The organism is Cellulophaga sp. 3_MG-2023 (assembly GCF_030546975.1).
Taxonomy (GTDB): Bacteria; Bacteroidota; Bacteroidia; order Flavobacteriales; family Flavobacteriaceae; genus Cellulophaga.
On sequence record NZ_JAUOPS010000002.1, the window covers coordinates 692,059 to 749,729 of the forward strand.

General features: G+C 31.8%; 52 protein-coding genes (2 of these 52 only partly in view). 29 read left to right on the plus strand and 23 right to left on the minus strand.

Annotated features, from left to right (window positions below; translation table 11 throughout):
* On the plus strand, positions 1-128 hold the 3' portion of the coding sequence (locus tag Q4487_RS07945; RefSeq protein ID WP_303540279.1) for a hypothetical protein. 442 nt of this gene lie to the left of the window's left edge; 128 of the gene's 570 nt are visible here — the last part of the coding sequence; its start codon lies beyond the left edge, outside the window; it ends in the stop codon at positions 126-128.
* Between the two features lie 214 nt (positions 129-342).
* Positions 343-1,476 (plus strand): TlpA disulfide reductase family protein, encoded by a 1,134-nt coding sequence (locus tag Q4487_RS07950; RefSeq protein WP_303540277.1) that lies wholly within the window; start codon positions 343-345, stop codon positions 1,474-1,476.
* A gap of 629 nt (positions 1,477-2,105) precedes the next feature.
* Here the strand turns inward: Q4487_RS07950 and Q4487_RS07955 are convergent.
* The gene (locus Q4487_RS07955; protein ID WP_303540275.1) at positions 2,106-3,119 is read right to left on the minus strand and encodes an NAD-dependent epimerase/dehydratase family protein; all 1,014 of its coding nucleotides are present in this window, start codon (positions 3,117-3,119) and stop codon (positions 2,106-2,108) included.
* A gap of 135 nt (positions 3,120-3,254) precedes the next feature.
* Between Q4487_RS07955 and Q4487_RS07960 the strand changes: the two genes are divergently transcribed.
* From Q4487_RS07960 to Q4487_RS07970, 3 genes are all read left to right on the plus strand, one after another.
* On the plus strand, positions 3,255-3,674 hold the full coding sequence (locus tag Q4487_RS07960) for a helix-turn-helix domain-containing protein (protein ID WP_303540273.1): 420 nt from the start codon (positions 3,255-3,257) through the stop codon (positions 3,672-3,674).
* Positions 3,675-3,879: 205 nt separating this feature from the next.
* Entirely contained in the window at positions 3,880-5,187 is a 1,308-nt protein-coding gene (locus Q4487_RS07965) for a YARHG domain-containing protein (RefSeq protein ID WP_303540271.1), read from the plus strand.
* A 148-nt stretch (positions 5,188-5,335) separates the two neighbouring features.
* Positions 5,336-5,872 carry a hypothetical protein gene (locus Q4487_RS07970; RefSeq protein WP_303540268.1) on the plus strand — a complete coding sequence of 179 codons (537 nt, stop codon included), beginning with the start codon at positions 5,336-5,338 and terminating at the stop codon, positions 5,870-5,872.
* 97 nt (positions 5,873-5,969) lie between these two features.
* On the opposite strand, the gene Q4487_RS07975 is transcribed toward Q4487_RS07970, so the two are convergent.
* Positions 5,970-6,521 carry a hypothetical protein gene (locus Q4487_RS07975; protein WP_303540266.1) on the minus strand — a complete coding sequence of 184 codons (552 nt, stop codon included), beginning with the start codon at positions 6,519-6,521 and terminating at the stop codon, positions 5,970-5,972.
* Between the two features lie 933 nt (positions 6,522-7,454).
* Here Q4487_RS07975 and Q4487_RS07980 point away from each other — a divergent pair.
* From Q4487_RS07980 to Q4487_RS08000, 5 genes are all read left to right on the plus strand, one after another.
* On the plus strand, positions 7,455-8,948 hold the full coding sequence (locus Q4487_RS07980; protein ID WP_303540264.1) for a hypothetical protein: 1,494 nt from the start codon (positions 7,455-7,457) through the stop codon (positions 8,946-8,948).
* A gap of 110 nt (positions 8,949-9,058) precedes the next feature.
* Entirely contained in the window at positions 9,059-9,511 is a 453-nt protein-coding gene (locus tag Q4487_RS07985) for a hypothetical protein (RefSeq protein WP_303540262.1), read from the plus strand.
* Positions 9,512-9,680: 169 nt separating this feature from the next.
* Positions 9,681-11,189, plus strand: a complete 1,509-nt coding sequence (locus Q4487_RS07990; protein ID WP_303540260.1) for a T9SS type A sorting domain-containing protein — start codon at positions 9,681-9,683, stop codon at positions 11,187-11,189.
* 220 nt (positions 11,190-11,409) lie between these two features.
* Positions 11,410-11,643, plus strand: coding sequence for a hypothetical protein (locus Q4487_RS07995; protein ID WP_100894043.1), 234 nt, complete (start codon positions 11,410-11,412; stop codon positions 11,641-11,643).
* A 52-nt stretch (positions 11,644-11,695) separates the two neighbouring features.
* Positions 11,696-13,033, plus strand: coding sequence for a carboxypeptidase-like regulatory domain-containing protein (locus tag Q4487_RS08000; RefSeq protein ID WP_303540257.1), 1,338 nt, complete (start codon positions 11,696-11,698; stop codon positions 13,031-13,033).
* An 83-nt stretch (positions 13,034-13,116) separates the two neighbouring features.
* On the opposite strand, the gene Q4487_RS08005 is transcribed toward Q4487_RS08000, so the two are convergent.
* The 3 genes from Q4487_RS08005 to Q4487_RS08015 all read right to left on the minus strand — a co-directional run bounded on the left by Q4487_RS08005 (position 13,117) and on the right by Q4487_RS08015 (position 18,854).
* Positions 13,117-13,719, minus strand: a complete 603-nt coding sequence (locus Q4487_RS08005) for a hypothetical protein (RefSeq protein WP_303540255.1) — start codon at positions 13,717-13,719, stop codon at positions 13,117-13,119.
* 89 nt (positions 13,720-13,808) lie between these two features.
* Positions 13,809-18,248, minus strand: a complete 4,440-nt coding sequence (gene dnaE / locus Q4487_RS08010; protein WP_303540253.1) for a DNA polymerase III subunit alpha — start codon at positions 18,246-18,248, stop codon at positions 13,809-13,811.
* Positions 18,249-18,398: 150 nt separating this feature from the next.
* A complete protein-coding gene (locus Q4487_RS08015) occupies positions 18,399-18,854 on the minus strand; it encodes a PA2169 family four-helix-bundle protein (RefSeq protein WP_303571881.1) in 456 nt (151 codons plus the stop codon).
* Positions 18,855-19,127: 273 nt separating this feature from the next.
* On the opposite strand from Q4487_RS08015, the gene Q4487_RS08020 reads away from it, so the two are divergent.
* The 8 genes from Q4487_RS08020 (at position 19,128) to Q4487_RS08055 (ending at position 27,385) form a co-directional block, all read left to right on the plus strand.
* Positions 19,128-19,646, plus strand: a complete 519-nt coding sequence (locus tag Q4487_RS08020; RefSeq protein WP_303540250.1) for a 30S ribosomal protein S16 — start codon at positions 19,128-19,130, stop codon at positions 19,644-19,646.
* Between the two features lie 18 nt (positions 19,647-19,664).
* A complete protein-coding gene (rimM, locus tag Q4487_RS08025; protein WP_303540248.1) occupies positions 19,665-20,192 on the plus strand; it encodes a ribosome maturation factor RimM in 528 nt (175 codons plus the stop codon).
* Positions 20,193-20,245: 53 nt separating this feature from the next.
* Positions 20,246-20,938 (plus strand): NUDIX domain-containing protein, encoded by a 693-nt coding sequence (locus Q4487_RS08030; protein WP_303540246.1) that lies wholly within the window; start codon positions 20,246-20,248, stop codon positions 20,936-20,938.
* 63 nt (positions 20,939-21,001) lie between these two features.
* Entirely contained in the window at positions 21,002-21,844 is an 843-nt protein-coding gene (prs, locus tag Q4487_RS08035; protein WP_303540244.1) for a ribose-phosphate diphosphokinase, read from the plus strand.
* A 26-nt stretch (positions 21,845-21,870) separates the two neighbouring features.
* Entirely contained in the window at positions 21,871-23,319 is a 1,449-nt protein-coding gene (locus tag Q4487_RS08040; RefSeq protein WP_303540242.1) for a nicotinate phosphoribosyltransferase, read from the plus strand.
* Between the two features lie 71 nt (positions 23,320-23,390).
* Positions 23,391-24,128: a tRNA1(Val) (adenine(37)-N6)-methyltransferase gene (locus Q4487_RS08045; RefSeq protein ID WP_303540240.1), complete on the plus strand. Its 738-nt coding sequence runs from the start codon at positions 23,391-23,393 to the stop codon at positions 24,126-24,128.
* 64 nt (positions 24,129-24,192) lie between these two features.
* The gene (locus Q4487_RS08050; protein WP_303540238.1) at positions 24,193-25,371 is read left to right on the plus strand and encodes an acyl-CoA dehydrogenase family protein; all 1,179 of its coding nucleotides are present in this window, start codon (positions 24,193-24,195) and stop codon (positions 25,369-25,371) included.
* A 496-nt stretch (positions 25,372-25,867) separates the two neighbouring features.
* Positions 25,868-27,385: a carboxypeptidase-like regulatory domain-containing protein gene (locus tag Q4487_RS08055; protein WP_303540236.1), complete on the plus strand. Its 1,518-nt coding sequence runs from the start codon at positions 25,868-25,870 to the stop codon at positions 27,383-27,385.
* A 9-nt stretch (positions 27,386-27,394) separates the two neighbouring features.
* Here Q4487_RS08055 and Q4487_RS08060 read toward each other — a convergent pair whose 3' ends face one another.
* The 9 genes from Q4487_RS08060 to Q4487_RS08100 form a co-directional block, all read right to left on the minus strand.
* Positions 27,395-27,775, minus strand: a complete 381-nt coding sequence (locus Q4487_RS08060) for a DUF423 domain-containing protein (RefSeq protein WP_303540234.1) — start codon at positions 27,773-27,775, stop codon at positions 27,395-27,397.
* A gap of 3 nt (positions 27,776-27,778) precedes the next feature.
* Positions 27,779-28,978, minus strand: a complete 1,200-nt coding sequence (locus tag Q4487_RS08065; RefSeq protein WP_303540232.1) for a CotH kinase family protein — start codon at positions 28,976-28,978, stop codon at positions 27,779-27,781.
* Positions 28,978-29,544: an outer membrane beta-barrel protein gene (locus Q4487_RS08070; RefSeq protein ID WP_303540230.1), complete on the minus strand. Its 567-nt coding sequence runs from the start codon at positions 29,542-29,544 to the stop codon at positions 28,978-28,980. The genes Q4487_RS08065 and Q4487_RS08070 overlap by 1 nt, the downstream gene beginning before the upstream one ends.
* Before the next feature lie 80 nt (positions 29,545-29,624).
* Entirely contained in the window at positions 29,625-30,053 is a 429-nt protein-coding gene (locus tag Q4487_RS08075; RefSeq protein WP_303540229.1) for a hypothetical protein, read from the minus strand.
* A 42-nt stretch (positions 30,054-30,095) separates the two neighbouring features.
* The gene (locus Q4487_RS08080; protein WP_303540227.1) at positions 30,096-31,256 is read right to left on the minus strand and encodes a metal ABC transporter permease; all 1,161 of its coding nucleotides are present in this window, start codon (positions 31,254-31,256) and stop codon (positions 30,096-30,098) included.
* Positions 31,249-32,373: a metal ABC transporter permease gene (locus Q4487_RS08085; protein ID WP_100894059.1), complete on the minus strand. Its 1,125-nt coding sequence runs from the start codon at positions 32,371-32,373 to the stop codon at positions 31,249-31,251. Before Q4487_RS08085 ends, Q4487_RS08080 begins: the two co-directional genes overlap by 8 nt.
* 23 nt (positions 32,374-32,396) lie before the next feature.
* Positions 32,397-33,134: a metal ABC transporter ATP-binding protein gene (locus Q4487_RS08090; RefSeq protein WP_100894060.1), complete on the minus strand. Its 738-nt coding sequence runs from the start codon at positions 33,132-33,134 to the stop codon at positions 32,397-32,399.
* Positions 33,135-33,140: 6 nt separating this feature from the next.
* Entirely contained in the window at positions 33,141-34,064 is a 924-nt protein-coding gene (locus Q4487_RS08095) for a metal ABC transporter solute-binding protein, Zn/Mn family (protein WP_303540223.1), read from the minus strand.
* Positions 34,065-34,072: 8 nt separating this feature from the next.
* Positions 34,073-34,729, minus strand: coding sequence for a metal-dependent transcriptional regulator (locus Q4487_RS08100; RefSeq protein ID WP_100894062.1), 657 nt, complete (start codon positions 34,727-34,729; stop codon positions 34,073-34,075).
* A gap of 79 nt (positions 34,730-34,808) precedes the next feature.
* On the opposite strand from Q4487_RS08100, the gene Q4487_RS08105 reads away from it, so the two are divergent.
* The 3 genes from Q4487_RS08105 to Q4487_RS08115 are packed head-to-tail and all read left to right on the plus strand — an operon-like array spanning position 34,809 to position 38,637.
* Positions 34,809-37,103, plus strand: coding sequence for a TonB-dependent receptor (locus Q4487_RS08105; RefSeq protein ID WP_303540221.1), 2,295 nt, complete (start codon positions 34,809-34,811; stop codon positions 37,101-37,103).
* A gap of 5 nt (positions 37,104-37,108) precedes the next feature.
* Positions 37,109-37,588 (plus strand): DUF255 domain-containing protein, encoded by a 480-nt coding sequence (locus Q4487_RS08110; protein WP_303540219.1) that lies wholly within the window; start codon positions 37,109-37,111, stop codon positions 37,586-37,588.
* A gap of 53 nt (positions 37,589-37,641) precedes the next feature.
* A complete protein-coding gene (locus Q4487_RS08115; RefSeq protein ID WP_303540217.1) occupies positions 37,642-38,637 on the plus strand; it encodes a hypothetical protein in 996 nt (331 codons plus the stop codon).
* 5 nt (positions 38,638-38,642) lie between these two features.
* Here Q4487_RS08115 and Q4487_RS08120 read toward each other — a convergent pair whose 3' ends face one another.
* Positions 38,643-39,617: a polyprenyl synthetase family protein gene (locus Q4487_RS08120; protein WP_303540215.1), complete on the minus strand. Its 975-nt coding sequence runs from the start codon at positions 39,615-39,617 to the stop codon at positions 38,643-38,645.
* 144 nt (positions 39,618-39,761) lie between these two features.
* On the opposite strand from Q4487_RS08120, the gene Q4487_RS08125 reads away from it, so the two are divergent.
* Genes Q4487_RS08125 through Q4487_RS08140 form a run of 4 tightly spaced genes read left to right on the plus strand, consistent with a single transcriptional unit; the run spans position 39,762 to position 46,363 of the window.
* Positions 39,762-40,367 carry a TetR/AcrR family transcriptional regulator gene (locus tag Q4487_RS08125; RefSeq protein ID WP_100894067.1) on the plus strand — a complete coding sequence of 202 codons (606 nt, stop codon included), beginning with the start codon at positions 39,762-39,764 and terminating at the stop codon, positions 40,365-40,367.
* Positions 40,368-41,702: a TolC family protein gene (locus tag Q4487_RS08130; protein WP_303540213.1), complete on the plus strand. Its 1,335-nt coding sequence runs from the start codon at positions 40,368-40,370 to the stop codon at positions 41,700-41,702. It begins immediately after the preceding gene.
* 31 nt (positions 41,703-41,733) lie between these two features.
* Positions 41,734-42,900 carry an efflux RND transporter periplasmic adaptor subunit gene (locus tag Q4487_RS08135; RefSeq protein ID WP_303540211.1) on the plus strand — a complete coding sequence of 389 codons (1,167 nt, stop codon included), beginning with the start codon at positions 41,734-41,736 and terminating at the stop codon, positions 42,898-42,900.
* Between the two features lie 4 nt (positions 42,901-42,904).
* Positions 42,905-46,363, plus strand: coding sequence for an efflux RND transporter permease subunit (locus tag Q4487_RS08140; protein WP_303540209.1), 3,459 nt, complete (start codon positions 42,905-42,907; stop codon positions 46,361-46,363).
* A gap of 87 nt (positions 46,364-46,450) precedes the next feature.
* Here Q4487_RS08140 and Q4487_RS08145 read toward each other — a convergent pair whose 3' ends face one another.
* Both Q4487_RS08145 and Q4487_RS08150 read right to left on the minus strand, forming a co-directional pair.
* Entirely contained in the window at positions 46,451-46,651 is a 201-nt protein-coding gene (locus Q4487_RS08145; RefSeq protein ID WP_100894071.1) for a hypothetical protein, read from the minus strand.
* Between the two features lie 12 nt (positions 46,652-46,663).
* Positions 46,664-47,245: a MarC family protein gene (locus tag Q4487_RS08150; protein ID WP_100894072.1), complete on the minus strand. Its 582-nt coding sequence runs from the start codon at positions 47,243-47,245 to the stop codon at positions 46,664-46,666.
* Between the two features lie 123 nt (positions 47,246-47,368).
* On the opposite strand from Q4487_RS08150, the gene Q4487_RS08155 reads away from it, so the two are divergent.
* A complete protein-coding gene (locus Q4487_RS08155) occupies positions 47,369-47,956 on the plus strand; it encodes a DUF3109 family protein (RefSeq protein ID WP_100894073.1) in 588 nt (195 codons plus the stop codon).
* On the opposite strand, the gene Q4487_RS08160 is transcribed toward Q4487_RS08155, so the two are convergent.
* Both Q4487_RS08160 and Q4487_RS08165 read right to left on the minus strand, forming a co-directional pair.
* Positions 47,936-49,759 carry a tetratricopeptide repeat protein gene (locus tag Q4487_RS08160; protein WP_303571885.1) on the minus strand — a complete coding sequence of 608 codons (1,824 nt, stop codon included), beginning with the start codon at positions 49,757-49,759 and terminating at the stop codon, positions 47,936-47,938. The two genes, Q4487_RS08155 and Q4487_RS08160, sit on opposite strands and share 21 nt — an antisense overlap.
* A gap of 150 nt (positions 49,760-49,909) precedes the next feature.
* Positions 49,910-50,644, minus strand: coding sequence for a LytTR family DNA-binding domain-containing protein (locus Q4487_RS08165; protein ID WP_100894075.1), 735 nt, complete (start codon positions 50,642-50,644; stop codon positions 49,910-49,912).
* Positions 50,645-50,884: 240 nt separating this feature from the next.
* Between Q4487_RS08165 and Q4487_RS08170 the strand changes: the two genes are divergently transcribed.
* The 3 genes from Q4487_RS08170 to Q4487_RS08180 all read left to right on the plus strand — a co-directional run bounded on the left by Q4487_RS08170 (position 50,885) and on the right by Q4487_RS08180 (position 55,145).
* A complete protein-coding gene (locus Q4487_RS08170; protein ID WP_303540202.1) occupies positions 50,885-51,040 on the plus strand; it encodes a hypothetical protein in 156 nt (51 codons plus the stop codon).
* A 512-nt stretch (positions 51,041-51,552) separates the two neighbouring features.
* Positions 51,553-52,539 (plus strand): ribonucleotide-diphosphate reductase subunit beta, encoded by a 987-nt coding sequence (locus Q4487_RS08175; protein WP_100894076.1) that lies wholly within the window; start codon positions 51,553-51,555, stop codon positions 52,537-52,539.
* Positions 52,540-52,655: 116 nt separating this feature from the next.
* The gene (locus Q4487_RS08180; protein WP_303540198.1) at positions 52,656-55,145 is read left to right on the plus strand and encodes a ribonucleoside-diphosphate reductase subunit alpha; all 2,490 of its coding nucleotides are present in this window, start codon (positions 52,656-52,658) and stop codon (positions 55,143-55,145) included.
* Positions 55,146-55,355: 210 nt separating this feature from the next.
* Here Q4487_RS08180 and Q4487_RS08185 read toward each other — a convergent pair whose 3' ends face one another.
* The 4 genes from Q4487_RS08185 to Q4487_RS08200 form a co-directional block, all read right to left on the minus strand.
* On the minus strand, positions 55,356-55,481 hold the full coding sequence (locus Q4487_RS08185) for a hypothetical protein (RefSeq protein ID WP_303540196.1): 126 nt from the start codon (positions 55,479-55,481) through the stop codon (positions 55,356-55,358).
* Between the two features lie 186 nt (positions 55,482-55,667).
* On the minus strand, positions 55,668-56,585 hold the full coding sequence (locus Q4487_RS08190) for a hydroxypyruvate isomerase family protein (protein WP_303540194.1): 918 nt from the start codon (positions 56,583-56,585) through the stop codon (positions 55,668-55,670).
* Between the two features lie 16 nt (positions 56,586-56,601).
* On the minus strand, positions 56,602-57,249 hold the full coding sequence (locus Q4487_RS08195) for a gluconate 2-dehydrogenase subunit 3 family protein (protein WP_100894079.1): 648 nt from the start codon (positions 57,247-57,249) through the stop codon (positions 56,602-56,604).
* Positions 57,249-57,671: the 3' portion of a GMC oxidoreductase gene (locus Q4487_RS08200; protein WP_303540190.1), read on the minus strand. It continues 1,296 nt past the right edge of the window; 423 of the gene's 1,719 nt are visible here — the last part of the coding sequence; its start codon lies off the right edge, out of view — the gene reads right to left on this strand; its stop codon occupies positions 57,249-57,251. The genes Q4487_RS08195 and Q4487_RS08200 overlap by 1 nt, the downstream gene beginning before the upstream one ends.

The window sequence follows — 57,671 nt, forward strand, 5'->3', positions numbered from 1 at the left end:
TGATTAATCTAAATTACGACAGTTTAGTTTCTAAAAAGGACTTAATGAGTGAAGAAAAAAGAATTAAAAAGAAGTTTGATAATTATGCTGCACAAATAATTAAAGAAATTATGAGCTCAAATAAATAACATTTGCTAACACTATATATAGCAAATTGGGTGATTAGCACTTAATCCAAAAGCTGTTGTTTATTTACTAAGTCCGCCAAATGGAATATTACGCGACAGCGAAATGGTCTTTTTTGGCTTTAAAACAAAATAAAAAGTTTTGGCTAAGTGCTTAATCGAAAATTAATTACTTTTAATTTCCGTACTAACCATAGCCGAGACGTTGTGCATCATTATGAAAAACATTATAAAGAAAATTCAAACTATAACATTTTTACTATTAAGTTGTTTTATTTACGCTCAAAACAATTCGGCTTTTGAAATTGAATTCAGTGGAAAACTTTATTTTGACAACATAAAAGATAGCCTCAAGTATTCTAAATTTTACAGCAAAATGGATAGTGAAATTTCAGAGCGTATTCTTACAGCCGAAAAGGAAATTGTAATAATAAATAAGGACACCATATTGGTTGAACAGTTTCCGAAAAAAATTGGTCCTTCAAAAACAATGTTTATTAGAAATTCAAATATAAACGATAGACTTGATTTAAACTCTGGAAAAAAAACTAAATGGAATAACCCATATATTACATCAAAATATCGTAAAATCAATAATTACGAAAGAATTTCTACTGAAGACCAAAAAATAATAGGAGAGGAATGTGAAGCGTGGATTTCAAAATCTAAAAATGGCTGGAATAAAATTTGGATTTCAAAAGTAAAATTAGAAAATTCAGAATTAGAATACCCAGACTTAATTATTAATGGGTTTTTAGTACTAAAAAGAACTAAACATTTAAATGGAGGCGGAAATATAGATTTTGAGGCTCAGTCAATTAACAAAATAAATATATCTAATTTCAAAAATATTTTGGGAAAACATTTAATAGTTGATATTAAAACAAAATATAGTCCTATTGATGAAAACCAAAAATTATCTGACAAATCAATAAAAGTTGGAAATCAAGTTGACAATTTTGCATTCAGAAATGTATTCGAAAATGACCTTATTAAACTTTATGATATTACTAAACAAAAGAAATATACAATTGTAGAGTTTTGGGGAACTTGGTGCGTACCTTGCTTACTTGCAAATGAAAAAATTAAAGAGTTAAAAAAAACTTATGAAGATAATCTATCAATTTTCTCAATCAACGCCGATGATAGAAATATAAGTAAGTTAAAAAAAATGATTGAGAAAAAAGAAATGAATTGGTCTCACGGTTATGCGACTGAAAAGCTACTGAAAGTTTTTAATAATAAAGGAACTTACCCAAGGTTAGTTATATTGAATAACGAAAATCAAGTTTTATTTATTGGAAACCCACAAGTTGATTTAGATAAAATAAAAGAAGTATTGAATAAATAACAATGCACAACAATGGCTATAAGTAATTGCTTGTTCTAGCCTACTTACGAAAGTCCTTTCTGACTTTTTTACTCGGTAATTATATACTAAATTAGTTGCTTAAAACACGCAACTAATCTGATACAAACGCGTTATCATTTATTGCGATACGAATTCTAGTTAAGTAAAAAAATATTTAAATTAAAACTCATTATGTCTAAATTTCATTTTATTATGGTTCTTATTATTTGGGGCTTGTCTTTAGACTTACTAGTAAAAACAAAGCGTTCGTTATCTAGTATTTTATTAAATACTGGTCTTGGATTATTTGTTGTGTGTATTTTCCTTAATGTCTTTTTAGATTTAAGAAGCCCTATCTTATACATTATTCGGAATTATGTTTCTGCTATACTTATTGTTATTGGTTTCTTTATGTTGGTAAGGAAACATATCAAATAACATGTAATTCTACAGTAAAATAAAAGTCATTTAATATGGCTAAAAAATGAAAACATAAAAATTCGGCTCGTGTTTAATCTGAAAAGTTAGTGCCTTTTTACACGATACGTTTCATACACAAAACCGTTTATACCTAATTAAAAACCACTCGAACTTTAATTAAAACTCGAGTGATTCTTAAAAATTACCTGTTAATTTAACCGTTGTTTTACAGATTTAACTGTGTCTAGAACAGATTTTTCAAAAGAAATTGGCTTCCAATTAAACACTTCTTTTGTTTTGCTAACATCTGCGTTATAGGTGTTCCCAATAAAAGGTTTCATACCTTTTAAATCGCTATTAAAATTAGACATAAATTTTAATAAGAAATTTGGACCTTCTAAAGTGCTTACTTTATCGTTTCCATTTGATTTTAGAATTTGAGCCATTTCTTTAAACGAATATGGATTTTCGGTTGCAACAACAAATCGTTGTCCGTTTGCCTTCTCATTTTCTAAAGCCTTAACGTGTATACTGGCAATATCTCTTACATCAGACATATTCATACGTACTTTGGCAAGCATTGGCATTTTACCAGTAATCATATCCTTAACAATATTCATTGATTCTCCAGAGAGTTTATCTGACAAGGTTGGTCCCCAAATTGGACCTGGATTAATAACAACCAATTCCAACTTATTATCACCTTTTTGAGTTTCTATAAAATCCCAGGCACTCTTTTCTGCAAGTGTTTTACTTTTTACATAGGCAGACATATTTTTAGCATTTGGATTAGTCCAAGTATCTTGCTCTATGTTTAATGACTTATTTGCATCACCAAACATTGCTACCATAGAAGAAGTTAAAACCACGCGTTTTACACCTGCGCTTTTAGCAAAATTTAAAGCACGTTGTGTACCGTCAATAGCAGGTTTTATAATTTCGTTTTCATCTTTAGGCTCACTTGCCACATAAGGAGAGGCAATATGTAAAACATAGTCACAATCTTCCATTGCTTCCATCCAGCCTTCATCTTTTAAAAGGTTAAGTTCACAAAACTCTAAATTACCATTGGGTTCAACTTCTTTTTTAATTAATCTTATTAATTCATCTGTTTTAGATAAGTTCCTAACAGAACCTTTTACTGCATATCCGTTTTTTAGTAATTCCACTGCTGCGTGCAGACCAACATACCCTGAAACTCCTGTTACTAATACTTTTTTCATTTTATTATATTTTATTTACATCAAAATATTACTTGCTAATTGCAAGCAAAGATACTATTTTACTTTTATTTTGCAAGTAATAAGTAATTAAACGTATTTTTACAGAATTATTAGTATGATAATACCACATTAAAAATGGAACATAAATTTAGATGCAACTGCCCTATTACAAGCGCTATTGATATTATTGGAGATAAATGGTCTTTAGTAATTATTAAGCAAATGTTGACCGAAAAGAAGAAAACATTTAAAGATTTTATTGAGAGCGAAGAAGCTATAGCAACAAATATTTTGTCTTCGAGATTAAAAATGTTAGAAGAATTTAAAATTATAGTTAAAGGAAAACTTCCTGAAAACAAAAAAACAAACATCTATACTTTAACCGAAAAAGGAATTGCACTTACACCATTAATTGTAGAACTATCTATTTGGAGTGATGCTAATCTACGAGAATTTCATTCTGATTTATATGCAGGTGAAGAGTTGAAAATGTTAAGAGGTAACAAAGAAAAGTTTATTGAAAATATAATAGAAAATTATAAGAAGAATAATTAGCTATAATAGCGTATTGAGAAAAAAAATAAAATGTCATTTTTTGACACTAAATATAAATTAAAAGCTAACGAATATAGTTTGGTGTTACCATTAGTATTAAATAATTCTAAGATTTGGAGTATTAGAAATTTGGCTGGTATTAAACCCGAAAAGTAAAAGTTTACATTCAGTGCAACTTTACATAGACTGAACCTTTAACTACTATATGAAAAAAACTTTAATTATATATTTTATATTCTCTCTTTTAGTTTCTTGTGAAAATAAAAAAAAGGTTAATACCATAATCCACAATACGGATGTAGTATCATCTGAGAAAGTTTATACCCCGAAAGAATTAAAAGGCAAAACCTACGAAGAACTACGTTTTTTAAGAAACGAAATATTTGCAAAAAAAGGTTATGTTTTTAAAGACTCTGTTTTAAATAATTACTTCCAGAAAAAAGATTGGTATAAACCCAATAAAGATGCAGAAATAGTTTTAGATTCTATTGAAAAAAAGAACATTGAAACCTTTAAGATTGCCGAAGCCAACCTAATGCCTTTTGATATACCTAAAGGATATGAAGCTATAGATAAGGTTACAGGTGATATTGATAAAGATGGTATAACTGACACTATTCAGTCAGTAAAAAATAAAGATGGTAGCAGTGAACTAATTTTAATTTATTTAAGCACAAAATCAAATTATCAAAAAATAGCATTAATAAGCGGTGATGAATTTGATGGTGCACATCCACACATAGAGTTAAAAGGTGATATATTGACAATGGAAATTCTTAATGAAGGTTCTGGGCATTTTATATATAGTTTTGATTTAAAGTATAATCCAAAAATTAAAAATCTTCAATTAACTACTTATACTTCATCCAACCGAATTATGTATGGACATACAGCTAAAAAATATGACTTAATAAAAGGCAGTTACGAGGTAACTACAAATGCATCAACTATTTCAGACCCAGAAAATTTTAATACTACCACCAAAAGAGGAGTTCATAACACAAAAATAATAACTCCTGATTTATTTAATCAACAGCTTTACTTCTATTTAGATAACATAGGTAAAGAATTTGAAGAAGATAATTATCCAGAATACTATTATGGAGAATATTTAGACTGCAGAGAAGCTATTGTAGAAAAAATAGCATTAGAATTTGAGTACGGTGCTCTTAATTATTTAGGTGCCTACAGTGTATTTAAAAAAGAGCTCAAAGATTTTGTGAAAAATATAAATATAGATGAATTAGTGAAGTCTGAAGATGATACTTATTCTAAAACCTATAAACTTCATAGAAATTGGGATTTAGATTACATAGCTAAGGACGATTGTGAAGATGAATTATTTTTAATTTTTGATATAAATACTAATACCTTCAGCATTCAAATAAATAATTGTTCGTTGGTTTATGAATATGGAGAGGTTATACACGCCTCTGAACAATCAATTATGTTGGTGTATAACATAGAAACCAATTGCACTTATAAATTTAAAAAAATTGAAGGAGCGGGATAAAAAATACTATGTATAAACGCAATTGCCGCAGATTAGACTACGACTGTATCTACTTAATAAATTAGATGCTAAATGAAACCTATTCTTGTACGGGACAATAACAATAATTAAAAAAAACAAAAGTTAACAGTTATATATAAAAAAAATTATGAAAAAACAGATTCTAGTATTCACAGCATTTATTAGTCTTTTATTTACTTCTTGTGGTTCGGGAGGAGAACTTCTTTGGTTAGACAACCCAACAGATGAACCAATTTCGGTTGAAATTGATGGAAAAAAATACGATATAGCACCAGGTGAATTAAAAAGAGTTCCTGATGGCACAAGTGGAAAACAAAAATTTAAAGGAACTGACGGTAAAGAAGTAGAAATAGAGATTAATGGAGTTTCATTTATAAACTGTACAAACTCTACATATATTGAATGTGCTATAGAGTACGCTATTAGCCCTAACACTCCAACTAAACTACCTGAGCCTGTAGAGGTAGAAATAGCAGGAGATAAATACACGGGTAACTTTAAAATCTACACAGATGTTGTTATACCACATGGTAATATACACTATAAAGTAACCGAGCCATTAAAAGATGAGATTACAATTTCTCAAAACAGTACTATTATAAATAAAATGTACAGAATTAAGGACTTTTTAGCAGATTCTGATATGAAAGAGTATAAAAACTAATTTTCCTGTTCTAAGGTTTAATAGAAACATTAAAAAGCCCACATATTTTAAATAAAACATGTGGGCTTTTTAATATTAATAATAGTAATTTAAAAATTTACATTTCTACATATTTCTCTTTAGCTCTTCCAGAAATCATATCCTCAATAACCTCAATTAATTCTTTATTTACGCTATTAATATCATGTAAGCAATGAATTTGAATTGTAGATATAACTTCAATTTCTTTTGTCTCATTATTCCGTATATCTAAATTTAAATCATAAACTAATTGACGATTGTAACCTTCGTTTTCAGAAAGTGTTTTAAAATTGGATACCGACATATACACAATTATACCAAACTCTTCTAAAGATTTAGAAGAATCACTTTCAGGAAAAGGCTCCTTCTTATTAAATTTTTTTTTAAATTTTATCTTTGTAATAGAGTTCTTATATGATTTTTTTAGCCTTTTTGTAATATCAGAATAAAAATAATTAGAAAAGCTTCCATCCCCTATATATTGAATTAATACATTATCTGAGGTTTTATAATTTTCTGAGATTTTCAATTCTTTAAAAATTATTTCTTGCTTGAATTTAGTTTGTGCATTCATAAAAGTACAAGAAGTGATAATAAAAATTAAAGCTAATAGAATTTTGTTTTTCATAAAGATTACAGACATTTGTTTTAATCGGTTTTAAACAAATTTACTGTTATTTTTAATACCAATTATTTATATCCATCGCCAAATGGGAAGTTACTTTGAAGCGTGTTTTTGCAACTGGTTTTTAACTTATTTAGATAAGTAAAGTTTAAAATGATGTAAACAACTGTAGACCCAGCAACAGTTACACAAGTCTTTATTAGTTTATTTATTAAATTAGAGATCTAAGCAACGTAAATTACTACATAAAAACGCATTAATACTCATAAAAAAAATGAAATACACTATCAAAGTATGGCTTTTTACCATAATTACTTCTCCATTACTAATAGCATTCATTTTTGGCTTCATATTATATGATACTAACACCACTAGTATATTAAATTCTTACGAAATAATATTTGTAATGATTATTATTGGCTTTCTTTTATCAACACCTGCAATGACTGTTTTTTGGTTGATAAAAAGAAAATTAAAAAATAGATTTTCGCACTTAATAAAGAAAACCATATTATCCGTTTATGGCTTTTCATCTGTATGGACCACATTTTACTTAGTGGATAACGGATTTATTACAAGACGTTCAGAACAGACTATTTGGGTTCTGATTTACTCCATAATTATGGTTGCTGCCGTATGGATATTTAAAATAAATACAAGCCCCTATAATTCGTCTTTTATGACAAAAAATAAAACCCATTAATTTTTAGCTAAAGTTAATACGCAGTTTGGTTTTAACCCAAAGTTTAGTGTATTTTTATAAAGTATGCCAAGTATTTTGATTTGACTTTGAATAAGAAAAATTAAAAACATTTGCTTGATCAGAAGCTAAAAGCCTGCCAGATTTCTACAGGATTTTACTCATAGCCAAAACTTTAGCGTTAGGCAAATAAAACATTTAGTGAACAAATGTAATTATAAAGAAAATAAAACATTATGACTTCAAACTATTTTTCAACAATAAATAATTTGCAAACAAAGCATACCTATAAAAACTTAATTCTACTAGGTTTATTGACTATACTAGTTTTTAGCATACCGCATATTTCATATTCCCAAGAAAAGAAGACAGAGCAAACATGGGAGCTACCGGAGATAAAAAACTCATCGGTAGTTGTTAAAACTGAAACCAATTATTTAGAAGTAAATGACACTATACCAATTCGTAGAACACAATACATGATTAGAGTTCCAGAAGCATGGAATGGGATTTTATTGAACGATTTGGATTATTTACAGTCTGCCAATTCAGAAAGAAATCTTCACCTTTTAGAAGAAGGATATGCATTATCAGGCACTAAACGCCGTCCAGATAGATTTTCGAATTATGACCCTGCTCACGAAATCCACGACATTATTTCTGTGCTTGATATTTTTGAAAAAACATTTGGAAAGCCTAAACACACAATACAATTGGGTTGTTCTGGTGGTGGTACAATAACTTTGGCTATGGCTGAAATTCATCCTGACCGCATAGACGGAGGAATTGCAGGTTGTGCCGCAACAAGTGCTTGGATGGCAAATACACATATGGACGCCCTGTTTGTATTACAAGCTCTAATTGCTCCAAAATTACCTATTGTTGGACTTCCTTTAAAAGGTAAAAGAATAGAAGAAATAGAGTTAAGTTGGCAAAAAGCTATTAAAGCAGCACAACAAACACCAGAGGGGCGTGCACGTATAGCCTTAGCATTTACCATTGGTCAATGGCCTGCATGGGGAGCTGCTTGGATGGAACCTTTTCCCCAACCAGATGTAAACAATGCAGATGAACTTCAAGAAAGCATGTATAAGTGCTTAATGAAATTACTACCATCCCAAAAAGCTTTTGGCACAGGTATGCTAGAGCAATCTGGTGGTGGGCAACTAAGGTTTAATGATGGAGTTGATTATACTGAGTATTACAAAAATGGTAATCCTGATTTTAAAAAGGCTGTTGAAAAATTATATAAAAAAGCACATATAAAGCTGGAAGATGAACTTATAAAAATAAACGCAGCTCCTAGAATAAAAGCTGATGCAAAAGCATTAAACTACTGGAGTTCCCCGGGACGAACACATATAGGAGAACCTAAAATACCACTATTACGAATAAACACAACTGGCGATGGTTTAGTTTACCCTAGTATGGCACAAGGTTATGGAGAGTTGGTTGAAGAAAAAGGCTATTCCAAGCTTTTTAGACAAGCTTACGTTAATAGTTGGGGACATTGTACTTTTTCTTTAGCTGAATGGTTGGCAGCAATTGAAACAATGGTACAACGAATTGAAAATGGAGAATGGCCAAATACTGACCCTAAAACATTAAATTCTTTGGGAAAATCTTTAGATGCAGAAAGCGATGTTCGTTATATTGATTATAAGCCTGTTGGTAAATACAATAGAACGTGGAGTCCTTCGGTTGATAATTTTATTGAGAAACAAAAATAAAATACATCAGTAACAACTGCTGTTAATACCCAGATATAATTAATGCGATAACTTAGTATTTATATGATTTTAGGGCCTCCTAATCATCAGAATACAAATGGCTATATTAAATGATATTTCAAGGAACTAACAACCAAACTGTAGAACTAAGGATAATAAATTATCAGTTTCCTAAAATTACCAATTGTGAATATGACTCTAATTGGCTTCTAATTTACTTAAATATAAAAAGTGATTTTGGTAATTGGCAATACACAGATCCATCCCTGTTAGTAAAGGAAGTTTTAGAAATTATAGATTGGTTAAAAAAAATATATAAAAACGAAACGCCAAAATATAAATGTTTGGAGTTTATTGAGCCAAATTTGGCTTTTGAACTAATAAACACTGGTGTGGACTTTAATACTATTCGCATAAAATTTGATTTGGAATCTAAGCCTCAGAATACAGATGATGAAAAGGATTATTTTGTAGACTGTAATTTTAATAATTCTGAACTGAACAAAATTATTGAAGGACTAAAAAAAGAATTAAAACCCTATTTAAAAAGAGCTGTCAAATAACAAAAAACAACTATTTTCTCTCTTAACTAAACACTTTATCTTCTTTACACAGTACTAAAAGCAAAAAACTGATTGTTAATTTACTAATAACCATTAGTTAATCTGCTTAAAGTATTTGCCTAGTAATTTTGGCTAAAATTAATAACAACTTTTAACCAAAATTTAAAAAATGAAAAACCTACTTAAAACAAAAATGATGATATGTATCATTATTTTAACCAGTTTACAAAGTGTTTCTGCACAAGATGCAAACCAAATGAACAAACAGCGCAGATATGATGAAATATCATGGCTTATTACCCACAACGCAAACAATAATAATACAGATGGCCCACAAGGTTTTTTTGGCTGCTTAGGCGGAAGAAATCAAGGAAAAGGTATTAAAGCCCAACTACAAGATGGTATTAGAAAGTTTATGGTAGATATACACAATGTTCATGGCGAATTAAGATTAAAACACGGATCACCAAATATGTGTATGATGGATGCCAAAGACTTTAACAACATTATTGAAGATTGGTTAAAAAATCATCCGTTAGACATTATTACACTACACGTACAAGCCGGCCGTAACTTAGGGATTTCTGGTATGGATGATATTTTTTACGGAAGAAGAAGTGGCTACAAAAATATGTCTAACTACATATACAACCACAGTACTTTTGTTAGTGCTAGTAGACCTGCAAATTCTGGCTCAGATACTTACCCTACAATTCAGGAAATGATTAACTCTAATAAAAGACTAGTTATTTTTAGTGAAACCAACTACAATAGTAATATTTACAGATACGAGTTTACAAATACAGTACAAAACCCGTATAGAGCAGGGCAAGTAAGTCATCTTTGGGATACCAATAAGTTTAAGGTAGACAGAGGCATAGACCACAAAACAATACTTACAGTAAACCATTTTGCAGGAGACGCACCAACATACAACGCAGACAAAAATAAATCTAGAGAAGCCAACAAAGATGTAAGCAAAAAAGCGGTAACTGCTTGGTTTCAGTTTGGGCACAGACCTTCGGTTGCTATAGATTATTATAATTTATCTAATGGAAGATCTACCATATCTCAGATTAACGAAGTAAACACTTTTAATGAAGTTAGAGGTAGATTTATTGACTCTAGAAACCCTAATTCTCACATTAAAAATGTGACAACTTATTTAGCCGAATATGTAAATGGTCAATGGAAAAAAATTAAAAACATTGAGTATAAAGGAGAAAGAGCAAAATGGAATTTATTTTACTCTTTTCCTGCAAGACCAAATGACAATAGAGCACTTTTTTTTGAACACCCTAACTATACCTTTTCTCCTAGTTTTATTAAAATTGGAGATTATGATGGTACTCAAAGTAAAACCTACACAGTTAATATTACTGCCAGTCAAAAAAATACATCAAGGTCTTTTGCCGCTAACTCAACATTAAATCAACTGGCTGTATATCCAAATCCATCTTCAAACGGGGAATTAACTTTTAGCTACAACACAGACCTACCTAAAAACTTAACATTAGACTTATATGATTTAAAAGGACAACTCATAAAAAGGCTTACTAATAAAACAGTTATAGGTAAAAATGAACTGTATTGGAACTTTAATGGTTTAAAAGGAATTTATATTCTTAAAGGTAAATTAGGAGAAGAAACAATTACTAAAAAAGTAGTATTTAAATAAAAAATTAAAGAAACAGAGAAGTTTATTTCTCTGTTTCTTTTTTCTACTAGTTGCATTAATTTTTTTACAATAACTGGTTGTGTAAACAATTATGTAAAGAGTTTTTTTATTATACCAATCATAAAATTTAATTTCAGGACATTAAACGTAAAATATTTATATTTGGCCATGTAACACATACTACAACTAGCTGTATTAACTCCTGAACCTTTACAAGAAAATGATTATTGAAAAAGAAGAAAAATTTAAAGAGGTACTTTCTAAAATAGAAGGAAAAATTGACGAACAGAGCTTTTTTAATAAGTTCTTAGAGTTATACCCTGAGGATTGGAAAAAACTTAAAATTACATTTTCAAAATTTAAGAGAAGTAAACAGTTTGGAAAAACAATTCCGTTACCTAAGCCAGAAACGTCATTACGAAAAGAAATTAGATTATGGCTACAAAAGCAATAAACTTAACTGCCATACTAATTGCTAACTAAGCATAAAACAATCCCTTTTAATTATGAAATTTACACTCTTATTTTTTTTGTTTACAATAGCGGTAAACGCACAAAACATAAAGGGAACTGTTTTAAACAAGGAAACCAACAAACCTATAGAAAATGTAAGTATAACAATTAAAGGTGAATCTACAGGCACATACACCAACAGTAAAGGGCAATTTGCATTACATTACAGCTCAAAAATAAAATCTACTACCAAACTAATTTTTTCTAGTATTGGTTACAACAAAAAAGAAGTATTTGCCGAGGTACTAAAACAAAATAATTATGTTGTTTTTCTTTTACCCAAAGTAGAAAACTTAAAAGAGATTATAGTTTCTTCTAATAAAAAATTAAAAAGAAATATTGGCTATAAAAAACTAGCAGAAATGCCTTTTGGTGTATCTAACTTTGGATCTACAATTATTAATGATAAGCTGTACGTAACTGCTGGTGATTTATCTTTTATTGAAGAAAATGAAAAAAGAGCTATAGATAATTCTGAAACTATGTCTAAGTTAGTTTCAAACTTAAAATTAAATGGCTCCTGGGAGGGTTATAGTAACAAAATACAGATATATGATTTTAAAAATAATTCTTGGGAAGTTACCAAGGAAAAACTAGATAAAAAGGCATTTCACAAAACAGTTGCTGTCAATAATAAATTATACATTTTTGGAGGTAAAACAATATCTCCAAACAAAAAGAGAGAATATTTAAATAATAAAATTGAAATATTAAATACAACCACAAATGAGATTGTTATTGATGATGCATACCCACACCAGGCTATAAATTTTACTGCTGTAACCTACCAAGAAAATATAATTATAATGGGAGGTTCTACCAAATTATTAGACAACGGAAAAAAATTGTATCGTAACAATTCTTATATATTTAATACCACTACAGGTTACTGGCACCAATTAACAAATATGTTAAAAGACAAAGAAGCTAACGGTATAGCAGCAAATAACAAAGTCTTTTTAATTGGAGGTTTTCGTAACGGACCATTAAAGAACATTGAATCTTACGATTTAGAAACTGCAAAATGGGAGTTAGAAGGAACATTATTTAACGGAATTGAAAAACCTGCACTAGCTTACAACAATAACATTATTTATATTTTCAACTCTAAAAAAATACTTACTTACAACACTAAAACAAATCTTTTAAAGGAGTATAAAATAGATATCCCTTTAAAATATGCCAATATGCATTATTTAAATGGCAAGTTGTATATACTTGGTGGCTCTAATAGTTTTAATTACAAAATAAAGACCTCAAAAGAAGTATATAGTATAGACTTACAAGAGTTTAAAACAACAAAAGTTGCCAAGGAAAAATATATAAGTTAAACAACAAGATACTTACAAATAAAAAAAACCACAATAAACATCTAGTGCCTTTTGCGGTTTTTTTTATTCGATTATTAAGTTTATTAAACTTTATCAAAACTTAAAAACACTCTGTTGTCTTTATTGGCTGCAACATCTAATTTTCCGTATATATACCCCATACCTGTGTGAGATAATGATACAATTGGCCAATTGCTATTTAACACTGTAAAATCTGCTAGTTTGGTATCAAAATCTAACATTAAAATTAAACCATCTTTTTCTTTACTCTTAATTGTCCAGTTGCCATTTACAGTGGTATTATTTGCCTCTGCTACAACTTCACCAGAGTCTTTGAAAACAAAGGTAAAACTTGATAATTTAGAAGTCCTATCTATATAAGCAGTAAGGCCTTTTTTCTCTACTAAGTTATCTATATTCCATGTATTTTTTAAAAGAATATCTGTTAGTAGTGTAACTGTAATACCTTTTTCTTCATTATTTTGATTCTCTTGGTTGTCCTCTTCATTTTCACTACCCTGATCTCCATTAGTTTTGTCATCAGTATTTTTAGTGTCATCTTCTGTATTTTCTTCTGTTTCCACCAGAGGGGTTTCTGCTTGTTCGTCAGGAGTTTCAAACTCTTCCTCAGACTGGCAAGAAGTTAAAGCTAAAATTAAGATCAGACTTAAAAGTAATTGTTTCATTTTTAATTGTGTTAAGGTTAAATTCATTTATCAACCTTTAAACAACTAAGCGTTTAAATTCCCTACTGTTAAATATTTCTTAACGCTTTTTAATTCAGTTTAAAAATAACGTCTTGCGCCTCTAAGTCTGCCAATAATTTAGTTGTAATATTTATCTTTTGTTTACGGCTAGCTAAATCTACCTTAATTTGCTCTTCCATTTCATAAACTTCAAATTTTAAAGGATGTTTTCCTTCTTGATCATCAGAATTTAATGTCTGTTTTAAATTATAAACATCTTGTTCTTTAAGCGTATCTATATTAAGTTTTATGGTTAGCTTTTTAGCGTATTGCTCCATTACATCTTGCAACAGCATAAAACTATTAAACTGTAGTCTAGGATCTCCTTTTTTACCTGTATCTTTATTAGTCCAACCTTCTCTAATAAATACTTTTAAGTACACAAAAGAGCTAATCATTAAAAAGTGACGAAATTTTAAGTATTCCTCTCCAAAAATTCTAAACTCATAGGAATCTGTATAGTCTTCCATAGAAAACATTGCCCAACCTTTTCCGTTTTTAGACACTCTATGCTGTACATCTGTAATTACACCTGCTATGGCAAGTTCTTTATTTACAAATTGCTCCATATTATGTACAGCGGCGATACCGGAGTTACAAAACGATTTTATTTCTGCTTTAAAATCGTCTAAAGGGTGACCAGAAATATAAATACCTACAACTTCCTTTTCTTTTCTAAGTTTTTCCATTGTTCCCCACTCCTCACAAGGTGGTACAACAGGTTCTGGAATTTGCACATCACTAGCCTCACCAAACAAACTTACTTGAGATGAGTTTTGACTTTCTTGAAATTTAGAGCCATATCTCATCACCTTTTCTAAAAACGTAATTCCGTCTCCTTCATCGTGTAAATATTGTGCTCTGTGCGCATCTCCAAAAGAATCAAAACCACCGGCATATGTTAAGTTCTCAAAAGCTCTTTTGTTTGCTGCACGCAAGTCTATTCGTTTTGCCAAATCAAACACAGATTTATATGGTCCGTCTTCTTTTCTATTTTCTACAATTGTTTCTACAGCTCCACGACCAACACCTTTTACAGCTCCCATACCAAAACGTACAGCTCCGGCATCGTTAACTGCAAACTTGTAGTAAGATTCGTTTACATCTGGACCTAAAACTTCTAAGCCCATACGCTTACACTCTTCCATAAAAAAGGTAACCGTTTTTATATCATTCATATTGTTAGACAGTACTGCAGCCATATATTCTGCTGGGTAATGTGCTTTACAATATGCTGTTTGGTACGCAATCCAAGCGTAACATGTAGAGTGAGACTTGTTAAAGGCGTAAGCAGCAAATGCTTCCCAATCTTTCCAAATTTTCTCTAACTTGTCTACCGCATGTCCTTTTGCAGAAGCCTGATCTATAAACTTAGGCTTCATTTTATCTAGAACGTGCTTTTGCTTTTTACCCATTGCTTTACGCAAAACATCGGCTTCACCTTTGGTAAAATCTGCTAACTTTTGCGACAAAAGCATCACTTGCTCTTGGTAAACCGTAATACCATAAGTTTCTGCTAAATACTCCTCGGTAGCATCTAAATCATATATAATTTCTTCTGTACCGTGTTTACGCGCAATAAAACTTGGTATATATTCCATTGGACCAGGACGGTACAATGCGTTCATGGCAATTAAATCTGCAAACACTGTTGGTTTTAGTGATCGCATGTGTTTTTGCATCCCAGGAGATTCATACTGGAAAACACCTACCGTTTCTCCTCTTTGGAAAAGCTCGTATGTTTTTTCATCATCTAACGGAAAATTCTCTGGATCTAACTCTACACCGTGTTTTGCTTTTACAATTTTAACGGTGTCCTTAATTAGGGTTAATGTTTTTAACCCCAAGAAATCCATTTTTAACAAGCCTGCATCCTCCACAACAGAGTTATCAAACTGAGTACAATACATTTCTGAGTCCTTTGCCAAAGCCACAGGAACAAACTTGGTAATATCATCTGGCGTAATAATTACACCACAAGCATGTATACCTGTGTTACGCACAGACCCTTCTAATATATAAGCTTGATTTAAGGTTTCAGACTCTAAATCGTCTCCCTCAGAAATTTCCATAAGCTCATTAATTTTAGCAAGCTCTTCACTATTAAATTTACTTTTTAGTGTTTTTTCATCAATCCCTATAATTTTTTTTAGCTTAGACATATTAGGTATAAGCTTTGCCATACGGTCTGCATCACCTAACGGTAAGTCTAAAGCACGGGCTGTATCTCTAATTGAAGATTTGGCAGCCATTGTACCATAGGTAATAATCTGTGCTACTTGGTTAGATCCATACTTATCAATTACATAATCCATTACACGACCACGCCCTTCATCATCAAAATCTATATCAATATCTGGCATAGATACACGATCTGGATTTAAGAAACGCTCAAAAAGCAAATCGTACTTAATAGGATCTAAATTTGTAATCCACAAACAGTAAGCAACGGCAGAACCTGCGGCAGAACCACGACCAGGCCCTACAGATACATCCATTTTACGGGCGGCTCTAATAAAATCTTCTACAATTAGGAAATACCCTGGGTATCCTGTTTTTTCAATTACTTTAAGCTCAAAATCTAAACGCTCATCAATCTCTGGTGTAATTTCACCATATCTTATTTTTGCACCTTCATAAGTTAGGTGTCTTAAAAACTTATTCTCTCCACGTTTACCACCATCTAACTTATCTTCTTCAAAAGAAAACTCTTCTGGAATATCAAAAGCAGGTAACAGTACGTCACGGGCAAGTGTAAAAGTTTCTACTTTGTCTACAACATCTTGTATATTGGTAATTGCTTCTGGAATATCTTTAAAAAGTTCCTTCATTTCATCTGAAGACTTAAAGTAATATTCCTGATTTGGTAAACCGTAACGGTAACCACGACCACGACCAATTGGTGTAGCTTGTTTTTCGCCATCTTTTACACACAAGAGTATATCGTGTGCATAAGCGTTTTCTTTATCTACATAATACGTATTATTGGTTGCCACCAATTTTACATTGTGTTTTTTAGCAAACTGTATTAATACTTGGTTTACACGGTCTTCATCTTCTTGTCCGTGACGCATGATCTCCATATACAAGTCGTCTCCAAACTGCTCTTTCCACCATAGCAATGCTTCTTCCGCTTGCTTTTCTCCAACATTTAAGACCAAATTTGGAACCTCACCATACAAGTTACCCGTTAGCACAATGATATCTTCTTTGTACTGCTCTATAACTTTTTTATCTATACGAGGCACGTAATATTTACCATCTACAAAGGCAATAGAAGACATTTTTGCTAAGTTGTGGTATCCATTTTTATTTTTAGCAAGCAGTACTATTTGGTAACCATTGTCTTTTTGAGATTTATTGGTATGATCCTCACACACCTGAAACTCGCAACCAATAATTGGTGTAATTTCCTTTTCTGGAACAAATTCATGCAAAGGTTCTTCTCCTTCTTCTAAGCGTCCCTCTTGGGTTGCCTCATAACGTATTTCATTAGCATCGTTCCTAGATTTTACTCCTTTGTTATGATTAAGAACACCATTTACAAAATGAAAAGCCCCCATCATATTAGCATGGTCTGTCATTGCTACAGCTGGCATATTATTTTTTGCAGCAGCTTGTATTAAAGCAGGAATACTAATTGTAGATTGCAGTATAGAAAACTGAGTATGATTGTGTAAATGAGAAAACTCAGCCGACTCTAAATTTGCTAAATTCTCTTTAATTTCTTCTTTACTTATACCACCAGTATCTTTAGCCCACAGGGCATCTGCTATTTTTTTAGAAGCCTTTTTTAGGTTGATGTGCTTTAGACCAATAAGTTTAATTGGCTGAGGATTGGCCTCTGAGAAATTTTTAAAATAATCTGGCTCTACATCTAACTGTTCTACCGTATATTGTTGCTTACGTACAAGCTCTAAAAAACAACGTGTTGTTGCCTCTACATCGGCAGTTGCGTTGTGTGCTTCTCCAAAAGGCTCTCCAAATAAAAACTGATGTAACTCTGTTAATGTTGGCAATTTAAATTTACCTCCACGACCACCAGGAATCTGACAAAGAGTTGCCGTATGCTCTGTACACGTATCTAAAACAGGTAACTCTTGCAATTGGTTTTCTACCTGAAGACGATGAAACTCTGCCCCCATAATGTTAAGGTCAAACCCAACATTTTGTCCTACTACAAACTTAGTTTTATTTAAAGCCTCATTAAATTTTTCTAAAACCTCTGCTAATGGTATACCGTCTTGTTCTGCTAAAGCAGTAGATATACCATGAATTTTTTCTGCATCATACGGAATATTAAATCCGTCTGGTTTTACCAAATAATCTTGATGCTCAATAACATTACCCATATCATCATGCAATTGCCATGCAATCTGTATACACCTAGGCCAGTTGTCCGTATCTGTATAAGGAACATCCCAACGCTTAGGTAATCCGGTAGTTTCAGTATCAAAAATTAAGTACATAGTGTGTTGTTTGTAGTCTTAAAAAAGCAGTGGATAAAAATACCAAAAATCCTCCGTTTTATAAAGGCATTTAAGCAAGAGTTATTAACTGCATAAAAAAAGCAGAACTTTCGTCCTGCTTCCTCAACAATTAATCAAACTACAAGATAATTATGAAACCATTTCCTGATATACTTTTGCCGTATTTAATGCAGATTGCACGCTATTACGCTGAGCAAGCAACAGGTTTTCTGTAGATGGCGCTAAAACCATATCTTTATCTTTTAAAATTTCATCATACTCTTCTATAAAAGATTTTTCTCCGCGTTCTACTTCATCTAAAATCTGCTCTTCTTCATTAGCAGATAATGTTGCGGTTAAATTCATCCAAGTTCTATGTAAATCTCCTTTTAAACTTCCGCTTTTTTCAGGTAACTCTCCAAATGCAATTATTTCTGCTTTAAGTTGATGTCCAAAATTGTAACGCTGTTCTGCTTTAGATTCTAAAAACCGTTTAATAGAAGGATTTTCTACCTTATCTGCACCAAGTTTATATCCCTTTTCGGCATCATAAGTTTTCTCTAACAAACTATTTAATCTCTTTGTAATTTTTTCTGTATACTTCATAATATCTCTTATCATTTAAATTAATTATCATTGCTGGTTTTCAACAATCTTTCCTCTCCAAATTAGACAGATAAGCAGCCAATTACAAAAAAACAAAGCGGTTTAGCCTAAGTTTAACTACTAATCTTAACAAATGTTAAGTCAAAACCATTATTTTTGCACCGCAAAGCATTGTCAATTAAACAGAAAGTGTATATTTGCACCCGCTTTTAAGCCAAAAGCAAACGAAAGAATTAATAACAGGGGTCGGGCACCCTACAAATTTAATGTGATATGCCAGTTAAAATTAGATTACAAAGACACGGTAAAAAAGGAAAACCTTTCTACTGGGTAGTAGCAGCAGATTCTCGTGCTAAAAGAGATGGTAAATACCTTGAAAAATTAGGAACTTACAACCCAAACACAAATCCTGCAACAATTAATTTAGATGTAGATAGTTCTGTAAAATGGTTATCTAACGGTGCACAACCATCTGATACTGCAAAAAGAATTTTATCTTACAAAGGTGTTTTATTAAAGCATCATTTACAAGGTGGTGTACGTAAAGGTGCATTAACTGAAGAGCAAGCAGAAGAAAAATTCAATGCTTGGATTGCTGAAAAAGAAAAATCTGTAGCTGGTAAAGTTGAAGGTTTAGATAAAGCAAAAGCTGATGAAGCTGCAAAGAAATTTGAAGCAGAAAAAGCAGTTAACGAAAAACGTGCAGCTGAAGCAGCAGCGGCAGCAGCTCCTGTAGCAGAAGAAGCACCAACAGATTCTGAAGATGCAGCAGCAGCTTCTGAAGAAGAATAAATTTATATAAAAAACGATATGCAAAAGGAAGATTGTTTCTACTTAGGTAAAATCGTTTCAAAATATAGTTTTAAGGGCGAAGTGTTAATTAAGGTTGATGCGGATGAACCCGATTTATACGAAAATATGGAATCAGTGTTTATTTCTTTAGGAAATAACCTGGTTCCATTTTTTATTGATAAATGTAGACTACACAAGTCTAGTTTGTTACGTATAAGGTTTGAAGAAGTTTTAAATGAGTCTGATGCAGACCGCATTATGGGCTCTAAACTTTACTTACCACTTACAATGTTACCTAAATTAACTGGTAACAAATTTTACTTTCACGAAGTTATAGGTTTTACTCTACTAGATAGTGTACACGGAGATATTGGAGAAATTACCAGTGTTAACGACACCACATCACAAGCACTTTTTGAAGTGCAAAAAGGAGACAAGCAACTACTTATACCTATTAACGACGAAATTATTACCAATGTAGACCGCGAAAACAAAACAATAGCTATAACTACACCAGAAGGCTTAGTAGACTTATACTTAAGTTAAAATTACCTCTTACATAATAAAACCTGTATTTTTGCGTATATAGTACACATATTATGCAAAACAATCAGAATATAAAAATAGCTGTAGACGCTGTTGTTTTTGGCTACCAAGACAACGCTCTTTATATTTTACTAGTACAACAAAAGTACGGTATGTATAAAGATGAGTGGGTTTTGCCTGGTGGTCTAGTACAAAATGGCGAAACTTTAACCAAAGCAGTTCACAGAGAGTTACAAGAAGAAGCAGGCATTACTGTTAATTACTTAGAGCAACTTTATACTTTTGGTGATGATATAGAGCGTGATAAAAGAAACCACGTAATTTCTGTTTCTTATTTTGCTTTGGTAAATCCTGATAATTTAAAACTATCTGCTGCTACAGATGCGCAAGATGTAAAATGGCAAAACATAAATAATATACCCGCATTACCTTTTGACCATAACCAGATAATAAAAACTGCATTTAAAAGACTAAAAGCAAAAGTACATTACCAACCTATTGGTTTTGATTTGCTTCCGAAAAAATTTCCTTTTTCAGATTTAGAGCACTTATACAGTACTATTTTAGAACAAGAAATAGATCGCAGAAATTTTAGAAAAAAGATTTTAAGCTTTGGATTTATAAAAAAATCTAATGAAAAACAAAAAAATGGGAGCGGTAGACCCGCCCAACTATTTACCTTTGACCACAACAAATACAAAGCATTAGAAGAAAATGGAATGCATTTTGAAATTAAGTTTGCGTAATTTTAACACAAAATGTTTTCAGTAATCCATTTACTTATTTAACTTTGTGTAAAAATAACGCAAATGATATTAAATTTAGATCCACAGTTTAACCCGTTCCCAAATCAGAAAAGCATCGAATTTAAATCGTTTTTATTTTCTGGCGGAGAACCTCACATTAAAATTGAAAACAATTTTAATACCTCAGAAACTATTACAGTAACACACAGATTACAATCTTTTAACGATGTTGGCTTATTACTAATAACTGTAGATGCACTAAAACGTATGGGCGTAAAGACTATAAACGTTTTTATTCCGTATTTTCCGGCTGCTAGGCAAGATAGATTAATGGTTGCAGGTGAATCTTTATCTGTAAAAGTATACGCAGATCTTATAAATAACCTTCAATTAAATGAAGTTAGCGTTTACGACCCACATTCAGAAGTTACACCTGCATTATTGAACAACTGCACTACTATTACAAATTACACTTTTATAGAAAAAGTGCTATCAACCTTAAATAACAATGTAGTTTTAATTTCTCCAGATGGTGGTGCTCTTAAAAAAATATACAAAGTAGCAGAATACCTAGGAGGTAAGGAAGTTATAGAGTGCTCTAAATCTAGAGATGTAAAAACAGGAAAACTATCTGGCTTTAAAGTGTACGCAGATGATTTAAAAGGTAAAGATTGTTTGGTGGTAGATGATATTTGTGATGGCGGAGGCACATTTAACGGTTTAGCACAAGAACTTAAAAACAAAAATGCAGGCAACTTATACCTAGCTGTAAGTCACGGTATTTTTAGCAAAGGATTAGAGAAGCTAAGTAGCTACTACAACGGTATTTACACAACAGATTCTTTTAACACATTAGAAGAACATCCAAAAGTTACCCAATTAAAAATAGCGGACTTATTAGCTTAAGTCTTTAATTATAAAATAGATATATTATGAACCCATTATTATATACAGACGGTTATAAAGTAGATCACAGAAGACAATATCCAGAGGGTACAACCTTAGTATACTCTAACTGGACACCTAGAAAAAGTAGAATAGATGCTATAGAAGAAGTCGTGTTTTTTGGACTTCAATACTTTATTAAAAAGTACATTATAGAAGATTTTAACACCAACTTTTTTGGTAAACCTAAAAAGGAAATTGCAGAAAAATATAGCAGAAGAATTAATAATTACTTAGGTCCAAATTCGGTTGGCATTAAACACATAGAAGATTTACACGATCTTGGTTATTTACCAATGGTAATTAAAGCTCTACCGGAAGGTTCTAGCGTTCCAATTCGCGTTCCTATGATGACAATGTACAACACATTGCCAGAGTTTTTTTGGTTAACAAATTACTTTGAGACCATTTTAAGCACAACTATTTGGATGCCTTGTACCTCTGCAACTATTGCAAAACAATACAGAAAAATATTAGATAAGTATGCAGAAGAAACCTCTACAGTTCCTGAATTTGTAGATTGGCAAGGTCACGATTTTTCTATGAGAGGAATTGCAGGTATGGAAGCTGCTGTTATGAGCGCATCTGGTCACCTACTTAGTTTTTCTGGCACAGACACTATACCAGCAATAGACTTTTTAGAGGAATACTACAATGCCAATTCTGATACAGAACTAGTTGGTGGCTCTGTTGCTGCTACAGAGCACTCTGTTATGTGTATGGGAACAAATACAGGAGAAGAAGAAACTTTTAAAAGACTAATTACAGAAGTTTATCCTAACGGAATTGTTTCTATAGTTTCGGATACTTGGGATTTATGGAAAGTACTTACAGAGTACCTACCCAACTTAAAAGAAGAGGTTTTAGCAAGAGACGGTAAAGTTGTTATTAGACCAGATAGCGGCGACCCTGCAGATATTATTTGTGGCAATCCTAACGGAAAAACTAAAGAGGAGAAAAAAGGAGTTATAGAACTGTTATGGGAGATATTTAGTGGTAAAACCAATAGCAAAGGTTATAAAGAATTAGACCCACACATTGGTGCAATCTATGGCGATAGCATTACAACGGAGCGCGCTACAGACATTTGCGAAAGATTAAAGCAAAAAGGGTTTGCGTCTACAAACGTAGTTTTAGGCATTGGTTCTTTTACCTACCAATACAACACTAGAGATACTTTTGGTTTTGCAATGAAAGCTACATATGGCGAAGTAAACGGTGAGGGAAGAGAAATTTTTAAAGATCCTATTACAGATGATGGAACTAAAAAATCTGCCAAAGGCTTACTTAAAATTGAAAAAGAAAACGGTACTTATAAACTTGTAGATCAAGTAAATTGGGAGCAAGAAAAAACAGGAGAGTTAAAAGAAGTTTTTAAAGATGGTAAATTACTTATTGATGATTCTTTACAAGATATTAGAAATAGAGTAAGATAAACTCCTTAATTTTGTAACCGTAAGAGGCAAGCTTTTTACAAGCTTGCCTCTTTTGTTTTTAAACCTGTACAATGAGCAAACCTTTTACTTTTAAGCAATTTACAATTAATCAAGACCGCTGTGCTATGAAAATTGGTACAGACGGAGTTTTACTTGGTGCCTGGACGCCTTTAGACCATAACCCCTACTCTATTTTAGATATTGGCTCTGGTACAGGTATTATTGCCTTAATGTTAGCGCAACGTAGTGCTGCAGATAACATAGAGGCTATAGAGTTAGATGCTGATGCCTACGAGCAATGCACAGAAAATTTTGAAGCATCAGACTGGGCAGATCGTTTGTTTTGCTTTCACGCTGGTTTTGATGAGTTTGTAGATGAATACGCTACAGATGAGACAGAAGAAGATGAGCTGTATGATTTAATTGTGTCTAATCCTCCTTTTTACGCAGAAGATGTAACAAGCGGTAATGAAGCAAGAGACAATGCACGCCAAAATACGTCACTTCCTTTTAGTGAATTGATAAGTGGCGCATCTAAACTACTTACTAGTATTGGTACTTTTTGCACCATTATACCTTTTAAAGAAGAAGAAGAATTCATCAAACTTGCTGCAAATTACCAGCTATATCCAAAACAAATTACAAGAGTTAAAGGTAACGCTGACGCAGAGGTAAAACGAAGCCTTTTGGAATTCACAAAAAAACCTTCATCAAACTTAAAACCAGAAGAGCTTGTTATAGAGAAAGATAGACACGTATACACCGAAGATTATACTAATTTAACAAAAGATTTTTATTTAAAAATGTAACATTTAGTCTTTGTATTGTTATATTTCTTTACCTATCTTTGGTTACATATCCTAAAATACAGCTATGAAACCAGATTTATTTGAAGCACCAGATTATTATAGTATAGACGATTTATTGTCTGAAGAACATAAATTGGTGAGAGATGCTGCCCGACAGTGGGTAAAAAGAGATGTATCTCCTATTATTGAAGATTATGCTCAAAAAGCAGAGTTTCCAAAACAAATAATTAGCGGATTAGCAGAAATAGGTGCTTTTGGCCCTTACATTCCTGAAGAATACGGAGGTGCAGGTTTAGACCAAATTAGTTATGGTTTAATTATGCAAGAGATAGAACGTGGAGATAGCGGTGTACGCTCTACGGCGTCTGTACAATCTTCATTAGTAATGTATCCAATATACACTTACGGTACTGAAGAGCAACGTAAAAAATACCTGCCAAAATTAGCAAGTGGTGAGTTTATGGGTAGTTTTGGTTTAACAGAACCTAACCACGGCTCTAACCCAGGTGGTATGGAGACTAAATACAAGGATATGGGCGACCATTACCTTTTAAATGGTGCCAAATTATGGATTTCTAATTCTCCTTTTTGTGATGTTGCTGTAGTTTGGGCTAAAAACGAAGAAGGCAGAATAAACGGACTAATTGTAGAGCGAGGAATGGAAGGCTTTTCTACTCCTGAAACTCACAACAAATGGTCTTTAAGAGCATCTGCTACGGGTGAGCTTATTTTTGACAATGTAAAAGTGCCAAAAGAAAACTTATTACCTAACAAAAACGGATTGGGGGCACCGTTAGGTTGTTTAGATTCTGCTAGGTATGGTATTGCTTGGGGTGCAATTGGAGCCGCAATGGATTGTTATGATACCGCTTTACGTTATGCAAAAGAGCGCATACAATTTGGTAAGCCAATTGGTGCATACCAGCTACAGCAAAAAAAATTAGCAGAAATGATTACCGAAATTACCAAAGCACAGTTACTAGCATTACGCTTAGGGCAGCTTAAAAATGAAGGTAAAGCAAGCACTGCACAAATATCTATGGCAAAACGTAACAATGTAGATATGGCTTTAAATATTGCAAGAGAAGCAAGACAAATTTTAGGTGCTATGGGCATCACTGGAGAATACAGTATTATGCGACATATGATGAATTTAGAAAGTGTTATTACCTATGAAGGTACACACGATATTCACTTACTTATCACAGGTATGGATATTACAGGGCTTAATGCCTTTAAGTAAAAAATAATTCCTTATCTTTACACAGTCTAAATAAGGGTTGTCTTGTTTACAAAAACAACTCTTAAATATGTAAGATTATGGAAACACTACAACACATTTTAGTTTTTATTACTGCAACTATTGCATTTGGGTATATTGCTAAAAAATTCTTTCTTCCTAAATCTCTTTTCACAAGTAACAAAAGCAAAAAGTCTTGCGGGTCTGACAATTGCGGCTGTAGCTAAATAGGCTGCCAAATACTCAGTACTTTTCTTAAAACATTCACAATTTCGTTAAAGAAATAAGAATAGTATATTAAAATTATCAAAAAACTCTTTTTTGTAGTTCTTGGATTACTTTAATTAGGGGTCAGCTAAAAAAAGCAACCAAAAAAGAGAACCCTCAACAGACTAACTACCATTGATTTAAGTTTTTATTTTAGTTGTTTTAGCTTTTTCAGGCAACGGAATCCATAAAGTTCTTGTCTATATTAATAAGAAACTAAAATCAAAAAAAAATGCGTAAAACCACACAGCTCCTTATTCTAATTTTTACTTTAATTACAAGCAATTACTCAACCGCTCAAGAACTTACAGCAAGTATTAAAGATGCCGCTAATAAAGAAGCAATACCTTATGTTTCTGTTGTACTATCTAACAAAAAAGGTGTCATAACAAATGGCGAAGGAAAATTTTCTTTAAGCACAACCAATACAACCGCTATAGATTCTATTTTCATTAGCTGTATTGGATACGAAACCATTGCGCAACCAGTAAGCACATTTACAGATAGTATTATTTATATGACCCCAAAGACCATAGAACTTAATGAGGTTTTGGTGTCTAACAAAAATTACACTGGACAAGAGATTATAGATATGGTAAAAGACAGTTTAGACAAAAACTACAACAAAGATCTTGCAAGAAAAAAAATATTCCTTAGAGAGTCTAATTATGAAGGATTAGACAAAACAAACTACACCTTTATGAAGTCTACCATTAAGGAACTTAACAAACCCTTTTTAGATAGCGTTATAACTGCCTTACCAAAAAGAGATAATAGCTATTCTGAAGTTTTATGTGATATCTATGGAAATTACAGCGCAGAAACATTGAAAATAGACCCTATTAAAGCGTGTAGATTATATGACAAAAACTCTGAATTAGATATTACTAAGCTTGAAGAAAAGTTTAATGAAATTATTAAAAAGAATGTAAAACCAGATTCTTATTTTAAAATAAAATCGGGTATTATTGGTGTTAAGGTTGATGGCGAATTAAACACCCCTAATGACGTAAAAAAAGACAGCGCAGCACTAAAAAAAGAATTAAAGGAAAAGAAAAAATTAGAAGAAGCACGCAGAGCTAGTTATGCAACGTATAAAAAAACTACCATAGGCAACCAATTTAGTAACTTGTTTTATATGGAGGATGCAAAACTAAACGTAGTAACAAAATCTGGCCGCTACAATTTTACTATTAAAGACTACACATATTGGGGCAACGCACCTGTTTACATTATAGATTTTGAACCTAAGAGAGGCGCAGATTACGAAGGAACTATGTATATAAATGCAGATGATTTTGCTGTGATACGTATTGATTATGACAATGTAAAAACATTAAAAAGCATTAAGCTATTCGGAATTTCTTACCAAGAACATTTATCTAGAGGTAAAATGATATTTGCAAAAAATGAAAACAATACCTACGACTTGCAATATTTGGAACGAGAAGCAGGAAGTAAAGCAGGCATAAGAAGACCTTTAAAAATAATTGAAAAGAACAAGGTTGTTAAAGGCAGAAATAAGCAAAATGAGCTTTACGTAAAGTTAGATATGGCAATTACAAGTGTAACTAAGTATGAGATTGTTGTATTTGATGCTGAAAACATTTCAAAATCAATTTACGACAACTTTAAAGAAGACAAGGTTATTAAACCAGAATACTTACGTAAATATGATCCAAAATTTTGGAAAGGGTACAATATTATAGAACCTAACCAAGCCATTAAAGAGTTTACTGCAGAAGAGTAAAGTTTTAAATTATAGGTCAAGAAAGTTAAGTAGTAAAAGCGCCCATCCTAGGACTAGCCCCAAGCCTCCTAGGGGCGTAATTGGCCCTAAGAATTTCATTTTTTTTCCTTTAGCAGATGATATACAAAGGCCATATATACTAAAAGAGAATAAGAAAATCCCGATTATGAAAGCATAACCCATTACTATTTCTTGAGTTGTTGCAAAATTGAAATTAAAACCTAACACTAACAATACAATAGCATGATACATTTGATACTTTACACCAGTTTCAAAATTCTTGAGTTGCTCATCTGTGAATATCTTTTTTAAGGCGTGAGCACCAAAAGCTCCAAAAATAACGGCTAGCATACCGTATATAGCAGCAAATACTTTTATAGTAATAATCATAACTTAGTTGATAAATTCTTCCCTCTGCTTAAAATTATATTTAAGTTCTTCTATATTTAAATACCATTCTGTTACAGTTTCTGGCGTATTATATTTTTTAAGATGAAGAGGTATTATATGTTCTATATTATTTTGATATTCTATAACTATAGTATTAAATTTATCCGAACTAAACACACCACTACTAACCAATTCTTTATAACGAGCATTGTATTTTGCTCTAAAATCTTGATTTGCGTACAACACATTAAATAATTCTGTTATAGGGTTATTTATAGGGTTATTTATAAAAAAACTCGGACTTTTATCTATATTTTGAGTGCCAACTAAATCCAAATCAAATAATGAAAATCTAAATGGACCATCTTCAATAGCAAAAAATCTTACGTTATTTTTTGGCCAATCTCTATTTCCAATATAAGATTCATAAATCATATAATCAATAAAGTTAGATTCATCAATTTCACTAATAAGGTAATCATAATTACTATTATCAATTGCATTTACAAAACGATCAATCCTATCCAAGTCTCCATCTTTTTTTTCTACAACTCCTCCTTCTGTTATTTTAGCTAAAGTTACTGTCTTCTTTTTTACTCCATAAAGCCTAGATACTCCATTGGTATTTACTTCGGTTCTCATATTCATTAACCCATAAAATACATCATTAACAAAAACAACAACTTGCTCTACATACATTAAATCCAAATTTAAATTAGCATCTTTTGCAAGCTTGGTGTAACTAATGTCTTTTAACATTGTTTTTTCAAAATCGTTACCTGAATTTCTAAAGCGTATAGCTTTAACTTTTTCTACAGAGTGGCTAGAAAGTAAGTCCGGGTTAATTAAAATATTATCTTCATTATCAAAAGTATCTTCAAACTTTAAACCCAAAGTTTTTAAAGGAAAGGCAGAACTAAAAACTCCCTTTATTTGTAACTCAACAGCCTCATTGTCTATTATTAACTCTCCTCCTTTATAAAAACTTACAGTTCCCTCAATTTCAATATCATCATTGTAATTAGTGTACATAAAATCAAATTCTTCTTGATCTACCTTTATATTTGCTACCTTTAATTTTGTATTTAAAGTATTTGGGGTGACCGTATTAACATTCTGAATTTGTTCTTTTACATCGTCCTTAAATCTTGTACAACTAAAGACAAAAAGTAATATTATTAAAATACTTATTATATTTTTCATTATTTTTTATTCTTTATTAGGGGATAAATAACTCCTAAATAAATTCCATTTTTAGGGCTACTAATCGTATATATATCAGAAGTTTTACTTAATGACCAATGAGTGTATAGTGAAAATTTCATTTTTTGCCCATAGTCGTAAACAAATTTTGTAAGGAAATCATAACGTAAGTTTTCTTTTCTTTTAAAATCTATATCAGAAAAATCTTTATTATTCTCTATTCCAACACCTGCACTAACTTTCAACTTTTCATTTATATTATATCCAAAATATAGTGGTACTTGAAATTTTAAGTTATCAGCAGTAAAATCTAAACCCTCTATACCATTACCAGACCTATTGTATTTTAAAAAAGTCCCTACCTCAAAATAGGCCTGTTTCAAAATAACTTGCTGATAATTTAATCCTAAACGCACACCTAAAGCATCTACTGAATTGGTATCTTGATTATTTATCTCTGTTTTTTCTTGAAAAGAATAGCCTAAATTAAGTTCTGCATTAAACTGATGCTGAGCATAGCTATTGAAAGCAAATAAAATAAGTGCTAAAAAGTATATTTTCCTCATATTTTGCTTATCCCTTATAGAATTTTTTTTTTGCAAAAATAGAAAAATAAGTAACCTACAAAACTAAAGAGGAAATAATCTTATTTTCTAGACAAACTATCTATTTTATGAGAAAACATAGTGTACATTTTTTCTGTCTCTAAAGAGTCAGAAACATTAAAAAACAACTGTAAAGAATCTTTATAAGTAACTTTTATTTTTTGCCTAGATAATTTATCTACAAAAATATAAACGTCTGTATTATAAATAGAATCTCTAAAAACACCTTTTTCGGTTTCACTAACTGAAAAACCATTAATACGTTCTAGAGATGGAATTTTATCCACCATTTCGACAGTATTTACGTCTGTAAAATTGATTGTTTTATAATATACACCAGATAATATTTTAAATTGATTGTTTTCAATCTTTATCCAGTTTTTATAATGAGCCATAAAAGCAATAACTACCACCATAAGTGTTAGTACTATTACTATATTCCAAAGCCAGTGTTTTTTTCTATTCTTCATTGTAAATACGAATGTACAATTTTTAAAAAATAAGAAGAATAATTACCCTCTAAATAAAAAGAAATCTTCTTTCATTTCTTCTATTGCCACTGTACTATTGGTTGTAATATAATCTATAGCCTTTTTAGTAAACCCTTGACCTTTTTCTGTTAAGGAAATAATATTATTGTCAATTACAATCATATTGTTTTTAAGTGCTAAATCTACTACTGTTTTAGATTGCATTTTACCCCAATTAATGTGCTCTCCAAGATGATTTATATGTCGTTCTGACTCTTCTGTATGGTTTTGCAAATGCAACATAAAGGTTAATAAATACACCTCTACCTGCTGTCTTTTCTGTCTAAACAAAACAGATATTAACCCTTTATTTGGCGCAAACAAATACACTATTAAAAACAACACACCCAAAACGGTCGTCATAGAACCAGCTATAGAAGCGTCTAGATAATGCGCAACCCAATACCCTATTAAAGCAGAAGATACGCCGGATATTACTGCTATAATAAGCATTTTTTTTAGGTCGTTTGTTAATAGATAAGCCATTGCAGCTGGAGCAATCATAAGCGCCACTACAAGTATAGCGCCAACTGCATCAAAAGCACCAACTGTTGTAACAGATGCAATAGACATTAAACCATAGTGTATTACTAAAGGAGAAAAACCTAAAGTTGCTGCAAGTTGTTTATCAAACGTACTTACTTTTAATTCTTTAAAAAAGGTAAATAATAAAGTTAAGGTTACAATTACAATACTACCAATAACCCAGAGCGATTTTGCACCTATATCTACACCATTTATAATAAGCCTATCAAAAGGAGCAAAAGCAAGCTCACCTAATAAAACAGCATCTACATCTAAATGCACATCATTAGCATTTTTTGCAATTAAAATAACGCCAATACTAAATAGCGAAGGAAAAACCAGTCCTATAGCGGTGTCCTCTTTTACGAGTCCGGTTTTTTGAATATACTCTACTAAAACTACTGTAATAACACCTGTAACAGCAGCAAGTAATATTAACCAAGGTGAGTTTAAGTCTTCTGTTATAAAAAAACCAATTACCAAGCCTGGCAGTATAGAGTGACTAATAGCATCGCTAATCATTGCCATTTTACGAAGCACTAAAAAAGTACCAGGTATAGCACAAGCAATAGCCACCAAACAAGCAATAAGTTGTATTTCTAATTGTGCGCTACTCATTTTCTTCTAGTTGATTATATAAATTAGCGGCAGTGGTAAACCCTTTTTCTGTTAAAGACCACATTGTTTTAGTTACTGTAATTAGTTCTCTATCTTCTAATTTCTGAAGTGATTTACGTGTAAATCCGTGAAAATTATTTAAAATTTTTATAGCATGCGGATGGTCAATGTTATCGTGCGACTCCACAATCTGATACATAAAGGCCAGGGTTTTATTCAACTCCAAATCTTTACGGTTGTTACGATACCTAATTTCTCTAAATAACAATCCTCTTTTAGGTGAAAAAACAAAAGAAAACAATACAAAAACAGCAGCTATTAAAACAATTACAGGTCCTGTAGATAAATTATTAGAACTTGCACTAATTGCAGTACCAAAGACTCCTGAGAAAGCACCAAAAATAGCCGCCAAAACTACCATTACACTTAAACTATTTGTCCATTGCCTTGCTGCAGCTGCTGGCGCTAATAGCATAGCACTCATTAAAACTACACCTACAGTTTGTAGTCCCACAACAATAGAAATTACTATAAAAAAAGTAATTAAAACATCTAAAAATTTCACATTAAAACCTAATGATTTTGTGTAATCAGCATCAAAAAGTAATAGTTTAAATTCTTTCCAAAAAACCAATAGAATAAGTAAACTTAAACCAGCAATAATACACATTGTCCATACATCACTAGCTACCAAAGTAGCTGCTTGCCCAAATAAATACTTATCTAAACCGGCCTGGTTTGCATTAGGCATTTTTTGTATAAAGGTTAACAACAACATACCAAAACCAAAAAACAAAGACAAAATTAAACCTAAAGCCGTATCAGTTTTTAAATGTGTTTTTTTAACAATTCCCCTTATCCAAAAAGTACCAACTAAACCACTCACTAGTGCACCTAACAACAACGTATTACTATCTTTTGCTCCTGTAATTAAAAAGGCTAATGCTATACCTGGTAGTGCCGCATGAGATATAGCATCTCCTAGCAAACTCTGTTTACGCAACACCGCAAAACTGCCCAGCATACCACACAAAGCACCTAAAACAGCTGTACCCAACGTTATAGTTTGCAACGTGTAGTCTGTAAAAAGAAGGTTAAAATATTCAGTTATATTCACAGTTTAATTGTTTTGTCTAGAGTTTACTCTTGCACACTTACTTTATAGTTTATACCATAAGTTTTGGTTAAATTTCCATCATTAAAAATATCTTTAACCGGACCAGTTGCTATTTTTTTCACATTTAAAAACGTAACCCAATCAAAATATTCGGGTACAGTTTGTAAATCATGGTGTACTACAATTAGTGTTTTTCCAGCTTTGCGCAGTTCTTTTAAAATATTAATGATAGCTTTTTCTGTAGTAGCATCTACGCCCTGAAAAGGCTCATCCATTAAATAAATACTTGCATTTTGCACTAATGCTCTAGCTAAAAATATACGTTGTTGCTGTCCGCCACTAAGCTGGCTAATTTGTCTAGATTTAAAAGACAACATGCCTACTTTTTCTAAAGCTTCTAATGCAGCTTTTTTCTCTTTTTGCCCAGGTCTTTTAATCCAACCTAAACTGCCATAAGTTCCCATCATTACAACATCTAAAGCAGTGGTTGGAAAATCCCAATCTACACTGCCCTTTTGCGGCACGTAAGCAACCTCTTTAAATTGCTTTTTATAGGGTTTTCCAAAAATTTTTACGCTACCTGCAATAGGCTTAATAATTCCTAAAATAGATTTTATTAAGGTAGATTTACCTGCTCCGTTTGGCCCAACAATTGCCATAAGCACACCTTCTGGTATTGCCAAATCTATATCCCACAAAACTGGTTTATAGTTATAAGCAACCGTAAGGTCATCTACCGTAATGGCATAGTTTGTTTCCATAAATTATTATTTTAAGGCATTTACAATTGTTGTTACATTGTACTTAAACATTCCTAAATAAGTACCTTCTACAGTGCCTTTATCTCCTAGCGCATCAGAATACAACGTACCACCAATAGTTACATTATGGTTTTTAGATTGTACTGATGCTTGTAGAGCTTCTATGGTTCTTTTAGGAACAGAAGTCTCTACAAAAATAGCTTTCACTTTATTGTCTATTATAAATTTAGATAATTCTTGTACATCTTGCACACCAGCTTCTGTTGCCGTAGAAATGCCCTGCAAGCCAACAACATTAAAGCCATAAGATTTTCCAAAGTAATTAAACGCGTCATGAGCAGTAACCAAAATTCTTTTTTCTTTTGGAAGCTGACTAATTGTTTCTCTTAAATCTAAATCTAACTTTGTTAATTTTTCTAAATATGTTTTGCTATTCTCTTCGTAAACAGTAGCATTTTTAGGGTCTAATTTTTTAAGCTCGTTTGTTACGTAAGCTGTTATTTGTTTCCAAAATGTAACATTAAACCAAATGTGCGGGTCGTAATTAGAAGCAAAATATTCTGAGCCAATAAGTTCTTTTTTATCCAAAGCATCAGAAACAGCAACCGTTTTTTTACCTGTATGTTCCATTTTTTCAAATACCTCTACCAACTTACCTTCTAAATGTAAACCTCCATAAAAAACAATATCAGCTTCAACTAATTTTGTAACATCACCTTCACTAGCCTTATATAGGTGCGGATCTACACCACTACCCATTAAACCAACAACATTAATAGCATCACCACCAATATTATGCAATAAATCTGTAATCATTGTAGTTGTTGTAACTACATTTAATTTTCCGTTTTTAGCTTTTTTAGCATCTGTTTTACACGCAAACAAACTAAGTATTACCGCTCCTACTATTATGTATGTTATCTTTTTCATTTAAATATTTATTCTGTTACCTGCACAAATAAATTAGACGCAATTTGGTTAGACACGTTAAAACTATTAGCATTAATTTTTAACTGAAAAGAACCATCAAAATCCTCTTTATCTATTACCTCTATTACATCTCCTAATGCAATTTTATTTTTATCTAAAAACTTTAAAAACTGACTTGAAGAATCTTTTACACCAACACAAATCCCTTTATCTTTTATAGAAAGCTCACTCAAAAGTTTTTTATCTATCACTTTAAAATTACCATTCTTGTCTGGTATAGGGTCTCCGTGCGGATCATATTTAGGATAATCTAAAAGCTTATCTAGTTTGTCTATTAATTTTTCGCTCTCTATATGTTCTAACTGTTCCGCTACCTCATGTACTTCATCCCAAGAAAAGTCTAATTTTTCCACCAAAAAAACCTCCCATAACCTATGCTTTCTAATAATAGACAAAGCCATAGATTTACCAGTATCTGTTAACGAAACTCCTTTGTATTTTTTATAATTTACCAGGTTTTTTTCTGATAATTTTTTAATCATATCTGTAACAGAAGATGGTTTAGTTTCCATCTGCTCTGCAATAGCGTTAGTAGAAATATCATTAACTCCTCCCTTACCAATGTGAAAAATTGCTTTTAAATAATTTTCCTCAGAATGCGTCATCAATTTTAATTTTTACCAAAAATACATTTTTATTATTAAAAACAAATTTTTAGATTTGTCTAAAAATTAATTTAACCTGATGAAAAAAATATTTTTACTCATTTTACTCGCGCCTTATTTCATTAATGCTCAAGATTTTGAATTAGAAGGAACAATAAATAACCAAAATAAACCCATACCTTTTGCTACCATACAGGTTAAAGAGCTTAAGCAAGGGACAGTATGTGATAAAAACGGATATTACAACATAAGTTTACCAAATGGCACTTATACTTTAATATGTAAAAGTATTGGGTTTAGAACTTTAGAAAAACAGATAACATTAACTAAAAACACCACACTAAATTTAAATTTAAAAGAAGATGTTTTAGGCTTAGATCAAGTAGTTGTTACTGGCACAAAAACTGAAAAAAGAAGAACAGATTCACCAGTAATTGTAAATCTCATTAACAGTAAAACCTTAGATAATGCTGTAGCTACCAACTTATCTGAAGGATTGCGTTTTCAGCCAGGCTTAAGAGTAGAAACAGATTGCCAAACTTGTAATTACACACAATTACGTATGAACGGGTTACAAGGTGGTTATTCTCAAATACTAATTAATGGCAGGCCAATATTTAGTCCTTTAACCGGTTTGTACGGTATGGAGCAAATTCCGGCAAATATGATAGAAAGAATTGAAGTGGTTAGAGGCGGTGTTTCTGCACTTTATGGGTCTAGCGCTATTGGTGGCACGGTTAACGTAATTACCAAAATACCTATTAAAAACGAATACAACTTAACCTATACATACCAGAGTATAAATAAAAATGCGTCTGATAATATTTTGCTTGGCAACGCTACTGTAGTTAATGAAGACAGAACTGCAGGCGCAACGTTTTTTATTAACAAAAGAGATAGAAATACGTATGATGATAATGGAGATAATTACTCTGAATTACCTAGCCTAAAGAATAATTCTTTTGGAGCTAATCTATTTTATTTACCATCTGATAACGAAAAGATAGAAGCTAGTATAAGCAGTATTTACGAGTACAGATATGGAGGAGAACAAGTAGATAAAGCGGCATACTTAGCAAAACAATCTGAAGAACGCACACATAATGTTTTAATGGGTAGTGTAGATTATCAAATAAATTTTAATGAGGATAAAAATAGTTTTATTGCCTACTACGGCGGACAAATTACAGATAGGGACCACTATACTGGTATAATTCCTGACGATGAAGATGAACTAAACTCATTTTTAGCAAATCCACCCTACGGTACCTCTAAAGTAGAAACTCACCAATTAGGTGTGCAGCTAAACCATAAAGTAGATTCGTTTATTGGCGGAAAAGCAATTTTTACTTTTGGCACCGAATATGTTTATGATGACGTAGTGGATGTTATAGAAGCTTATAACTACAAAATAGATCAGACCACAAGAAACTGGGGCGCATTTTTACAAAATGATTGGGATATTAGTCCTAAAATTAATTTTTTATCTGGGATAAGAATAGACAAACATAACCTGTTAAATAATGTAATTGCTAGCCCTAGACTATCTTTATTATATAAAATGAATAAAGAATCACAGTTTAGATTAGGCTGGGGAACCGGATTTAGAGCTCCACAAGCATTTGACACCGATTTACACATTGCTTTTGCAGGAGGAGGAATTTCTAGAATTTCTTTGTCTGATAATTTATTTGAAGAACGCTCTAACAGCTACACAACTTCTTTTAATTATGACAAAGCTACAGAGCATGTAATTGCAGGTTTTACTGTAGAAGGTTTTTACACTAAATTGAATGATGCCTTTTACCTTTTTCCATTAGGAGGAGATAATTTTGGCGAATTATTTGAAAAAAGAAACGGAGATGGGGCAGTTGTAAAGGGAGTTACACTAGAAACAAGAGCAAATTTTGATTATGTTTTTCAGGTAGATGCAGGCTTTACGTTACAATCTAGTAAATTTACAGAGGCAGTAGAAAATATTGAAGGCTTAGCTACTAAAAAGGAGTTTCTAAGAACACCTAACACGTATGGCTATGCAAACTTTACTTACACACCTACTAAAAAGTTTAGTGCATCTGCTAATTTAATTTATACAGGAAGTATGGATATTGCACATTTTGGAGGAGAAAATACTGGTCAATTAATAGATGAATACAAAGAAACTCCGTCTTTTTTAGAAACAAGTTTAAGACTAGGGTACACTTTTACAGCATCAAAATTAAATGCCAACATTGAGTTATTTAGCGGTGTAAAAAATATTACAAATGCTTATCAAAATGATTTTGACACAGGAAAAAACAGAGATAGCAACTATGTTTATGGTCCGTCTTTACCAAGAACCATTTTTGTAGGATTAAGAATAAAAAGCTTGTAATTAAAATGAAATCACATTGCAAAAAAATAATTATTTGCTTTTTAATTGGCTATATAAACTGTGGCAATTTATCAGCGCAAAATAATGAGATAAACTGGTTAAGTTTTAACCAGCTTGAAGACTCTTTATCCATAAAACCCAAAAAGGTTTTTATACATTTTTATGCAGAGTGGTGTAGTTTATGCAATAAAATGGATCGCAAAGCATATAAAGACCCTTCTGTAATTAGCAAATTAAATAAAGAGTATTATGCGGTAAAAATGAATATAGAGTCTACAGAAAAAATAACATTTGGAGGCACAATTTATGAGAATAAAAACGCAAAAAAGGTAAACGCTATTCATCAAATACCACTTTTAATGGCTAGCCGTAAAAACAAACCTTTTTCATTACCCGCAACCGTTATTCTAGACGATACTTTTACCGCCACTGCAAGGTATTTTCAATATTTAAATACTAAACAACTTTTAAAAACAATAGAATAACAAGTTATTCCGTTTACAAAATGTAACTTTTATTACATTTACAAAAAAAAGCTATGAAAAACCTTGTCTGTTTTTTTACCCTACTGTTTTGCGCTATCACAATTAGCGCGCAACAAGAACAAGACACCACTTTTACCATTAACAAAAGCCAAGATTACAAACTACTGTTTTCTGCTAACAAAAATGACCACATACATTTAAGCTTAAAAGCTAAAGGAAAAGGTGATATAGTTTACACCATTAGTCCATATAAAGATGTAAAAACAGCAACGTTTAAAACTTTAGGTAAAAAAGCAAATTACTGGTTACAAGCTCCCGGTAAGGATGTATACCAATTAATTATAAAAAGTAGCAATAATAAAGACTCTAAAGTAAGCTTAAAATTTAAAGTAGATTCGTTTAACAAACAAGCACCAGAAATAGCTTATAAAGAAGTTGCAGACACAACTTATACTGCACCAATAAAAACAGATACAGAGGTTACCAAACTAAAAACTATTTCTTTACAACAAGATAATTTTTACTTAAACAGCAGGTCTAACGACTTATTAAAAGGTGGAAAAAGCAGGGTTTTAGTTCCTATTGCATTACCTAAAAACACAGTGTCTTGGTACTATGTTTTTAGCGCTTCTAGAGAAGAACAAGATATTAAAAACACCATAAAAAGCTTTGGTTTGGCCTCTACACTATCTAATTATATAGATACAGAAAATTCTTTTTCTGGCGCTGTAGAAAATTTAAATCCACCTCCAGGAGCTAACATTTGCGACATTTATTTATTAAATGAAGAAAATGCTTTACTTTTTAAACAAAAAGAAGATTACGTACCCTATTTATTTGGGTCTAGAGAAAACTATAAGTCTGGCATTGTAAACGTAACAGATACTACCAAAAGTACATTTTATTTAGGACTTAATAATCCAGATAATATTTACGGCATACATATAGGCATAGAGGTTATTTGCATTGTAGAACAGGAGAAAACCATACAACAAATGCTTAGTAAACCAATAATCTCAATTAACAGCGTACCTTACTTAGTAGATTAAAAAAATTACACTTTTCTAGTCATTAACCACAATCCAAATTGTTTTAACGCTTCTTTTTTATCTAAAGAAACGTCTAACTTTTCTAGAACAGAAAATGCTTTATTAGTGTACTCTTCTATAGCTTGCTTAGTAGCAACATCTGCCTTAGATTCCACAAAAATAGCTTTAACAGTTGCTACTTTATCATTGTTATTTGTTGGTTGTATAGAGAAAAGCTGATCTAATGAGTTCTGTTCTGCTTTAGAAGACAGCTCTAATGCTTTAAGGTATAAGTATGTTTTTTTGTTTTCAATTATATCACCACCCACTTGTTTACCAAACGTCTTTGGGTCGCCAAAAGCATCTAAATAATCGTCTTGCAACTGAAAAGCAATACCTAGGTTTTTACCAAAATCGTAAATTAAATCTTCATTCTGCACAGTAGTTCTAGCAATAACAGCTCCCATTTTCATAGCAGCAGCAACCAAAACAGCAGTTTTATACTCAATCATTTTTAAGTATTCTGGTATAGTAACATCATCTCTAGTTTCAAAATCAACATCATATTGTTGACCTTCGCAAACTTGCAAAGCTGTTATACTAAAAAGAGAATTTAGCTTTTTATATTGGTCACCTTCATATGTTTCTAAAAACCTATATGCTTCAATTAGCATTGCATCACCAGATAATATACCAGTATTTATATCCCATTTCTCATGAACCGTTTCTTTACCTCTACGCAAAGGAGCATCATCCATAATATCATCATGAACTAAAGAAAAATTATGAAAAACCTCAACAGCCATAGCAGCAGAAATAGCCTCTTTATAATCTGCTCCAAAAATATCTGCAGACATTAGTGCTAATATTGGACGCAACCGTTTACCTCCTAAATTTAAAATATATGTTATTGGTTGGTATAAATTTTTAGGCTCTTTATCTATTGCTATTTTACTTAATTCTTTTAAAAAAGAGTCTCTATACTGGTCAATGGAATGCATCTATAATTTTTTTTCAAAAATACATGAAATACTTTTTAAGCAATTATAAATGTAACATTCATTTTAAACTTAAGTTAAGTAATCTTAAAACTATGGAAACTTTTTTTGTTTTCTAAGTTTCCTAACTTATCTTTGCGGCTTATTATGAAAGAAAAAATTTTAGAAAAAGCTACAGATTTATTCTTAAACCTAGGTTTTAAGAGTGTTACTATGGATGACCTTGCTAATGAATTAGGAATGTCTAAAAAAACCATATACTCACATTTTGACAATAAAACCAAGTTAATAGAAGAAAGTACTCTCCAATTATTTAATTCTATATCTACAGGAATAAACAAAATATGCTCTTTAGATATAAATCCAATTGAAGAATTATATGAGATAAGAAAGTTTGTAGTATCAAACTTAAAAGATGAAAAATCTTCTCCCATATATCAATTACAAAAATACTATCCAAAAATTCATAAATCACTAAAACAAAGACAGTTTGCTGCTATGCACGACTGTGTTATTGTAAATATTGAAAAAGGAATTGAGCAAGGACTTTATAGAAAAAATTTGGACATAGAATTTATTTCAAGAATATATTTTTCTGGAATGACAGCTATTAAGGACGATGACTTTTTTCCGCCAGAGCAATTTTCTAAAATAAAATTAATGGACAATTATTTAGAGTATCATATAAGAGGAATAGTTACAACAAAAGGAAAAAAAGTATTAACAGATATTATCAAATCAAATCAATCATAAATGAAAAGGAGTTTAACATTATTACTTTTGCTTTTAGGCATACAAATGAGTTTTTCGCAAGACAAGCCCACGAGTTTTACGCTACAAGAAGCAATTAATTACGCATTGCAGCACAACTACAGTGCAATTAATGCAGAGAGGGATATAGAAGATGCACAAAAGCAAAAGTGGGAAACTATTGCTAGTGGTTTACCACAAATAAATGGTGCAATTAGCTATCAAAATCAATTAAAACAACCAGTATCATTAATTCCTGGAGAATTGGCTGGTGGAGCGCCAGGAACTTTTATTCCTGTTGTTTTTGGTCAAAAACAATCTACTAGTGCAACAGCAACTTTAAGTCAGCAAATTTTTGATGGCTCATACATTGTTGGCGTACAAGCAACTAAAACATTTATAGACTACAGTGCAAACAGCAAAGAAAAAACAGCCTTAGAGGTTCGTAAATCTGTTGTGGAAGCTTACGGAAATGTTCTTTTAGCAGAAGAAAGTACATCTATCTTAGAAAAAAATAAAGCTGCTTTAGAAAAAAACCTTAATGAAACACAAAAGATTTTTGAAAATGGCTTAACAGAAGAAGAAAATGTTGAGCAATTACAAATTACTTTATCATCTGTTACCAACCAGCTAAAAAATGCTATTAGGTTAAAAAAAATAACAGTACAAATGCTAAACTTAGTTATGGGCTTAGAGCTAGACAACCCTACTAAATTAGCTGAAGACTTAGACATTTTGACAGAAAAACAAATAGATTTTAATTTACTAGAAAGCGACTTAGTTTTAGAAAACAATGTAGATTACAAAATGGCTCTTAACTTAAACGAGCAACGTAATTTAGAGCTTAAGTTAGAAAAAAGTAAAGCACTACCTAAATTAAATGCTTTTATAAATTTTGGATACACAGCATATAGTGAAGACTTTGATTTTTTAAAGAAAGAAACAGATTGGTTTAACTCTTCTATTTTAGGGTTTGATTTAAACATCCCTATTTTTAGTTCTTTACGTAGAAGTGCATCTACACAACGTGCAAAAATTGCATTAGAAAAAGCTAAAACACAAAAAACTGAAGCAGAAGAATCTCTACGCCTTAGTTGGGAAAACGCTAAAAGCGAATACATTTTAGCTATAGAGCAATACCAAACCAATAAAGAAAATTTAGGTTTAGCAGAACGCATAGAACAAAAAAATCAAATTAAGTATTTTGAAGGTTTAGCAACAAGTTTTGAGCTAAGACAAGCACAAACACAATTGTATGCTGTACAGCAAGAGTATTTGCAATCTATGATAGACGTAATTAATAAAAAAACAGCTTTAGAATTAATTCTAAACAACTAACCCCAACACAACAATTTGTAATACAAACAATATGAAAAAAATATTCTACATACTAACACTTACAGCACTTGTAACTGCTTGCGGAGACAAAAACACATCTGTAGAGAGTATTATTGCTACAAAAGATATAGAAAAAATAAGAGAGAAAAAGGCAACCGTTTCAGAAGAGCATAAAGCTTTAGAAAAGCAAATGGTTATGTTAGATTCTGCTATTGCTGTTATACAAGGAAACAAAAACTTACCTTTAATAAGCACACTAACTACAAAGACAAAAGTTTTTAATCATTTTTTAGAATTACAAGGTAATGTACAAACAAAGCAAAACGTTTTAATTTACCCAGAAATGGCAGGTACCCTACAAAGAGTATATGTTAAAGAAGGACAAAAAGTAAGTAAAGGACAAATACTTGCCACTATTGATGATGGTGGCATGAGCAGCCAACTTGCACAGTTAAAAACACAAGCAGAATTAGCTAAAACTACTTTTGAAAGACAGCAAAGACTTTGGGAGCAAAAAATAGGGTCTGAAATACAGTACTTACAAGCAAAAACTAATTATGAAGCTCAAGTAAATGCTATTAAACAAGCAGAAAGTCAATTAGGAAAATCTAGTATAAGAGCTCCTTTTACAGGTATCATAGACAATGTTATTAAAGAACAAGGTACTGTTGTTGCACCTGGCATGGGGTCTGAAGTTTTTAGAATTGTAAACTTATCTAATATGTATTTAGATGTAGAGGTACCAGAAACCTACATTAAGAGCATAAAAAACGGAAAAGAAGCCGTTGTTTATTTTCCAATTTTAAATGATAGTGTTACTACTAAAATTAGACAAACAGGCAACTTTATTAACCCTAGCAACAGATCTTTTTCTGTAGAAATTTCTGTTCCTAATAAAAATGGGAACATAAAACCTAATTTAACTGCTAAAGTTAGACTTAATGACTACACAAACAATGAGGCTATTTTAATACCGCAAAGTGTAATCTCAGAAAATGCTAACGGTGAGCAATATGTTTATGTAGCAGAAAAAACTGAAGAAAATTACGCAACTGCAAAAAAGAAAATAATTACAACTGGTAAAAGCCAAGGTCCGTTAATAGAAGTTATTTCTGGATTAGCAGCTAATGAGCACGTAATTAAAGAAGGTGCAAGAACGGTTAAAGACGGACAAAAAGTTGAAATTTTAAATCAATAATTCCATGAGCAAAATACAAAAAAACGCCGACAAGGAATTTAAAATATCCTCATGGGCAATAGATAACCCTTCGGTTATTTATGTACTTATTGGACTATTTTTATGGATAGGACTCTCTGCATACTTAGCTATGCCAAGAGAAGATTTTCCGGAGGTAATTGAAACTAAAATATACATTAGCACACCATATCCTGGTAACACTGCTGAAGATATAGAACGTTTAATTACAGATCCTTTAGAAGATAAAATAAAGAACGTAAGTAACGTTGTAGAATTTACATCTACCTCTCAAGAAGATTATGCTATGATTGTAGTAGAGTTTGATGAAGGTATAAGTGTACAAGAAGCTAAACAAAAAATTAAGGACGAAGTAGATGCCGAGAAAGCTAGTGAAGACTGGCCTACATTTAATGGCGCTAAAGTAGAACCTAATGTTTTTGACCTTAACTTATCTGAAGAAATGCCAATCATGAATATTAACTTTACAGGAGATTATCCTGTAGAAAAGTTAAAAGATTTTGCAGAGTATTTACAAGATGAAGTAGAAGATTTATCTGAAATTAAAAAGGCAGACATACGTGGTGCCCAAGAAAAAGAGGTAGAAATTGCGGTAGACATTTATAAAATGATGGCTGCTAAAATTAGTTTTGATGATGTTTTAAATACCATTAGAGGTGGCAATGTTACAATGTCTGCTGGTAATTTAAAAACAGAAGAACAAAGAAGAACTATACGTATTTTAGGAGAAGTAAAAGACCCGCAATTACTAAACAACTTTGTTGTTAAGTCTGAAAATGGCGCTACGTACCTTAGAGACATTGCAGAAATTACTTTTTCTGAAGAAGATAAAACTACCTATGCCAGAGAGTTTGGAGAAAGCGTAGTAATGTTAGATGTTAAAAAAAGAGCCGGACAAAACTCAATTTCCGCATCAGACCAAATTAAAGAGATTGTTAAAAAGGCAAAAAAAGAGTATTACCCGCCAGACTTAAAAATTTCTATTGCTAATGATTCTTCTACTAAAACCTTAAACCAAGTAGACGATCTTGTAAACAACATCATATTTGGTATTATACTAGTTGTAACAGTTTTAATGTTCTTTTTAGGATTTAGAAACGCACTATTTGTTGGTTTTGCCATTCCTATGTCTATGTTTATGTCTTTTATGATATTATCTTGGCTAGGCTATACCCTAAACACAATGATTCTTTTTGGAATGATTATGGGACTTGGTATGCTTGTAGATAATGGTATTGTGGTTGTAGAAAACGTGTACCGTTTAATGGATGAAGGCTTATCTAAAGTTGAAGCTGCCAAAAAAGGTGTTGGTGAAATTGCATTCCCAATTATAGTATCTACACTTACTACAGTAGCGGCCTTTGTTCCTTTAGGTTTATGGCCGGGTGTAATGGGACAGTTTATGAAGTTTTTCCCTATCACATTATCAGTTGTATTAGGATCTTCATTACTGGTTGCTATATTAATGAACTCTATGCTAGTTTCTAAATTTATGGAGCTAGGCGAAAAAGAACTTACCGTTAAACAACTAGTACGTTTAAGTATTATCCTTGGTGGTTTTGGTATATTGATATTAGTTTTTGGTGGCGTAATGAGAGGTTTAGGCTCTGTTATGCTTATTACTGCTGTAATGTTCTGGGCGTACAAATATTTCATTAAAAAATGGGCAATTCGTTTTCAAAAAAACACAATGGTTAAGTTTGAAAACTGGTATGAGCGCAGATTAAAACACGCCTTAAGAGGTGGTAACGTATACTGGTATGTATCTATAACCTTTGTTCTTTTAATTGTTGTATTTATGCTTTTTGGCATGTCTGTTGGCAGTAAAAGAACCAAAATAGAATTTTTCCCAGACAATATACCAAATGAAATATCTGTGTACGTAGAATACCCAGAAGGTACATCTATTGAGAAAACAAATGCTATAACTAAGGTTATAGAAAAAAGAGTTTATGAAATTTTAGATGATGACATATACAAACACGATGGAGAAAACTTTATTGTAGACTCTGCCGTTTCTCAAGTTGGTGAAGGTGCTGGTAACCCACAAACCGATGGTGGTTCTGCTGCAGAAATGCCTCATAAAGGTAAAATAACAGTAAACTTTAGCGAGTTTAAATTTAGGAGAGGAATTAACACAGAAGAAATACGTGCAAAAGTGCAAAAAGCATTAAGCGGTATTTATCCAGGCGTAAACATATCTGTAGAAAAAGACTCAAATGGCCCACCTGCTGGTTACCCTATTAACATTGAGTTAGAGGGTAAAGATTACAATGAACTTATTGCTACTGCAGAAAGCGTTAAAAACTTTATTAATACCAAAAACATAGCTGGTATAGAAGAAATAAAGATTGATGTTAACAAGAGTAAACCATCTATGGAGGTAGTTGTAGACCGCGAAAAAGCTGGTGAATTAGGAGTCTCTGTTGGTCAAGTTGGCAACCAATTGCGTAGAGCCTTATTTGGCGAAAAAGCAGGAGTTTACAAAGAAGATGGTGACGATTATGACATTAACGTTCGTTTTAATGAAGATTTACGTTACAATACAAATGCATTATTTAATCAGAATATAATTTTTAGAGATCCATCAAACGGACAAATAAAAGAAATTCCGGTTTCTGCTGTTGCCTCTATGCAAAACACTTCTGGTTTTAGCGCTATTAAACATAGAGATAATGAGCGTGTAGTAACTATTTACTCTGGTTTAGAACCTGGTTTTACAGATGCTGCTGCAATTGTAGATGAAATACAAAAAGAAATGGAGGATTACAAAGGCAAACCTTCTACCGTAAAAATAGATTATACCGGTCAAATTGAAGAGCAAAACAAACAAATGAAGTTTCTTGTTAGTGCGTTCTTTTCTGGTTTAGGTTTAATTATGCTAATCTTAATATTTCAGTTTGGCGGTATTTCTAAACCAATAATTATAATGATAGCTATTTTCTTAAGCTTTATTGGAGTATTTGGTGGACTAATGATTACTGGCTGGTCTTTTGTTATTATGATGACAATGATGGGGATTATATCCTTAGCAGGTATTGTGGTAAACAACGGCGTGGTACTGTTAGATTACACACAAATACTTATAGATCGTAAAAAAGTAAAGCTTGGCTTAGATGAAAAAGAAGTATTATCTAGAGAAGAAGCTACAGAAGCAATTGTAACTGGCGGTAAAGCAAGGTTAAGACCCGTAATTTTAACAGCTGTTACTACTGTACTTGGTTTAATACCACTAGCTATTGGTTTAAATATAGATTTCTTTGCTTTATTCTCAGAATTTAATCCACACATATACATAGGTGGTGATAATGTAATTTTCTGGGGACCGCTAGCTTGGACCGTTATATTTGGACTAATGGTAGCTACATTTTTAACCCTTATAATTGTACCTGCATTATTTGATATTACATACAGGTTAAAAATAAGATTCTACAAAAAACCATAAACACTTAAAAGTAGAATAACATATAGTAATAAAAAAAAGGCGCTAATTAAATAGCGCCTTTCTTTTTTTTAAAACTTTACATAAAAGTTATTCTTTTATTTTTTCTTGTATCTTTTTAGAGATCATAAAAATCACCAACAAAACAATAGCACATAAAGCTGCAACAATACAGATAAGTGCAATAGTACTTGGGCCATTAAGAGGATCATCAAAATCTATCTGAGTTACATTATACCCAATTAGCAATCCTGCTATTAAAAACAAGATTATAAATATTACTTTATTCATTTTAACTTCTATTTAAAAGAGTTCATTAATATTTGCTGCAAATAGTTTTACCGCTATTGCCAGCAAAATTACACCAAAAACTTTTCTAATAACACTTAATCCGCTTTTTCCTAGTACTCTTTCTATTTTTTTAGAAGACTTTAACACTATATAAACAAATAAGATATTTATTAAGATAGCTACAATTATATTTTGAACGTGATACTCTGCACGTAAAGACAATAAAGACGTCATTGTACCCGCTCCTGCAATTAAAGGAAATGCTATTGGCACAATAGAAGCTGTTTCTGGCTCATCATCCTTATAAAGTGTTATACCCAATATCATTTCTATGGCCATAAAAAAGATAATAAAAGAGCCCGCCACAGCAAAAGAGTTTACATCTATACCAATAAGGTTTAAAATTTCTTCCCCTACAAACAAAAATGCAACCATAATTAAAGTTGCTACTAAAGATGCTTTTTCAGACTGTATATGACCTACTTTTGCCCTTAAAGTAATAATTATTGGTATGCTACCAATAATATCTATTACCGCAAAAAGAATCATACTTGCTGTTACTATCTCTTTAAAATCAAAAAAACTAGAAGACATAATTTTACTTTTTTTAAAAATCGGTGCAAACTTACACTTTATAAAACGGTTTTAAATTACTAAAATTAAAAATAACAGCTTATTAACGTTAAAAAAGTATCTTTGCACTTTTATAATACGCATATGTTTCAAATAGGAAAAACCATAGTATCTGAAGAAATTATAGACAACGATTTTGTCTGTAACTTAACAGCCTGCAAAGGCGCATGTTGTATTGATGGTGATGCAGGTGCACCACTAGAAGACAAAGAGACAGAGATTTTAGTAGATATTTACCAAGATGTAAAACCGTTTTTAAGAGCAGAAGGTATTGCCGCCATTGAGGAGCAAGGTGCTTTTGTAAAAGGTGAAGATGGTGAGTGGGAAACTCCGCTTGTAAATGGTAGCGAGTGTGCTTATGTTGTTTTTTCTGATAACGGAACTGCAAAATGTGGTTTAGAAGATGCTTACAACGAAGGCATTACCAGCTGGAAAAAACCTGTGTCTTGTCACTTATACCCAGTTAGAACAAGAGAATATACAGAGTTTACTGGCGTTAACTACCATAAGTGGGAGATTTGCGACCCAGCTTGCTCTTTAGGAGAAGAGTTAAAGGTTCCTGTTTACAAATTTGTAAAAGAAGCCCTAGTTCGTAAATTTGGAGAAGAGTGGTATAGTGAGCTAGAGTTAGTTGCCCAAGAGTATACTAAGTTAAATAATGGGAATAGTTAATGTAACTTCTGTTCCCATAGCATTGCCTTCTTCATCTACCAGGTCAACAAAAACTACTTTAAAAGAATTTAAATAATCTTTAGAGAAGTTTTTAAGTCGCTCTTTAGTAATATTTATACCTAAGGATTTTCTTTTTAAAACCTTAGCTTCTTTTATTTTTTCTGATGCTGCCCTACCTATACCATTATCTGTAATACTAATAACCACAAACTCTTCATCTTGTTTTGAGATATGAAGATCAATTTTTTTTAGTCCTTGCTTAGATGATAACCCGTGCCATAAAGCATTTTCTAAAAACGGCTGAAGAATTAATGATGGTATTTTTATTTGGTTTAACTCTACATCCCTATCCACATCTATAGTAAAATCTATTTTATTAGAAAAACGGATATTTTCAATATGCATATACAAATTAACCGTTTCTAACTCATCCTCTAAAGATATTTCCTTTAAAGAAGATGCTTCAAGTATTTTACGTACTAGTTTAGAAAACTTATTTAGGTAATGTACTGCATTCTTTTTTTCGTTATTAATAATATATAACTTAATAGAGTTTAATGAATTGAATAAAAAATGCGGATTCATTTGACTACGAAGCATTGTTTGCTCCAATGTCAACATTTTTTTATCACTAGTTAATTGGTTTTGCTTGTAAAAAACAAATAAGATCACCGCTAACAATACTAAAGAAATACCTATAATTAGTAAGGTTGCCCTATTTTTCTTTAACTTAAGTTTTACTATTTCATTATCTTTTCTAAGGTTCTCTATCTCGTTATTAATTTTTTCGTTCTCGTATCTTAAAATAACATCGTTAGCATAGCGTATATTTCTTGTACTACTAATTTGCTTTTCTAGCTCTATTGCTGTTTTATAATACGTTAAGGCCTTTGCATGATTACCTTTTAACTGCTCTAACTGAGATAGTCTTTTAGTACCTAAAGCTGTAATTCTTGGTATTCCTTGCTTTTTACCTATTTCTATACTTCTGGTTATATGCTTTTCTGCTTTATCAATAGCATTTAATTGCATATAGGCCCAGCCCACATTAGCCTCTACAAAAGCTATTATAAACTTATCCTTTAACAATTTAGCTTTAGTTAAAGCTGGCAGCAACAAAGCTATTGCTTCCTTAGGTTTGTTTTGTTTTAAATAAATTTGGGCAATACTATTATTGCAAATTATTCTGCCTTTATCAGAATTTACCTGGTTGTTGTATGATAAAGATATTTTATACCTCTCTAAAGCCTCATCTAACTTGCCTTGCTCTTCTAAAGCTTCTCCTATATTTTGGTTATTTATAGCTAAGCCTATCATATTACCTAGCTCTTTTTCTATTTTTAAAGAAGTTTCAAATCTATTTATAGCTAAATTATATTGCTCCAAACTATGATATAGGTTACCTATACTATTTAAAGATACATTTATACTACGTTTTAATTCATCACTGGGCTCCTTTACACTTTCTGCCAGCTCTAGTGCTTGCTGGTTATAATCTAAAGCTGTACGTATAGCATCTATTTTTCTATAATCTACACCTAACATATTTAAACTATAGACTTTAAACTCTAAATCATCTGCCTCCCTAGACGCTTCTAATCCTTTTTTGTGTAACTCTATTGCCTTGCTATATTGAGACAAATTCCTGTAAGCACTACCTAATTGATTGTACCCATAAGCTAACCCAATAAAGTAATTACTTTTTTCTGATTGTTCTGTAAAGTAGCGAAGCAAAAGAGTATCTCTTTTATAGGCTCTTACCACAGTGTTTATTTCATGGTACGACTGAGGTTTTAACAGCACCAAACTATCAATCCTTTTTTTGGCCTTCTCCTGTATGTCTTGGGCTAACAAATTAAAACAACACAAACATATACTGCATACCAAAAGCCTCTGCAGAGCTTGTATAAAAAATAACATTAATTTGTTCTTCAACTTTAAAATCATAGAAAATTAAAGTAAGTCTAAAAAATTAGATTTTTTCTGTCTAGAAACCGGAATTCTATCATCAGATTGCAACACAATGTAACCATCTGTTTTAATAAACTCTTTAACTTTATTAATATTAACTATATATGAGTTATGAACCCTAAAAAAGTTCTCTAGAGTCAGTATTTCTTCAACTTCTTTTAATTTTTTTGTAAGCACAACTTTATTTCCGTCATCCAAGTATAAAGTACTATAGTTACCATCAGATTCTGCATACATAATTTCATCGCTATTTAAAAATATTAGCTTACCATCTGTATTTAATGTTATCCTCTTGTTAGATTTGTTAGAGTTAAAACCCACTAACAATTGCTCTAAACGTTCTATAGTACCATTTTTATTACTAAACTTTTTAATTTTAGTTATAGTATCATTTAAATCATCAGTATCTATAGGTTTTAAAAGGTAATCTATAGCTTCATTTTTAAGCGCTTTAATTGCGTATTGGTTATAAGCTGTGGTTATTATAATAGGAAAATCTCTTTCTTTTACTTTTTGCATAAATTGAAACCCATCCATAATAGGCATTTCAATATCTAAAAACACACAATCTGGAGTATTAGCCTCCAAATAATTAAGTGCCTCATAAGGATCTGTAAAAGAAGCAACCACTTTAATTTCGTCACTAAAGTTGGTTAACTCCCAAGTTAAGCTCTGTATGGCTTTTATTTCATCGTCTATTACAACTGCTTCTAACATACTAAAAATTTAAGAGTAGTAAATGTACAATACTATGTTTAAAAGAAAATTATTAATGTGTGTTTGGTATGATTTTAAGTATTAATTACCTAAAAATAGGTACAGAACATACAAACTACACAGTTTTTAACGCCATTTATACATTGTTAACCTATAGATTACTAAATGATTATAAATTAGCAGTGTATTAGATGTGAGTAATACAACTAAAAAAAGTGAACTAAAAAGGATTACGTTATTATGAAGAAGTGCATTTTCATGTTTAGTCTGTTAGTAATTACAATAGTTATTGCTGCTATAATAGAAAACAGTAAAAAAATAAAAAAAGAACAAGAGACTACTTTAACAGAAACTAATAACAATTTAGATTCTTTAATAGCAAATACAACAAAATAAAAAGTATATATAATTTTATGATACCACCAAACTAAGAGTTTACGATTCTATAGGATGTGTATTAATAAACAGAATACACAACTGCATTATGCAGCCTGTTTTAATTTAAGAGTTAAGTGATTTTTATTGCAAATGATTTAAAGGTTTCGGGGGGAACTACCTGAATCATAAAATATTTCATTTTTGTTTTTATTAAAACCGGAATCGTAAAGTTTGGTGCGTCATAAACCGCTACTTCACTAACAAACAACACTTATAAATAATATACTTTTTGGTTTATTTTTTTACTTCGTTTTTCAGTTTTAAAAACTAAAAAAACATATAAATTCTTCAAAGGCAATAAACATCACTAGCGAGCACACATGTCAACAATTGGTGTTAAAAACTTATAACTTAAAACCCATAAAAGCCCTTTACCATGTGGCTACATTTTACAATCTTTGTAGTCCCCCAAGGTTTAAGGATCAATTCTCCTTAAAATTTATAAAACAGTTATAATCCAGATTAAAATTATGTCAACAGCAATAGAACCTATTTTAGAGAAAAACGAAGACAGATTTGTTATTTTTCCTATTAAGCATAACGACTTATGGGATTGGTACAAGAAATGCGAAGCAAGTTTCTGGACAGCTGAAGAAATAGATTTGCATGCAGATCTAGATGATTGGAAGAATAAATTAAATGACGACGAACGTTATTTTATAAAACATATATTAGCATTTTTTGCCGCTTCTGATGGTATTGTAAATGAAAACCTAGCAGAGAACTTTGTTAGCGAAGTACAATATGCAGAAGCAAAATTCTTTTATGGTTTCCAAATTATGATGGAAAACATACACTCTGAAACATATTCTTTATTAATAGACACCTATGTTAAGGATGAAAAAGAAAAAGATGTTTTATTTCATGCTTTAGAAAACTTTCCTGCTATTAGAAAAAAAGCAGATTGGGCTTTAAAATGGATAGAATCTCCTAGTTTTGCCGAGCGTTTAATTGCTTTTGCTGCAGTAGAAGGAATTTTCTTTTCAGGATCTTTCTGTTCTATTTTCTGGCTTAAGAAAAGAGGATTAATGCCAGGACTTACATTCTCTAACGAATTAATTTCTAGAGATGAAGGTATGCACTGTGACTATGCAGTTCACCTACACAACCATCACTTAATAAACAAGGTACCTAAAGCGCGTATTACAGAAATACTTGTAGATGCGTTAGATATAGAAAGAGAGTTTATTACAGAATCTTTACCAGCAAGTTTAATTGGTATGAATTCTAAATTAATGACACAGTATTTAGAGTTTGTAACAGACCGTTTACTAGTAGAATTAAACTGTGACAAAGTATACAACTCTACTAATCCATTTGACTTTATGGATATGATTTCTCTACAAGGGAAAACAAATTTCTTTGAAAAAAGAGTAGCTGAATACCAAAAATCTGGTGTTGCCAATAACAACGGTGATGAAGATTCTCAGAAAATTAGTTTCGACGCAGATTTTTAAAAACTAGAACCCAATATTTTTTAGAATTTATTTCTAAAAAAAGCATTATAAATAACCAATTTGTTGAGTCCCCCAAGACTTGACCTAACCAACGTATCACTAAAAACAATTGTAGCATGTATGTAGTAAAAAGAGACGGTAGAAAAGAATTAATAATGTTTGACAAGATTACGGCAAGAGTTCGTAAGCTTTGTTATGGCTTAAACGCATTGGTAGACCCCCTTAAGGTTGCTATGCGAGTAATTGAAGGTTTATATGATGGTGTTACCACATCAGAATTAGATAATTTAGCGGCAGAAATTGCAGCTACAATGACAACAACGCATCCAGATTATGCAAAATTAGCTGCACGTATATCTGTATCTAACTTACATAAAAACACTAAAAAATCTTTCTCTGAAGTAATGAAAGATTTATACGAATATGTAAACCCTAGAACAGGTAAAGAAGCTCCTCTTTTATCTGATGAAGTCTTTAAAGTGATACAAGACAACTCAGAAAAATTAGATTCTACAATTATATACAACCGAGATTTTGGCTACGATTATTTTGGATTTAAAACTTTAGAACGTTCTTACCTATTAAAACTTAACGGTAAAATAGCAGAACGCCCACAACATATGTTAATGCGTGTTTCTATTGGTATACATTTAAACGATTTAGATGCTGCAATAGAGACGTATGAACTTATGTCTAAAAAATATTTTACACACGCTACACCTACTCTATTTAATTCTGGTACTCCTAAACCTCAAATGTCTTCATGCTTTTTATTAGCTATGCAAGATGATAGTATAGATGGTATTTATGATACATTAAAGCAAACTGCAAAAATTTCTCAGTCTGCTGGTGGTATTGGCTTATCTATACACAATGTTAGAGCTACAGGATCTTATATTGCAGGTACAAACGGCACATCTAACGGTGTTGTTCCAATGCTACGTGTATATAATGACACAGCACGCTATGTAGATCAAGGAGGAGGAAAACGTAAAGGTAGTTTTGCCGTTTATGTTGAGCCATGGCATGCAGATATTTTTGAATTTCTAGATCTTAAAAAGAACCACGGTAAAGAAGAAATGCGTGCACGTGATCTTTTTTATGCAATGTGGATTCCAGATTTGTTTATGCAAAGAGTAGAGGCCAATGCAGACTGGACACTTATGTGCCCTAATGAATGCCCTGATTTATACAAAAAACACGACAAAGAGTTTGAAGAAGCCTACCTAGCTTTTGAAGCACAAGGTAAAGGAAGAAAAACTATTAAAGCTCGTGAACTTTGGGAAAAAATATTAGAGTCTCAAATAGAGACTGGTACTCCTTATATGCTTTATAAAGATGCCGCAAACCGCAAGAGCAACCAGAAGAACTTAGGAACAATACGTTCTTCTAACTTATGTACAGAAATTATGGAGTACACTGCTCCTGATGAAGTTGCTGTGTGTAACCTTGCTTCTATTGCATTACCAATGTTTGTTAAAAATGGAGAGTTTGACCATAAAGAACTTTTCCGTGTAACTAAACGCGTAACTAAAAACTTAAACACAGTAATAGACCGTAACTACTACCCAGTAGTAGAAGCAGAAAACTCTAACATGCGCCACAGACCAATTGGTTTAGGTGTACAAGGTTTAGCAGATGCATTTATTATGATGCGCATGCCTTTTACAAGTGATGAAGCTAAAAAGTTAAATCAAGAAATTTTTGAAACACTTTACTTTGCTGCAGTTACTGCATCTATGGAGTTAGCCAAAGAAGAAGGCACATATTCTAGTTACGAAGGTTCTCCAATTTCTCAAGGAGATTTTCAGCATAACTTATGGGGTATTAAGGATGATGAATTATCTGGCCGTTGGGACTGGGAAAAATTACGTAAAAGCGTTATGAAAAACGGAGTTAGAAACTCTCTTTTAGTTGCTCCAATGCCAACAGCTTCTACATCTCAGATTTTAGGAAACAATGAGTGTTTTGAGCCATATACATCTAACATTTATACTCGTAGAGTATTGTCTGGGGAGTTTATTGTTGTTAACAAACACTTACTAGAAGATTTAGTACAATTAGGCCTTTGGAACGAAAGCCTTAAACAAGAGCTTATGCGTGCTAACGGATCTATACAACATATAGATATTATTCCGCAAGACATAAAGGAGCTATACAAAACAGTTTGGGAATTAAGTATGAAAGACATTATAGATATGTCTAGACACCGTGGATATTTTATTGACCAAAGTCAGTCTCTAAACTTGTTTATGGAAAATGCAAACTACTCTAAGTTAACATCTATGCACTTTTACGCATGGAAGAGCGGACTTAAAACAGGAATGTACTACTTAAGAACTAAAGCTGCTGCAGATGCAATTAAATTTACAGTAGACAATAGCAAGAAAAAAGAAACTCCTGCTAAAGAAGTAGTAGCTAAACCAGAACTAGCAGCTGTTGCCGCTCCTGTAGCTGCACCTAAAGTGGCTCCTATTGAATTAAAAGTAAACCCTACACCTGCAGATACAGATGTAGAACCAATGAGTGCTGCAGAAATGAAAGCTCTTATAGAACAAGCTAAAGCTGGCCAAGCAGATGACGATTGTTTAATGTGCGGCTCGTAACAATATAAACGCTTTATGAACACCTCTCGTTATGGGCGAGAAAAAACTAACCTCAACTATGTCCTTCCCCTTAAAACGGCATAGATTGAGGTTTTTTAGTGTCAAATAAATACGTATTTACAAAATAAAAAGCATCATTAAATACTACTAAAATAGTAGATTTAATGATGCTTTAATATCTAAACACAAAAGCTAAGCGTATAGCTAATGCTATTCTTTTCTTAATCTAGGTCTAATAATTGTAGAATACACTAATGCAGATGTATACACAATTAATAAAATAAAATAATTCTCCATAGTAGTATGTGTTTTATAAGGGAAAAGTAAACTACCCATTGTCCTTATGTTATTTTTACGTTATGAAAATACGAAAAGTTTACATACAACCAAATAAAAGAGCACTTAATCGATACGTTTTAGCATAATTTAACTTTTACACACATTTTTTGACAAAGAAAAAAGCAATAAAAAAAGCTACACCAATTAGGCATAGCTTTTATTTACTTATCATTTAATACTGATTTATAAAAACAAATCTACTTCTTTATAAGCATCTATAACTGCACGCTCACCAATTTTATTTGGTTTAGAGTTACCATGTTCCATACCCAAAATACCAGTATATTTTTTATCATAAATAAACTTAAAAACATTCTTATAGTTTATTTCACCTGTAGTAGGCTCTTTTCTTCCTGGGTTATCACCAATTTGTATATAGGCAATCTCATCCCAACTTGCCTCCATATTAGGAATTAAGTTACCCTCTTGTATTTGTTGATGATAAATATCAAATAAAATTTTACAAGATGGCGAATCTACAGCCTTACATATTTCATACGCCTGTGGCGACTCTGACAAAAACAATCCTGGATGATCTCTAAAATTTAAAGGTTCCAATACCATAATTATCCCGTGAGGCTCTAAAATAGCAGACGCTTGCTTTAAAGACTCAACTACGTGTGCAGTTTGGTAACCCATAGACAATCTTAAATCTACGTGCCCAGGAACAACTGTAACCCACTTAGCATTAACGCGCTTAGCAACCTCTACAGAGCTCTTAATCTCAGATAAAAACTTATTTCTAAGAGCTAAATCTCCTGATGCCAAACTTGGTTTCTTCCAAGAAATTTCATGAGCCACAAAAACACCCATATCTATATTTAAGCGCTGCATAGTTTTAGCTAACTTTTTTTGTGTAGCTACATCTCTACTAAGCATGGTATTATCCTCTAAAGCCGTAAAACCCTCATCTGCCATAAAACGCAACTGATCTTCTAAGCTTTTGGCGTGATTAGAAAACATTCCAAAATGAGGTGCATAGTTTAAATTAAATTTATGCTTTGCCTCTGTATTTTTTAAAGAAGCATACCCATAAGCACCACTTAGTGATATTGCACCTGTAGTTAATGCCGATTTTTGTATAAAACTTCTTCTTTTCATTCTTACTATTTTCTAATTATAGAGCCCAAGCTTTTCCGCCTGTAAACTCATCAACAGTTCCACAAGGAATATATTTACCCGGAATAGGATCAAAAGCTAAAAAGTTCTTAGCAATCTCCTCAGTAACTTTAAAGCCATGAATAGTCCAACCTCTTAGCTCGTGCGCAAAAGCAATAGCTCCAGAATTAAGATCTAACTCCGCAACCTCTCCGTTAGCGATAGCTTTATTGTAATTTTGCATAGCCTTATCCTGAGCCTCTATTTGTGTTTCGGACAGCTTTAAACAACCAGCCAAAGTTTTCTCTAACTCTTCTGCCGTAACATCTGTAACAGCATCCTTACCTGCATTACTTTTAGCTAGGCTTAAAAAATTAGCCATTTTTGCTTTAAACAAGGCTTTTTCCTCCTTTGTATTAGATATATTAATATACTGATCTACAAACATATGCACACCTGCCTCTGAAGCAGAAGGAGAATCTGTTTTTGGCAGTATAATATCCATAAGAGTTACTACAACACCACCTTCTTCTACTGAAAAGAATTCTGGAGTAAAAGCAACACCTTTATCATTTTTACAGCTTTGTACAATACTAATTAAGGTTGGCGTAGCTACAACATAGCCTAATGACAAACCTAAGTTCTTAAGTGCTAATCTTCTATTCATTATAATAATCCTTTTTTAAGTTGTTCTGCAGCATGGTTAGCCGCTCTTGCTGTAAAAGCCATATATGTTAATGATGGGTTAACACATGAAGCAGAGGTCATAAAAGAACCATCTGTAACATACACATTTGGCACAGCATGTACTTGGTTATACTTATTTAATACCGATGTTTTTGGATTATGCCCCATACGAGCAGTACCCATCTCGTGAATACCTAAGCCTAGAGCACCTATATTATCATACACATTAACATCTCTTAATCCTGCAGATTTTAACATAGCAGCAGCTTGCTCTTTTATATCTTCTCGCATTTTAAGCTCGTTCTCTTTAAACTCAGCATCAAAAGTAACAGTTGGTAATCCCCAATCATCCAATTTATTATAATCTAAGGTAAATCTATTATCCTCGTAAGGTAAAACTTC

What these genes read in the sequence shown, in the direction of transcription:
- Q4487_RS08060 (WP_303540234.1), bottom strand. Translation starts at nt 27,775, where the DNA reads ATGATTATTACTATAAAAGTATTTGCTGCTATATACGGTATGCTAGCC.
- Q4487_RS08180 (WP_303540198.1), top strand. Translation starts at nt 52,656, where the DNA reads ATGTATGTAGTAAAAAGAGACGGTAGAAAAGAATTAATAATGTTTGAC.
- Q4487_RS08110 (WP_303540219.1), top strand. Translation starts at nt 37,109, where the DNA reads ATGAAATCACATTGCAAAAAAATAATTATTTGCTTTTTAATTGGCTAT.
- Q4487_RS07955 (WP_303540275.1), bottom strand. Translation starts at nt 3,119, where the DNA reads ATGAAAAAAGTATTAGTAACAGGAGTTTCAGGGTATGTTGGTCTGCAC.
- Q4487_RS08020 (WP_303540250.1), top strand. Translation starts at nt 19,128, where the DNA reads ATGCCAGTTAAAATTAGATTACAAAGACACGGTAAAAAAGGAAAACCT.
- Q4487_RS08105 (WP_303540221.1), top strand. Translation starts at nt 34,809, where the DNA reads ATGAAAAAAATATTTTTACTCATTTTACTCGCGCCTTATTTCATTAAT.
- Q4487_RS08030 (WP_303540246.1), top strand. Translation starts at nt 20,246, where the DNA reads ATGCAAAACAATCAGAATATAAAAATAGCTGTAGACGCTGTTGTTTTT.
- Q4487_RS08115 (WP_303540217.1), top strand. Translation starts at nt 37,642, where the DNA reads ATGAAAAACCTTGTCTGTTTTTTTACCCTACTGTTTTGCGCTATCACA.
- Q4487_RS08050 (WP_303540238.1), top strand. Translation starts at nt 24,193, where the DNA reads ATGAAACCAGATTTATTTGAAGCACCAGATTATTATAGTATAGACGAT.
- Q4487_RS08195 (WP_100894079.1), bottom strand. Translation starts at nt 57,249, where the DNA reads ATGAATAGAAGATTAGCACTTAAGAACTTAGGTTTGTCATTAGGCTAT.
- Q4487_RS08190 (WP_303540194.1), bottom strand. Translation starts at nt 56,585, where the DNA reads ATGAAAAGAAGAAGTTTTATACAAAAATCGGCATTAACTACAGGTGCA.
- Q4487_RS08100 (WP_100894062.1), bottom strand. Translation starts at nt 34,729, where the DNA reads ATGACGCATTCTGAGGAAAATTATTTAAAAGCAATTTTTCACATTGGT.
- Q4487_RS08055 (WP_303540236.1), top strand. Translation starts at nt 25,868, where the DNA reads ATGCGTAAAACCACACAGCTCCTTATTCTAATTTTTACTTTAATTACA.
- Q4487_RS07985 (WP_303540262.1), top strand. Translation starts at nt 9,059, where the DNA reads ATGATATTTCAAGGAACTAACAACCAAACTGTAGAACTAAGGATAATA.
- Q4487_RS08135 (WP_303540211.1), top strand. Translation starts at nt 41,734, where the DNA reads ATGAAAAAAATATTCTACATACTAACACTTACAGCACTTGTAACTGCT.
- Q4487_RS08005 (WP_303540255.1), bottom strand. Translation starts at nt 13,719, where the DNA reads ATGAAACAATTACTTTTAAGTCTGATCTTAATTTTAGCTTTAACTTCT.
- Q4487_RS08065 (WP_303540232.1), bottom strand. Translation starts at nt 28,978, where the DNA reads ATGAAAAATATAATAAGTATTTTAATAATATTACTTTTTGTCTTTAGT.
- Q4487_RS08090 (WP_100894060.1), bottom strand. Translation starts at nt 33,134, where the DNA reads ATGGAAACAAACTATGCCATTACGGTAGATGACCTTACGGTTGCTTAT.
- Q4487_RS07995 (WP_100894043.1), top strand. Translation starts at nt 11,410, where the DNA reads ATGATTATTGAAAAAGAAGAAAAATTTAAAGAGGTACTTTCTAAAATA.
- Q4487_RS08015 (WP_303571881.1), bottom strand. Translation starts at nt 18,854, where the DNA reads ATGAAGTATACAGAAAAAATTACAAAGAGATTAAATAGTTTGTTAGAG.
- Q4487_RS08150 (WP_100894072.1), bottom strand. Translation starts at nt 47,245, where the DNA reads ATGTCTTCTAGTTTTTTTGATTTTAAAGAGATAGTAACAGCAAGTATG.
- Q4487_RS08145 (WP_100894071.1), bottom strand. Translation starts at nt 46,651, where the DNA reads ATGAATAAAGTAATATTTATAATCTTGTTTTTAATAGCAGGATTGCTA.
- Q4487_RS08175 (WP_100894076.1), top strand. Translation starts at nt 51,553, where the DNA reads ATGTCAACAGCAATAGAACCTATTTTAGAGAAAAACGAAGACAGATTT.
- Q4487_RS08000 (WP_303540257.1), top strand. Translation starts at nt 11,696, where the DNA reads ATGAAATTTACACTCTTATTTTTTTTGTTTACAATAGCGGTAAACGCA.
- Q4487_RS08155 (WP_100894073.1), top strand. Translation starts at nt 47,369, where the DNA reads ATGTTTCAAATAGGAAAAACCATAGTATCTGAAGAAATTATAGACAAC.
- Q4487_RS08125 (WP_100894067.1), top strand. Translation starts at nt 39,762, where the DNA reads ATGAAAGAAAAAATTTTAGAAAAAGCTACAGATTTATTCTTAAACCTA.
- Q4487_RS08045 (WP_303540240.1), top strand. Translation starts at nt 23,391, where the DNA reads ATGAGCAAACCTTTTACTTTTAAGCAATTTACAATTAATCAAGACCGC.
- rimM (WP_303540248.1), top strand. Translation starts at nt 19,665, where the DNA reads ATGCAAAAGGAAGATTGTTTCTACTTAGGTAAAATCGTTTCAAAATAT.
- Q4487_RS08095 (WP_303540223.1), bottom strand. Translation starts at nt 34,064, where the DNA reads ATGAAAAAGATAACATACATAATAGTAGGAGCGGTAATACTTAGTTTG.
- Q4487_RS08070 (WP_303540230.1), bottom strand. Translation starts at nt 29,544, where the DNA reads ATGAGGAAAATATACTTTTTAGCACTTATTTTATTTGCTTTCAATAGC.
- Q4487_RS07960 (WP_303540273.1), top strand. Translation starts at nt 3,255, where the DNA reads ATGGAACATAAATTTAGATGCAACTGCCCTATTACAAGCGCTATTGAT.
- Q4487_RS08170 (WP_303540202.1), top strand. Translation starts at nt 50,885, where the DNA reads ATGAAGAAGTGCATTTTCATGTTTAGTCTGTTAGTAATTACAATAGTT.
- Q4487_RS08185 (WP_303540196.1), bottom strand. Translation starts at nt 55,481, where the DNA reads ATGGGTAGTTTACTTTTCCCTTATAAAACACATACTACTATGGAGAAT.
- Q4487_RS07950 (WP_303540277.1), top strand. Translation starts at nt 343, where the DNA reads ATGAAAAACATTATAAAGAAAATTCAAACTATAACATTTTTACTATTA.
- Q4487_RS07970 (WP_303540268.1), top strand. Translation starts at nt 5,336, where the DNA reads ATGAAAAAACAGATTCTAGTATTCACAGCATTTATTAGTCTTTTATTT.
- Q4487_RS08075 (WP_303540229.1), bottom strand. Translation starts at nt 30,053, where the DNA reads ATGAAGAATAGAAAAAAACACTGGCTTTGGAATATAGTAATAGTACTA.
- Q4487_RS07965 (WP_303540271.1), top strand. Translation starts at nt 3,880, where the DNA reads ATGAAAAAAACTTTAATTATATATTTTATATTCTCTCTTTTAGTTTCT.
- Q4487_RS08130 (WP_303540213.1), top strand. Translation starts at nt 40,368, where the DNA reads ATGAAAAGGAGTTTAACATTATTACTTTTGCTTTTAGGCATACAAATG.
- Q4487_RS08140 (WP_303540209.1), top strand. Translation starts at nt 42,905, where the DNA reads ATGAGCAAAATACAAAAAAACGCCGACAAGGAATTTAAAATATCCTCA.
- Q4487_RS08120 (WP_303540215.1), bottom strand. Translation starts at nt 39,617, where the DNA reads ATGCATTCCATTGACCAGTATAGAGACTCTTTTTTAAAAGAATTAAGT.
- dnaE (WP_303540253.1), bottom strand. Translation starts at nt 18,248, where the DNA reads ATGTACTTAATTTTTGATACTGAAACTACCGGATTACCTAAGCGTTGG.
- Q4487_RS08080 (WP_303540227.1), bottom strand. Translation starts at nt 31,256, where the DNA reads ATGAGTAGCGCACAATTAGAAATACAACTTATTGCTTGTTTGGTGGCT.
- Q4487_RS07975 (WP_303540266.1), bottom strand. Translation starts at nt 6,521, where the DNA reads ATGAAAAACAAAATTCTATTAGCTTTAATTTTTATTATCACTTCTTGT.
- Q4487_RS07980 (WP_303540264.1), top strand. Translation starts at nt 7,455, where the DNA reads ATGACTTCAAACTATTTTTCAACAATAAATAATTTGCAAACAAAGCAT.
- Q4487_RS08040 (WP_303540242.1), top strand. Translation starts at nt 21,871, where the DNA reads ATGAACCCATTATTATATACAGACGGTTATAAAGTAGATCACAGAAGA.
- Q4487_RS08165 (WP_100894075.1), bottom strand. Translation starts at nt 50,644, where the DNA reads ATGTTAGAAGCAGTTGTAATAGACGATGAAATAAAAGCCATACAGAGC.
- prs (WP_303540244.1), top strand. Translation starts at nt 21,002, where the DNA reads ATGATATTAAATTTAGATCCACAGTTTAACCCGTTCCCAAATCAGAAA.
- Q4487_RS07990 (WP_303540260.1), top strand. Translation starts at nt 9,681, where the DNA reads ATGAAAAACCTACTTAAAACAAAAATGATGATATGTATCATTATTTTA.